This window comes from Pseudomonas guangdongensis (assembly GCF_900105885.1).
GTDB classification, from domain to species: domain Bacteria; phylum Pseudomonadota; class Gammaproteobacteria; order Pseudomonadales; family Pseudomonadaceae; genus Geopseudomonas; species Geopseudomonas guangdongensis.
On record NZ_LT629780.1, the window covers coordinates 1,788,731 to 1,846,401 of the forward strand.

The window sequence follows — 57,671 nt, forward strand, 5'->3', positions numbered from 1 at the left end:
ACCGAGGTGGACTCCAGCTCGGTGATGGTCAACGCCTCGACCCGCTTCGCCGACGGCTTCGAGTACGGCCTGGGCGCGGAGATCGGCATCTCCACCGACAAGCTGCACGCGCGCGGCCCGGTCGGCCTGGAAGGGCTGACCAGCGAGAAGTACGTGGTGTTCGGCGACGGCCACGTGCGCGGCTGATGACCCGGCGCATCGGTCTGCTCGGCGGCACCTTCGACCCCATCCACATCGGCCACCTGCGCGCCGCCCTGGAGGTGGCCGAGCAGTTCGCCCTCGACGAGCTGCGGCTGATTCCCAGCGCCCGTCCGCCCCATCGCGGCGCGCCGCAGGTCAGCGCCGAGGCGCGTCTGGACATGGCGCGTCTGGCGGTGCAGGGCGTGGCACCGCTGACGGTCGACGACCGCGAGCTGCGCCGCGACCGGCCGTCGTGGACCATCGAGACCCTGGAGTCGCTGCGCGGCGAACTGGGCGCCGAGGTGCGCCTGTTCCTGCTGCTCGGCTGGGACGCCTTCTGCGGCCTGCCGGGCTGGCATCGCTGGGAGGAACTGCTCGAACACTGCCACATCCTGGTGCTGCAGCGCCCCGACGCCGACAGCGATGCGCCGGAAACCCTGCGCAACCTGCTGGCCGCGCGCAGCGTCGCCGATCCGCGCTCGCTGGACGGCCCGGCCGGGCAGATCGCCTTCGTCTGGCAGATGCCCCTCGCGGTTTCCGCCACCCAGCTGCGCGAGCGCCTGGCCGCCGGCCGTTCGATCCGTTTTCTGGTGCCCGATGCGGTGCTGGCCTACATCCATGCGCACGGCCTGTACCGTGCCACCCCTTCGACTCAAGAGTGAACCGATGACAATGCAAGCAGAACAACTGGTCCAGCTGGTGATCGCCGCGCTGGAAGACCTCAAGGCCCAGGACATCCTGACCATCGACGTGCGCGGCAAGACCAGCATCACCGACTTCATGGTGATCGCCAGCGGTGCTTCCAGCCGCCAGGTCAAGGCGCTGGCCGACAACGTGCTGGAGAAGGCCAAGGAGCAGGGCGTGCGGCCGATCGGCAGCGAAGGCCTGGAAGGCGGCGAATGGGCGCTGATCGACCTCAGCAACGTGGTGGTCCACGTCATGCAGCCGGCCACCCGCCAGTTCTACGACCTCGAGCGCCTGTGGCAGGGCGCCGAGCAGAGCCGCGCCCAGCAGGCTCAGGAGTAAGGCGCCGGCATGCGCATCCGACTGATCGCCGTCGGCTCGCGGATGCCGCGCTGGGTCGAGGACGGCTGGCAGGAGTACGTCAAGCGCCTGCCGCCGGAGCTGACCCTGGAGCTGGTGGAGATTCCGCTGCAGACCCGCGGCAAGAACGCCGACATCGCCCGCCTGATCCGTCAGGAAGGCGAGGCGATGCTGGCGCGGGTGCAGCCGGGGGAACGCATCGTCACCCTGGAGGTCCACGGCAAGCCGTGGAGCACCGAGCAGCTGGCCGTCGAACTGGACCGCTGGCGCCTCGACGCGCGCACCGTCAACCTGATGGTCGGCGGCCCCGAGGGGCTGGCGCCGGAGGTCTGCGCGCGCAGCGAGCAGCGCTGGTCGCTGTCGCCGCTGACCCTGCCGCACCCGCTGGTGCGGGTGCTGCTCGGCGAGCAGATCTACCGGGCCTGGACCGTGCTGTCCGGCCATCCGTACCACAAGTAGCCTTCGTCCATGCCGCAGCCGATCCCGCTCAAGGACCACGAACACGATGCCCGTCTGGTTCGCCAGCGGGCCATTGTCGGCGCGGTGTTCGTGCTGCTGCTCACCGCGGTGCTGGTGGCGCGGATGGTCTACCTGCAGGTGATCCAGTACGAGCATCACTCGACGCTGGCGGAAAACAACCGCATCCATGTGCAGCCGCTGCCGCCGACCCGCGGGCTGATCTACGACCGCAACGGGGTGATCATCGCCGACAACCGGCCGAGCTTCAGCCTGACGGTGACCCGCGAGCGTGCCGGCGACTGGCCGGCGGTGCTCGATGCCATCGTCGAGGTGCTGCAGCTGGGCGAGGAGGAGCGCGCGCTGTTCGAGCGCCGGGTGCGCCAGGGGCGCCGGCCGTTCGAGCCGGTGCCGGTGATGTTCGAGCTTTCCGAGGAGCAGATCGCGCGCATCGCGGTCAACCAGTTCCGCCTGCCCGGCGTCGACGTGGTGGCCCAGCTGGTGCGCCACTACCCGCAGGGCGAGCACTTCGCCCATTCGGTGGGCTATGTCGGGCGGATCAACGAGCAGGAACTCAAGCGCCTCGACGCGGTGAACTACAGTGGCACCCACCACATCGGCAAGACCGGCGCGGAGAAGTTCTACGAGGACGTGCTGCACGGCCAGGTCGGCTACGAGGAAGTCGAGACCAACGCCCGCGGCCGGGTGCTGCGGGTGCTCAAGCGCACCGACCCGACCTCCGGCAAGGACATCACCCTGCACCTCGACCTCAAGCTGCAGGAGGCCGCCGAGGCGGCCCTCGGCGGGCGGCGCGGCGCGGTGATCGCCATCGAGCCGGCGACCGGCGGGGTGCTGGCGATGGTCAGCCAGCCGAGCTTCAACCCCAACCTGTTCGTCACCGGGATCGGCTTCAAGGACTACGCCGAGCTGCGCGACTCCATCGACCGGCCGCTGTACAACCGCGTGCTGCGCGGCCTGTATCCGCCGGGCTCGACCATCAAGCCGCAGATGGCGCTGGCCGGGCTCGACGCCGGGGTGATCACCCCGGCCACCCGGGTGTTCGACCCCGGCTTCTACCAGTTGCCCGGCAACACCCACAAGTATCGCAACTGGAACCGCAGCGGCGACGGCTGGGTGGACCTCAACCTGTCCCTGGCGCGCTCCAACGACACCTACTACTACGACCTGGCGATCAAGCTGGGCATCGACCGCCTGCACCAGTACATGAGCGCCTTCGGCCTCGGCCAGCGGGTGTCCATCGACCTGTTCGAGGAGGCGGCGGGGCTGATGCCGTCCCGCGAGTGGAAGCGTATCAACCGCCGCCAGTCCTGGTTCCCCGGCGAGACGGTGATCACCGGCATCGGCCAGGGCTACATGCTGACCACCCCGCTGCAGCTGGCCCAGGCCACCGCGCTGGTGGCCAACCATGGCCGCTGGGTGCGCCCGCGCCTGCTCAAGGACGCCGACGGCCTGAGTCCCGAGCAACTGATGCAGAGCGGCCTGCTGGAGCCACGCGAGCCTCCGGACGACCTCAAGGTCAAGGACGATCGCTACTGGGAGCAGGTGACCCGCGGGATGGTCGAGGTGGTGCACGGCCCGCGCGGCACCGCCCGCAAGATCGGCGAACGCTCGCCCTACCTGATTGCCGGCAAGAGCGGTACGGCGCAGGTGGTGGCGATCCGCCAGGGCGAGAAGTACGACCGCAACAAGGTGCGCGAGCGGCACCGCGACCACGCCCTGTTCGTCGCCTTCGCCCCGGCCGACGCTCCGCGGATCGTCGTCGCGGTGATGGTGGAGAACGGCGAATCCGGCTCCGGCGTCGCCGGCCCGGTGGCCAAGCAGGTGCTCGATGCCTGGCTGCTCGACGAACAGGGTCGTCTCAAGCCCGAATTCAGCAGCGCGCCGCCCGCGCAGGAGGCCCCGTGAACGGCAGTTTCGACCGCACCCTGTCCGACGAGGACGTGCTGCGCCGCCGCGCCAGCCTGCTGCAGCGCCTGCACATCGACGGCCCGCTGCTGCTGCTGCTGGTGACCCTCGGCGCGGTCGGCCTGTTCGTGCTGTGGTCGGCCGGCGGCAAGCACTGGGAGCTGCTGCTCAAGCAGACCACCTCGTTCGGCATCGGCCTGGTGGCGATGTGCGTGATCGCCCAGATCGAGCCGCGTTTCATGGCGCGCTGGGCGCCGCTGGCCTACGGCTTCGGCGTCAGCCTGCTGGTGGCGGTCGAGCTGTTCGGCTACACGGCGATGGGCGCCACGCGCTGGATCAACATTCCCGGGGTGATCCGCTTCCAGCCCTCGGAGTTCATGAAGCTGATCATGCCGGCGACCATCGCCTGTTACCTGGCCGGGCGCAGCCTGCCGCCGACCCTCAAGCACCTGGCGGTCAGCCTGGTGCTGATCGGCGTGCCCTTCGTGCTGATCCTCAAGCAGCCGGACCTGGGCACCGCGCTGATGGTGATGGTCCCCGGCGCCTTCGTGCTGTTCATCGCCGGGCTGCGCTGGCGCTGGATTCTCAGCGCGGTCGCCGCCGCGGTGCCGATCGCCGTGGCGATGTGGTACTTCGTGCTGCACGACTACCAGAAGCGCCGGGTGCTGACCTTCCTCGACCCCGAGCGCGACCCGCTGGGCAGCGGCTGGAACATCATCCAGTCCAAGGCCGCCATCGGTTCGGGCGGCGTGCTCGGCAAGGGCTGGCTGCAGGGCACCCAGTCGCACCTGGATTTTTTGCCGGAAAGCCACACGGACTTTATCATTGCGGTACTTGGCGAGGAGTTCGGCATGGTCGGCGTCTGCCTGCTGTTGGTGGTCTACCTGCTGCTGATCGCCCGTGGCCTGGTCATCACCGTGCAGGCCCAGACCCTGTTCGGCAAGCTGCTGGCCGGCAGCATCACGCTGACCTTCTTCGTCTACGTATTCGTCAACATCGGCATGGTCAGCGGACTGCTGCCGGTGGTGGGCGTTCCCCTGCCGTTCATCAGTTACGGGGGAACCTCGTTGGTGACCCTGATGTCAGGGTTCGGGATTTTGATGGCGGTCCACACCCATCGTAAGTGGATCGCCCAGGCTTGAGGCTTAGAGTGAACAACAGCATGCATACACTGCGAAAGTGGGCGCGACTGGCCGCGGCCGGTCTGCTCGGTGCCCTGGCCGCCGCGCCGGGTGTGGCCGGCGCCTACGAGAATGCCGCCCAGGTCGACGCCTTCGTCGCCGAGATGAGCCGCGAGCACGGCTTCGCCGAGGCGCCGCTGCGGGCGATGTTCGCCACGGTCGAGCGCAAGCAGGCGATCCTCGACGCCATCTCGCGCCCGGCCGAGCGGGTCAAGCCGTGGAAGGAGTACCGGCCGATCTTCATCACCGACGCGCGCATCGCCCAGGGCGTGGCGTTCTGGAAGCAGCACGCCGACACCCTGGCGCGCGCCGAGCGCGAGTACGGCGTGCCGGCCCAGGTGATCGTTGCGATCATCGGCGTGGAAACCTTCTTCGGCCGCAACACCGGCAACTGGCGGGTGATGGATGCCCTGGCGACGCTCGGCTTCGACTACCCGCCGCGCGCCGACTTCTTCCGCAAGGAGCTGCGCGAATTCCTCCTGCTGACCCGCGAGCAGCAGGTCGATCCGCTCAGCCTCAAGGGCTCCTACGCCGGCGCCATGGGCCTGCCGCAGTTCATGCCCAGCAGCTTCCGCGCCTACGCCGTGGACTTCGACCGCGACGGCCACATCGACATCTGGAACAACCCGGTGGACGCCATCGGCAGCGTGGCCAGCTACTTCCAGCGCCACGGCTGGGTCGCCGGCGATCCGGTGGTGACTCGCGCCGACGTCGCCGGCCTGCGTTTCGCCGAGGGCCTGACCCAGGGCCTGGAGCCGGTCAAGTCTGTGGGCGACCTGCGCCAGCTGGGCTGGACCCCGCAGGACGCGGTGGAGGACAACTACGCGGTCACCGCCTTCCGCCTGGAAGGCGCCCACGGCGACGAGTTCTGGATGGGCCTGCCCAACTTCTACGTGATCACCCGCTACAACCGCAGCGTGATGTACGCCATGGCCGTGCACCAGCTCTCCGAGGCGCTGCTGCTGCAGCGCGGCGGGCGTTGAGCATGGCGCGCCGCGTGCTCGCGCCGCTGGCGCTGCTGCTCGGCGGCCTGCTGCTGGCCAGTTGCTCGACCCACCGCGCCCCAGCGCCGGGCGCCAGCACGCCGGCCGCGCCGGGAGGCTACGTGCGCCCGCTCAAGGACGGTGCGCCCTGGTGGGACGTGGACGTCTCGCAGATTCCCGACGCCGTGCCGCGCCCGCATTACGGCCCGGTCAAGGCCAGTCCCTACACGGTGCTCGGCAAGTCCTACTTCCCGATCCAGGATGCGCGCAACTACAACGTCACCGGCACCGCCTCCTGGTACGGCACCAAGTTCCATGGCCAGGCCACCGCCAACGGCGAGGCCTACGACCTCTACGGGATGACCGCCGCGCACAAGACCCTGCCGCTGCCCAGCTATGTGCGGGTCACCAACCTCGACAACGGGCGCAGCGTGATCCTGCGGGTCAACGACCGCGGGCCGTTCTACTCCGACCGGATCATCGACCTGTCCTTCGCCGCCGCGAAGAAGCTCGGCTATGCCGAGAGCGGCACGGCGCGGGTGCGCGTCGAGGGCATCGACCCGCACCAGTGGCTGGCACAGAACGGCCAGCCGGTGCCGCCGCCGGACGCCGCGCCGCGGGCCGTGGCACAGCCGCTCGCCGCGCCGCTGGAAACCTACACTCCGCCGCCCAGCCAGCATGCCGGCGCGGTGCTGCCGGTCGAGCTGGCCGCGGCGCCCGCTGCGGCGCCGGACGCCGCCGGGCTGTACCTGCAGGTCGGCGCCTTCGCCAACCCGGACGCCGCCGAGCTGCTCAAGGCGCGTCTCAACGGCATGGTCGGTGCGGCGCCGGTGTTCATCAGCCCGGTGGTGCGCAACCAGCAGGTGCTGCATCGCGTGCGCCTGGGGCCGCTGAACAGCGAGGCCGAAGCCCGCCAGTTGCAGGACTCGCTGCGCCTGGCCAGCCTCGGCCAGCCGACGCTGGTGCGCCCGGACTGAGTCCGGCGCCACCGCGAACCGGCCCCCGCGCTCCGGCGCGGGGGCCTGTCCGATTCACCCTTCGTTTTTTGAGAGACCGATGAACATCATCACCTTCGTGCAACGCTTGTTCCTGCTCGTGCTGATCGGCATCGCGCCTGCCACCTGGGCCGCCGAACAGGTGGTTCCCGCGCCGCCGCAACTGGCCGCCAGCGCCTGGCTGCTGATGGACGCCAGCAGCGGCCGCGTGCTGGTCGAGCACAATGCCGACGAGCGCCTGCCGCCGGCCAGCCTGACCAAGCTGATGACCGCCTACATCGCCACCCTGGAGATCAACCGCGGCCAGATCAAGGAGAGCGACCTGGTGCGCATCAGCGAGCGCGCCTGGCGTACCGGCGGTTCGCGGATGTTCGTCGAGGTGGGCAAGGAAGTCTCGGTGGACGACCTGCTGCACGGGGTGATCATCCAGTCCGGCAACGACGCCAGCGTGGCCCTCGCCGAGCACATCGCCGGCAGTGAGGACGCCTTCGCCGACATGATGAACAGCACCGCCGCGCGCCTCGGCCTGGTCAACTCGCACTTCATGAACGCCACCGGCCTGCCGCATCCCGAGCACCACTCCTCGGCCCGCGACATGGCCCTGCTGGCCCGCGCGATCATCCGCGAGGACCAGGCCCACTACGCCATCTACGCGCAGAAGGAATTCCTCTGGAACGGCATCAAGCAGCCCAACCGCAACCTGCTGCTGTGGCGCGACAAGACCGTCGACGGCCTGAAGACCGGCCACACCGACGAAGCCGGCTACTGCCTGGTGGCCAGCGCGGTGCGCGAGGACATGCGTCTGATCGCCGTGGTGTTCGGCACCGTCAGCGAGCAGGCACGCGCCGCCGAGGTGCAGAAGCTGCTGACCTACGGCTTCCGCTTCTTCGAGACCCGCCGCTTCTACCAGCAGGGCACCGAACTGGCCCAGGCGCCGGTATGGAAGGGCGCCGCCCGTCAGGTCAAGGCCGGCCTGGCCGAGGACCTGACCCTGACCCTGCCGCGCGGCCAGCTGGACAAGCTGCAGGCCAGCATGACCCTGCTGCCGCGCATCGAGGCGCCGGTCGCCGCCGGTCAGGAGATCGGCAAGGTCGAGGTCAAGCTCGGCGAGGAAGTCATCCACAGCGCGCCGCTGGTGGCCATCGAAGCGGTCGAGGAGGGTGGTTTCCTGCGCCGTCTGTGGGATAGTATCCGACTGTTTTTCTCTGGTTTGTTCGACTGAACCCCTGAACCCGCGGCGGGCGTCCCGATCCGGGGCGTCCGCCGTGCCGGCCACAAGCCTGCCGTGACGACGCCATGACCGCTACCGAACCCCAAGCTCCGAAAATCGAATTCCCCTGCGACGGCTACCCGATCAAGGTGATCGGCACCGCCGGCGACGGCTTCTCCGACCTGGTGATCGAGGTGGTGCAGCGCCACGCCCCCGACCTCGACGTCACCACCCTGCGCCTGCGCGACAGCAGCAACGGCCGCTTCGTCGCCGTGCAGCTGGCGATCCGCGCCACCGGCATCGAGCAGCTGCAGGCCATCCACCTCGACCTGCGCGCCACCGGCCGCGTCCACATGGTGCTCTGATGGCCGCGCTGACCGTGCGTCAGCTCGGCCTGCTGCCCTACCAGCCGGTCTGGCAGGCCATGCAGCGTTTCACCAACGAGCGCGGTCCCGAGGCCGCCGACGAGATCTGGCTGCTCGAACATCGGCCGGTGTTCACCCAGGGCCAGGCCGGCAAGCCCGAGCATCTGCTGCTGCCCGGCGACATCCCGGTGGTGCAGGCCGACCGCGGCGGCCAGGTGACCTACCATGGCCCCGGCCAACTGATCGCCTACCTGCTGCTCGACGTGCGCCGCTCGGGCCTGGGCGTGCGCGAGCTGGTCAGCCGCATGGAGCAGGCACTGGTCGCGCTGCTCGCCGAGTACGGCGTCGAGGCCCATGCACGGGCGGATGCGCCGGGCGTCTACGTCGGCGCGGCGAAGATCGCCTCGCTGGGCCTGCGCATCCGCCATGGCCGCTCCTTCCATGGCCTGGCGCTGAACGTCGACATGGACCTGGAGCCGTTCCGGCGCATCAACCCCTGCGGCTACGCCGGCCTGGCGATGACCCAGCTGCGCGACCTGGTCGGCCCCATCGATTTCGCCGAGGTGCGCGAGCGGCTGCAGCGTCAGCTCGTCCAGCAACTCGGCTATGCCCAATACCAGACCCTCACGGGAGGGGTAGAACTGACATGAGTACCGTGGACAACACCAGCAAGGGTCCGACCAAGGTCGAGGCCGGGGTCAAGCTGCGCGGCGCCGAGAAGGTCGCGCGCATTCCGGTGAAGATCATTCCCACCGAGGAGCTGCCGCGCAAGCCGGACTGGATCCGCGTGCGCATCCCGGTCACCCCCGAGGTCGAGCGGATCAAGCAGCTGCTGCGCCAGCACAAGCTGCACAGCGTCTGCGAGGAAGCCTCCTGCCCGAACCTCGGCGAGTGCTTCAGCGGCGGCACCGCCACCTTCATGATCATGGGCGACATCTGCACCCGCCGCTGCCCGTTCTGCGACGTCGGCCACGGCCGGCCCAACGCGCTGGATCCGGACGAGCCGAAGAACCTCGCCCTGGCCATCGCCGACCTGCGCCTAAAGTACGTGGTGATCACCTCGGTGGACCGCGACGACCTGCGCGACGGCGGTGCCCAGCACTTCGCCGACTGCCTGCGCGAGATCCGCGCGCTGTCGCCCAGCGTGCAGCTGGAGACCCTGGTGCCGGACTACCGCGGGCGCATGGAGATCGCCCTGGACATCACCGCGACCGAGCCGCCGGACGTGTTCAACCACAACCTGGAAACCGTGCCGCGGCTGTATCGCTCCTCGCGCCCCGGCTCGGACTTCGAGTGGTCGCTGGACCTGCTGCAGGAGTTCAAGAAGCGCGTCCCCGGCGTACCGACCAAGTCCGGGCTGATGCTCGGCCTCGGCGAGACCGACGAGGAAGTCATCGAGGTGATGCAGCGCATGCGCGAGCACGACATCGACATGCTGACCCTCGGCCAGTACCTGCAGCCCTCGCGCAACCACCTGCCGGTGCAGCGCTTCGTGCATCCGGACACCTTCGCCTGGTTCGCCGAGCAGGGCGAGGCGATGGGCTTCAAGAACGTCGCCTCCGGGCCGCTGGTGCGCTCCTCCTATCACGCCGACCAGCAGGCGCACGGCGGCAAGATCGGTTGAGTGCGCGCCGGGGCGCTGCCCCGGCTGGCGAGCGAAAAACAGCCCGAGCTGCGTGCGGCTCGGGCTGTTTCGTCGTGCCCGGACGGTTGTTGCCGGCGCCGCGAGGGTGTCTGCCGGTGCCCCTGCGGTATGTGCTAAGTTGTTGAAAAATCAACAGAAATTTTCTGGTCAAAAAACGTCCAGTTTGTCTGCAGGCCCCGTGGGGCGTGGCGTCGGCGGCTCTGCCCGACTGTTGTCCACTCAGTTATCCACAGTAATTGTGGATTGAACGCGCCAGCCTGCGCGGCAGAGGGCTGCCGGCGAACTCCGCCGTCTGCCGGCGGCGTCCTTTCCCCATCGATGGAGGGTTTCCATGCCCATGCAAGCGACCGATCTGCTGCTGGGTGGCCTGGCGGTCGGCCTGCCGGCCCTGGTGCTGCTGTACCTGCTGGCGCAGCGCGGCAGCCGTGGCGCGGCGCAGCTCGCCCTGCTCGCGGAGCGCCTGGCCACCAGTGAGCAGGCCCGCCAGCAGCTGCAGGCGCCCCTGCAGCAGGCCCAGGGCGAGGTACAGCGCCAGCAGCGCCTGCTGGCCGAGCTGCAGGCCGACAACGCGGCGCTGCGCCGCGAGGTGCAGCTGCTCGGCGCCGAGCGTCAGGAGGCGGCGCGCGCGGCGCTGCGCCATGCCGAGGAACGTCGCGAGCTGGAGGGCGAGCTGCGCGAGCTGGAAGGCGAGCGCGCCGCCCTGCAGGCCGCCCTGCGCGAACAGCAGCAGGGCCACCGTCAGCGCCTGGAGGACATGCAGGCGGCCCGCGACGAGCTGCGCGCGCAGTTCGCCGAGCTGGCCGGACGGATCTTCGAGGAGCGCGAGCAGCGTTTCGCCGAGAACAGCCAGCAGCGCCTCGGCCAGTTGCTCGACCCGCTGCGCGAGCGCATCCACAGCTTCGAGCAGCGCGTCGAGCAGAGCTACCAGCAGGAGGCCCGCGAGCGCTTCTCGCTGGGCAAGGAGCTGGAGCGCCTGCAGCAGCTCAACCAGCGCCTCGGCGAGGAGGCGCACAACCTCAGCCGCGCGCTGCAGGGGCAGAAGACCCAGGGCAACTGGGGCGAGCTGGTGCTGGAACGGGTGCTCGAACACGCCGGCCTGCAGAAGGGCCGCGAGTACGACACCCAGGTCAGCCTGCGCGGCGCCGGCGGCGAGCGCTTCCAGCCCGACGTGCTGATCCGCCTGCCCGGCGAGCGCCAGGTGGTGGTGGATGCCAAGGTCAGCCTGAGCGCCTGGCAGCAGCATGTCGCCGCCGAGGACGAGGCGACCCGCAGCCAGGCGCTGCGCCTGCATGTGCAGTCGCTGCGCAACCACCTCAAGGGGCTGTCCGGCAAGGACTACCAGCGCCTCGACGGCCTCAACAGCCTCGACTTCGTGCTGCTCTTCGTGCCGCTGGAGGGCGCCTTCGCCGCCGCCCTGCAGGCCGAGCCGGCGCTGTTCGAGGAGTCCTTCGGGCAGAACATCGTCATCGTCAGCCCCACCACCCTGCTGGCCACCCTGCGGCTGATCGACAGTCTGTGGCGCCAGGAGCGGCAGAACCTCAACGCCCGCGAGATCGCCGAGCGCGCCGGCTTCCTGTACGACAAGTTCGTGCTGTTCGTGCAGGACCTCGACGAGATCGCCAGCCGCCTGCAGCAGCTCGACAAGGCCTGCGCCGCGGCGCGCAACAAGCTCTGCGAGGGCCGCGGCAACCTGTTGGCGCGCAGCGAGCAGTTGCGCCAGCTCGGCGCGCGGACCAGCAAGAGCCTGCCGGCCGACTGGCTGGCGCGCGCCGACGCGGCGCCGCTGGCCGCCGAGGATGATGGCGTCTGAGCAGGAGGGGCGTCGATCTCGCGGCGTTTGCTTGCCGATCTTTCTGGGCGGGAAAGCCTTTGCCGGTTTCCCAAGCGTCCCGTCTGCTGTCAACGCATGGCCGTCGCGCCCCGCGTGCGTGACGCGGGACTGTTGTGGTTGCGCAACAACAGTAGTCGCGAGCGCCTCGACGCTGGGTGACGCTCAGAGCGCCGGCGCCAGTTGCGCCGCCACGCCGGCCTCGGTCGTCTGTCCCTGGTGGGCCAGGTAGAAGCGCGCCAGCTCGTCCGCGCGCATCGGCTTGCCGAACAGGTAGCCCTGGATCTGGGTGACGCCGATGGCGTCCAGGTAGTCCTGCTGGCGCTGGGTCTCGACGCCCTCGGCGACCGTGGCCAGGCCCATGCTCTGCGCCATGACGGTGACCGCGCGGACGATGGCGCGGTCGCTGGGCGAGGCGACGATGTCCTTGACGAAGGCGCGGTCGATCTTGATGGTGTCCAGCGGGAAGCGCAGCAGGTACTCCAGCGACGAGTAGCCGATGCCGAAGTCGTCGATGGCGATCTGGAAGCCCTGGGCGCGCCAGCTGCGCAGCTGTTCGATGGTGCCCTGGGGGTCCTGCATGGCCACGCTCTCGGTGATCTCCAGCTTGATGTGCCGCGGCTGCACCCCGGCGTCGCGCACCGCAGCGGCGAGGATCTCCGACAGCCGGCTGTCCTGGAACTGGCGCGGCGACAGGTTGATGCTCATCTGCAGGAAGATCCCGGCATCCTGCCAGGCGCGCAGCTGGCGGCAGGCGCTGCGCAGGATCCACTCGCCGAGGGCGTTGATCAGCCCCAGTTCCTCCATGATCGGGATGAAGCGCGGCGGCGGCACCAGGCCGATTTCCGGGTGTTCCCAGCGGATCAGCGCCTCGACGCCGACGATGCGGTTGTCGCTGAGCTGCATCTGCGGCTGGTAGACCAGATGGAACTGGCGGAAGTCTTCCTCCAGGGCGGCGCGCAGGGCGAACTCCAGCTTCAGTTCGGTCACCGTGTCGCTGCTGGCCGGGCGGGCGACGCTCAGCGGCATGCCCTGCAGGCGGGCGAGCTGGCGGGCGTCCTGGGCGGCCTGGATCATTTCCTCGGCGTTGCCGGCATGCTGCGGGAACAGTGCGATGCCGGCGGTCAGCGAGGCGAACAGCGACTCGCCGTCGAGGCTGATCGGCTGGCTGGCCCGCGCCAGTGCCGCGTCGGTCTTGGCGCGCACGCGTTCCAGGTCGTTGTGCGGCACCAGCAGGGCGAACTCGTCGCCGTCCAGGCGGGCGACATGGATCTCGCCGGGCAGCCCCTGCTGCAGGGCGTGGGCGACGCGGGCCAGGACCAGGTCGCCGGCCTTCATGCCCAGCGCGTCGTTGATCCGTCCCAGACGGTTGATGTCGAGCAGCACCATGGCTACCCCCTGGCCCTCGTGGCGGGCGCGCTCGATGGCGGCTTCCAGCTGGCGCAGGAACAGCTTGCGGTTGGGCAGGCCGGTGAGGCTGTCGTGCAGGGCCAGGTGCTGGACCATCTGCTCGGTTTCGCGGACCTGGGTGACGTCCTGCCAGGCGCCCTCGAACAGCTGGACCGCGCCGGGCGTCGGGTTGGGCTCGGCGACCAGGTGCAGCACGCGCATGCCGCCTTCGGCCTGCGGCAGGCGCACTTCCAGGTCGAGCCGGCTCAGCGCGGTGCGCATCACCTCCATGGCCTGGGCGAGCCGCGCGCGATCGTCGGGATGCACATGGGCGAGCAGGCCGGCGAGCTGCCCGACCTGCTCGGGGCGCAGCCCGGTCAGCTCGGGCAGGTCCGCCGACCACTCCAGGCGGTCGCTGTCGGCGTGCCAGGCCCAGAAGCCGAGGCGGGCGATCTTCTGCGCATGGCTCTGGCGCAGGCGGGTGCGCTGCAGCTCCAGACTGGTGCGCCGGGCGCGCAGGGCGTAGCGCAGCCGCGCGGCGAGCAGCGGCCAGTTGATCGGCTTGGTGATGAAATCGGTGGCCCCGGACTCGAAGGCCCGTTCCACGTCGGCGGTGGCGTCGGCGGCGGTGAGCATGATCACCGGGGTGCCCGGCACGCTCTCGGCCTCGCGCATCGCCAGGCAGGCGGCGAAGCCGTCGAGGCGCGGCATCATCACGTCCATCAGCACCAGGTCGGGGCGTTCGCGGCGGAATACCTCCAGGCCCTCCTGGCCGTCGGCGGCTTCCAGCAGGCGATAGCCCTGCTTGCCGAGGATCGAGGTGATCAGCATCCGGGTGGACAGGTCGTCTTCGACGACGAGGATCGATTGCGTGGTCTGCATGGTCGTGATGCCGTTCCTTGCCGGGCCGTCAGAGGACGTCCTGTTGCGGGGTGCGTGCGGCGCCGGGCGCCGGGTCGGGGTAGCGTTGCCGCAGGCTGCGCGCGCTGGCTTCGGCCAGTTGCGCCAGCTGCGCGGCGCTGTCGTGCGCGGGCGCCCGGTCGCCGGCCGCGCGTTGTTCGAGGTCGCGCGCCAGCGCCGCCAGGGCCAGCGCGCCGAGGTTGCCGGCGCTGCCCTTGAGGCGGTGCGCCTGCCTGCGGATTTCGTCATGGTCACCCTCGGCGAGGGCGCTTTGCAAGCCCGCGATCTGCCCCGGCAGGTTGCTGCAGAAGAAGCCGATCAGGGTCTGCAGATCGCTGCCCAGGGCTTCCTCCAGCCCGGCGAGCACGCCCTCGTCGAGCAGCGGCGGCTCGGTGGCGGGCGGCGGCGCGCTGCGGCCGAGCAGGGCCAGCATGCTGTCGAGCAGCTGGCGCGCGTTGTAGGGCTTGCTGAGTATCTCGTCCATGCCGGCCTGCCGGCATTCGTCGACCGCCGGCGTGCCGGCGTGGGCGGTGAGGGCCAGCACCGGCGTGCGCGGCTGGCCGCGCTCGCGCTCCAGGCGACGGATCTCGCGGGTCGCGGTGGGGCCGTCCATCACCGGCATCTGGCAGTCCATGAGGATGATGTCGAAGCGCGCTCCGGCCTCGATCAGCGCCACCGCCTCGGCGCCGTTCCCGGCCTCGCTGAGCTGCACCGCGTGCTTGGCCAGCAGGCGCTGGGCGAGCATGCGGTTGACCGGGTGATCCTCGACCAGCAGCACGCGGCACCCGCGCAGGCCGGGCTCGGCGCTGCCGGCCGTCTCGCGGGCCGCGGCCGGGACGCGCCGCTGCAGCGCGCCGAGCAGGGCGTAGGCCAGCGCATCGGGGCCGGCCGGTTTGCTCAGGTGCTGGTCGAGCACCCGCGATTCGCGGGCCTCGACCTCCAGCTGGTCGCTGGCCGAGGAGAGCATCACCAGATGCAGGTGCGGATGCCGCTCGCGCAGCTGGCGCGCCAGCTCCAGGCCGTCCAGTTCGGGCATCATGCGGTCGAGCACCGCCAGCTGCACGCTCCCGGCGTTCCGTGGCTCCTGCATCCAGGCCAGGGCGTCGAGCGGGTTGCAGAAGCCGTAGGGCCGCATGCCCCAGGCGACGGCGTGGCGCTCGACGATCAGCCGGTTGGCCAGCACGTCGTCGACGATCAGCAGGCCGCGTCCGGCCAGCAGCTCGGCGGCCCGCTCGCTGGCGCTGCGCTCGCCCCGGGGATTGTCCTGCAGCGGCAGCTGCAGCTCGAAGAAGAAGCGGCTGCCGCGGCCGGGCGTCGATTCCAGGCCAATCTCGCCGCCCATCAGCTCCACCAGCCGGCGGCTGAGAGACAGGCCCAGGCCGGTGCCGCCGTACTTGCGGGTGGTCGACTCGTCGGCCTGGCGGAAGGCGTCGAAAATGAACGGCTGCACTTCCGGGGCGATGCCGATGCCGGTGTCGCGCACCGCGAAGCACAGCGCCCCCGGCGTGCGGGTCGAGCGGGCGACGCACAGGGCGACTTCGCCGCGTTCGGTGAACTTGACCGCGTTGCTCAGCAGGTTGAGCAGCACCTGGCGCAGGCGCAGCGGATCGCCGAGCACCTGGCGCGGCAGCCCCGGTTCGACCTCGATGATCAGTTCGAGCTGCTTCTGGTGGGCGCGGGCGGCCAGCAGCTTGGCGGTGTGCTCGACGACCTCGCTGAGGTCGAAGGCGACGTGCTCCAGCTCCAGGTGCCCGGCGTCGACCTTGGACACGTCGAGGATGTCGTTGAGCAGGGCCAGGAGCATCTCGCCGGAGCGTTGGGCGATTTCCAGGTATTCGCGCTGCTCGGGGTCGAGCGCGGTTTCCAGGGCCAGGTCGAGCATGCCGATCACCCCGTTCATCGGCGTGCGGATCTCGTGGCTCATGTTGGCGAGGAACAGGCTGCGCGCCTTGGAGGCCTGCTCGGCGTGGTCGCGGGCGCGGCGCAGGTCCTGCTCCAGGGCGTGGCGCGCGCTGATGTCGAAGATCATCCCGTCAAGCAGCCGCTCCTCGCGTCCGTCCTCGACGGTCTCGGTGACGAGGTGGCCGAGCGACCAGACCTGCAGCAGCCGGCCGTCCCGGCAGCGCAGGCGGTATTCGGCCGAATAGCTGCCGCCCTCGGTGCCGGCGCGCCGGCGCGCTTCGGCCAGGTGCGGCAGGTCTTCGGCCGGGATCAGCGCGCGCAGGCCGCCGTTGTCCTGCAGTTCGGCGGCGCTCCAGCCGGTGAGCGCCTCGATGCCGTCGCTGAGGAACAGCAGGCTCCAGTCCTCGTCCAGCCGGCAGCGGAAGACGATGCCCGGCAGGTTGTCGATCAGCGACTGCATGAAGCGCTCCTGGCTGCGCAGGGTTCGGCGCATCCGCTCGCGGTAGTGCAGGAAGGTGTTGCTGAGCAGCACGGCGACGATCAGCAGCAGGGTGCCCAGCAGCACGGCGTTGGCGATCGGCCCGCTCTGCAGCGCCGGCAGCGGGGTGTCCGAATCGGCCGTGCCGAGAAAGCGCGCCGCCGCCATGCCGGCGTAGTGCATGGCGGCGATCGCCGAGCCCATCACCGCGCCGCCCAGCAGCAGGCCTGTCAGCGGCCGCAGGCGCGCGTTGTGCTCCAGGCCGAAGCGCACCCACAGCGCCAGCATGGCCAGGCCGATGGCGAGGAGGATCGACAGGGCGAACCACCAGGGGTCGTAGCGCAGCAGCGGCGCCATCCGCATGGCGGCCATGCCGCTGTAGTGCATGGCGCCGATCCCGGCGCCGACCAGCACGCCGCCGAGCACCAGCTGGCGGCCGCGCAGCTGCGGGCGGGTGAGCAGCGACAGGGCGACCCAGGAGGCGGCCAGGGCCGGCAGCACCGAGAGCAGGGTGGTCAGCGGGTCGTAGCTGACCGGGCTGCACAGGCGGAACGCCAGCATGCCGAGAAAGTGCATCGCCCAGATGCCGCCGCCCAGCGCCAGGGTGCCGGAGAGCAGCGCCACCTGGCGCAGCAGCGGCGTGCTGCTGGTGCGGGCGATCCCGGCCACCTGCAGGCCCATGGTCGCGGCGCCCACCGAGAGCAGGATCGACAGCGCGACCAGCCAGGGGTCGAAGGTGCCGTACAGGTACAGGCTGGGGTCGGCGGGGTCGAGCAGGAAAACGAGTTCGAGCATGGCAGGGCGCATCGCCGGCAGGATGGGAGAAGCCGTGCGGGACGGGCGCGGGGCGCATCCTTCGGGCGGGTGACGACTGGCGGCAGGACGTGCACAGGCGAGCCGCCGGGCGTCGTTGGACGGGCGCCCGGCACCTGCCGCAGCTCCCGTTACCGTCATTGACCGCCGCCGGCCGGCGTCCCGTCTTGATGGGCGTCAACGCCCTCGCGGGCCGCCGGCCACGCGGCTCAGAAGGCTTCCCAGCTGTCCTCGGCGACCGGCGTTTTCGGCCGGCGCGGACGTGCCACCGTCGCGTTGGGCTGGCGGGCAGCCAGGCGTGGCGGGCGCGGCGTGCCGCTACCGGCCGGCAGGCGGCTGGCGGTCTGGAAGATCGAGATCGCCTGGGCCAGCTCGCCCACCTGCGCCTGCAGGCTGGTGGAGACCTGCTGGGCGTGGCTGACCATGCCGGCGTTCTTCTGCGTCACGCTGTCGAGCTGGGCGATGGCCTGGCTGATCTGGGCGATGCCCGAACTCTGCTCCGAGGAGGCGCAGGAAATCTCGCCCATGATGTCGCTGACCTTGACCACCGACTCGATCACTTCGTCGATGGACGACTCGGCGACCTTGACCAGGGCGACGCCTTCGCCGATCTCGCTGGTCGAGTGGTCGATGAGCTGGCGGATGTCCTGCGCCGCCGCCGCCGAGCGGCCGGCCAGCTGGCGCACCTCGGTGGCCACCACGGCAAAGCCGCGCCCGTGCTCGCCGGCGCGGGCCGCCTCGATGGAGGCGTTCAGGGCGAGGATGTTGGTCTGGAAGGCGATCGAGTCGATCAGCCCGATGATCTCGCCCATCTGCTGCGAGGCCTCGGAGATCGCCGACATCTTGCGCACCACCTGGTGCATCACCTCGCCGCTGTCCTTGACCAGGCGCGAGGCGTGCTCGGACAGCTGGTTGGCGTGCTGGGCGTTGCTGGAGTTCTGTTCGACCGTGGTGGTGATCTGCTCCATGCTGCTGGCGGTCTGCTGCAGCGAGGCGGCCTGGTCCTCGGTGCGCGCGGCCAGGGCCTGGTTGCCGCTGGCGATGTCGTGGCTGGCCGACGACACGCTGTGGATGCTGCGGTTCACGTCGAGGGCGATGCTCGACAGGCTCTTGCGCATGGTGTCCATCATGGCCGCCAGCTGGCCGATTTCGCTGCGGCCGAAGTCGGGGATCTGCGCGCTCAGGTTGCCGGCGGCGATCTGCGAGTTGAACTGCATCGCCGCGGCGATCGGCGCCTTGATCGAGCGCAGGGTGCGGTAGCCGAGATAGGCGAGCACCGCGGACAGGCCGCCGAGAGCGGCCAGCGAGTAGCCGTTCAGCGCCGCCCAGGCCGAGGCGCCAGCGGCTTGGGCGCCGACCGCGAAGCCGGCGGCGGTGAAGAGGATCGCCGTGGCCGACATGGCCGGCAGGCGGAACTGCATCGACGAGGGGTTGAGCCGGGCGAGCCAGCCGCGCAGGCCCCGGCGGCACAGCACGCCGTCCTTGAGGGCGAAGGCACTGCGCCGGCCGGGGCGATGTCGCCATAGACCTCACGGGCCAGCGCCACGGCTTGGGCATCGGCCTTGATGCGCACCGAGGCGTAGCCGACCAGGCTGTTGCCTTCGAAGTAGGGGGTGACGTGGGCCAGCACCCAGTAGTAGTCGCCGTTCTTGCGCCGGTTCATCACCAGCCCGTTCCACTCGCGCCCGGCTTCGAGGGTCTGCCACAGGTTGGCGAACGCCTCGCGGGGCATGTCCGGGTGGCGGACGATGTTGTGGTCCGCGCCCTTGAGCTCATCCCAGGAGAAGCCGCTCACCTCGATGAACGCCGGATTGGCGTAGGTGATCTTGCCCGTCAGGTCGGTGCGCGAAATCAGGAAGTCATCACTGTTGAGTGAATATTCACGGGAGCCAAGATTTCCGGACAACATGATTTATTTCCTTATATTAGGCGTTGAGGGTCCCTGCGCGAGCCTAATATTAATTCGGGCGCATCGAACAAGAATGTTTTGCAGATATATCCGTCCACACGGAGTGGGCGGCTATATATCGATACGGCAGACAAAGAAATGCCGTTGGAGCCTGCGTGGGCGACGAGGCGGATGGCACATCTGGCGATGCGCGGCGCCTGTAGTCTCCCTGTGCTCTATGGGGTTTTATGCCTTTTTTTGATATTTCGAGTCAATTTTTTGGAAATATAACCTCTTGCCTAATTTGTCTCAAGCCTGAGCGTTGGCTTGCTGACGAATCACCCTGGGTCTATAACCACTCTTTCCGAATGGGTTTCGAGTGATTACTTTTTTAGGGTTATTTTTAATTCCTTTTTAATTGAAAGGTTATTGGTGGGGGAGATATTGGTCAATTGCGTGCCGGCGAGTTTGCCGGCCAGCAAACTCGAAAGCGCCCTGAAGCAAAGGAGGGTGGCGGATGGTCATGCGGGGTGCTGCAAATTCGCATCAAGACAGCGAAATAGAGCGGCGCGTCTGTATCGGAGGGGGAGGACGGTAACGACCCGGCGGAAGTCGGCCCGCTGCGCCGCCGCGGCGGGCGGCGACGGGCAGCGGGCGGCTTCAGGCCGGCAGCGGATAGCGCTGGTGCAGGCGCTCCAGGGTGCGTTCGGCCAGATCGCCGAGCCGCTCGCCCAGCGCCGCGTCGAGCGCCTGTTGCTGCTGGGCCTGCTGTTCGATCTCCCGCGCCAGGGTGGCCAGCGCCAGGGCGCCGAGGTTGCCGGCGCTGCCCTTGAGGGTATGGGCCTGGCGGCGGATTTCCGTGGCGTCGCCGCCGCGCAGGACGATCTGCAGGGCGGCGATCTGGGTCGGCAGGCTGGCGCAGAAGAAGGCCACCACCTTGTGCAGGTCCTCGCCCAGGGCTTCCTCCAGGCTGGCGAGCATGGCCTCGTCGAGCAGCGGCGTCTCCCCGCCGTCGGCGGCGGCCGGCGCCAGCGCTGCCGGGGCGGCGGCGCTGGCCAGCAGGCGGCCGATGGCGGCGAGCAGCTGCTCGTTGTTGTAGGGCTTGCTGAGCACCTCGTCCATGCCGGCATCGCGGCAGTGGGCGATTTCCGGGGTGCCGGCATGGGCGGTGAGGGCGAGGACCGGCGTGCGCGGCAGGTCGCGCTCGCGTTCCAGGCGGCGGATCTCGCGGGTCGCGGTGGGGCCGTCCATCACCGGCATCTGGCAGTCCATGAGGATGATGTCGAAGCGCGCCCCGGCCTCGATCAGCGCTACCGCCTGGGCGCCGTCCTCGGCCTCGCTGAGCTGCACCGCGTGCTTGGCCAGCAGGCGCTGGGCGAGCATGCGGTTGACCGGGTGGTCCTCGACCAGCAGCACGTGGCGTTCGCGCAGGTCGAGCTCCGGGGCGCTCGGCGCGGCGACCGCGCCGGCCGCCGCCGGCCCCGGGCCGTGCAGGGCGGCGAGCAGCGCATAGGCCAGGGCGTCGGGGCTGGCCGGCTTGTGCAGGCTCTGGTCGAGCAGGCCGTCGTGCAGGGCGATGGCTTCGAGCTGGTCGCTGGCCGAGGAGAGCATCACCTGGCGCAGCTTGGGGTACTGGCGACGCAGGCTGCGCGCCAGTTCCAGGCCGTCCAGCTCGGGCATCATGCGGTCGAGCACCGCCAGCTGTACGCTCCCGGCGTTCCGTGGGTCCTGCATCCAGGCCAGGGCGTCGAGGGGATTGCAGAAGCCGTGCGGCTGCATGCCCCAGGCGATGGCGTGGCGTTCGACGATCAGCCGGTTGGCCAGCACGTCGTCGACGATCAGCAGGCCGAGGCCGGCCAGCTGTTCGGCGGCCCGTTCGCTGGCGCTGCGCTCGCCGCCGGGGGCGGCCTGCGGCGGCAGCAGCAGGTCGAAGAAGAAGCGGCTGCCCTGGCCGGGCGTTGAACTGACGTGGATCTCGCCGCCCATCAGCTCCACCAGTCGGCGGCTGAGCGCCAGGCCCAGGCCGGTGCCGCCGTACTTGCGGGTGGTCGACTCCTCGGCCTGGCGGAAGGCGTCGAAGATCTGCTGCTGGGCTTCCGGGGCGATGCCGATGCCGGTGTCGCGCACCGCGAAGCACAGCGCGCCGGGCGCGCTGGCGGAGCGACCGACGCACAGGGCGACCTCGCCGCGCTCGGTGAACTTTATCGCGTTGCCGAGCAGGTTGAGCAGCACCTGGCGCAGGCGCAGCGGGTCGCCGAGCACATGGCGCGGCAGGCCCGGCTCGACCTCGATGATCAGTTCGAGGCGCTTCTGGTGGGCGCGAGCGGCCAGCAGCTTGGCGGTGTGCTCGACGACCTCGTTGAGGTCGAAGGCGACGCTCTCCAGCTCCAGATGCCCGGCGTCGACCTTGGACACGTCGAGGATGTCGTTGAGCAGGGCCAGGAGCATCTCGCCGGAACGCTGGGCGATTTCCAGGTATTCGCGCTGCTCGGGGTCGAGCGCGGTTTCCAGGGTCAGGTCGAGCATGCCCATCACCCCGTTCATCGGCGTGCGGATCTCGTGGCTCATGTTGGCCAGGAAGGTGCTCTTCATCCGTGCGCTGCGCTCGGCGGCGCGCCGCGCTTCCTCCTGGGCGGCCTGCATCTGCAGGCGCTGGGTCATGTCGCGGAACACGGTGATCGAGCCTTCGATGCGGCCCTTCTGCACCACCGGGGCGCAGGTCACCTCGACCGGCAGGCTCTGCCCGCCGGCGGTGCGGAAGCGCTCGTTCTCGCAGTAGTAGGTTTCGCCGCGCAGGGTGCTCAGGCGGATCGGGCAGGCCTCCAGCGGCACGTCGTCGCCGTGGCTGTCGTGGGCGTGGATCAGCTCGTGGACCACCGCGCCCTGCAACTGCTGCGCGGTGAAGCCGAGCAGGCGCTCCAGCGCCGGGTTCCAGTAAATCAGGGTGCCGCGTTCGTTCTGCACGAACAGCCCTTCGAGCATGTTGTCGGTGATGCTCTTGAACATCTGCCGCTCGTTTTCCAGGCTCCGGCTGTCGCGGCGCTGGCGCTGCAGGGCCAGCAGCAGCGCCGCCAGCAGCAGGCTGGCGAGGCCGGCCAGCAGCAGGTAGTGGCGCGCCGAGACGCCCAGCTCGGGCACCGCGCCGTAGCCGACCAGGTAGCCGGCCTGCTCGCCGGTCAGGTTGCTGACCGGCATGAAGGTCACCGCGGCGAACTCCAGCCCCTGCAGGCGTACCGGCAGGGCGAAGGTCTCCGAGGCGTGCATGCGCTGGCGGATCTTCTCCCAGTGCGGCTTGAGGCGGTCGTCGAGTTCCACCTGGCTGGCCGGCCGCGCGCTGACGCTGCGGTGGGCGAGGCTGGCCTGCAGGTCTTCGAGGGCATAGTCGGGATTGATCTCCAGCGGGAACAGCAGGCTGGTGCTTTCCGGGACGCGCGCCTGCAGGCTGTCGCGGTGCAGCCAGAAGCTGTATTCGTGGCCGGGATTGACCTCGCTGAGGCCCTGGCCGATGGCGCTGAAGTCGATGCTGGTTTCCACCGAGCCGATCAGCTCGCCGTCGAGCCTGACCGGGAACACGTAGCGATAGCCGTGGAACAGCTTGCCGTTCTCGAAGCCGCGGGTCGGCTGGCCGGTTTCCAGCACGCGGCGGATGCTCGGCCGCGAGGCGAGCAGGTCGTCGCCGGACATCTCCGGCTTGTGGAAGCGCAGGTAGCTGCGCCCGGCGCGGTCGTGGAAGTGCAGCTGGACCAGGTTGTAGCGGCTCATGTGCCGGTAGTCGGGCCACAGGGTGCGCAGCAGCCGGCCGCGCAGCATCGCCTGCTCCGCACCGCTGGCCTGCAGGCCCTGGTGGAACAGGTGGCGGATGCCGGGACGGTTGAGCAGGGTGTCGTGCATCAGCTCGCTGACCCGTCCGTAGGTCTGGGTGATGGCCTGGTAGGCGCTGTGCTTCTCGCGGTTCTTCGCCTCCAGCACCTCGTCGGCGTTGCGCGCCCACAGCTGGTAGAAGCCGGCGAGCAGGAGCAGTTCGAGGACGACGAACAGGGCGGGAAAGGTCCATCTCATCGGGCTTGCTCCTTCTCGCGCAGGATCGCCTGCTGCAGCGGCGCCTCGATGCGCATGAACTGGCGGGCGATGGCGTCGTAGTCCTCGTGGGCGGCCGGCACGGCGCCCCGGCGCAGGGTGCGCGGCCATTCGACGAAGCGCGCGATGTCCGCCTCCTGCAGGGCGAGGAAGCCCTCGCGCAGGCGCTGGCGGGTGGCGGCATCGAGGGTCGCGGCGTTGGCGATCAGGGTGAAGCCGGGCAGCGGCCGGGTGGCCGCCAGCTCGACCAGGCCGACGCCGGCGAAGCGCGCGGCGACCTCGTCCTTGAGCACCCCGAGGTCGGCGCCGCCGGTGATCACCTCGATGGCGATCTGGTCGTGGCGGCCGACGAAGCGGTAGTCGAGGCGCTCGATGTCGACCCCGGCGCGGCCGAGCAGGGTGGCGGCGGCGAAGTAGCCGCAGGTCGAGAACGGCTGGGTCAGCGCCAGGCGCGCGCCGACGTAGCGCGGCAGCGGGCGCACCTCGTCGGCGAAGGCGACCAGCGTGCAGGTGTAGTGCTCGCGGCCGTCCGGCTCGCGAAAGCGCACCAGCGGCTCGGCGCCCGCGTGCAGCTGGCGCAGCGAGACGTAGGGCAGCGGGCCGAGGATGGCCAGGTCGATGCGCCCGGCGACGAAGCCGCTGATGATGTCCTCGTAGCGGGCATGGTTCTCCACCACCACCGGATGGCCGGTCAGCTCCTCGATGAAGCGCGCCGGGCCGAGCTGGCTGTGGATCTCGTCGGGCGTCGACTCGAACAGGGTCGGCGCCAGCACGATGTTGCGCAGCGTCCGCGGCTCGGTATCGGCGCCTGCCTCGGCGGTGGCGCTGGCCGCCAGCAGGCAGCCCAGCAGGCCGAGCAGGGCAGCGGCGAGCCGGCGGCGAAAGTGCGGGGTGCGGCGGGGCAGGGGCATGGGCGGCGAACTCCGGGTGTCACGGGCAGGCGGCGTGCGTCTGCTGGCAGAAGGCGAGGAAGGCGTCGGCCTTGAGCGGCGGCGAATACCAGTAGCCCTGGCCGAGCTGGCAGCCGATGTCCTGCAGCAGGGCGACGTGCTCGGCGCGCTCGATGCCCTCGGCGACGGTGACGAAGCCGAAGTTGCGCGCCATCTGCACCACGGTTTCCGCCAGGCGCAGGTCCTGCAGGTTGCTGTCGATCTCGTTGACGAAGGCGCGGTCGATCTTCAGCACCGACACCGGCAGGGTCTTGAGGTAGGCCAGCGAGGAGTAGCCGGTGCCGAAGTCGTCGATAGCGATCGACAGGCCCTGCCCGGCCAGTTGCTGCAGCTGGCGGCGGGCCAGGGCGACGTCCTGCATCAGGCCCGACTCGGTGACCTCGATCTCCAGCGCGCCGCGCGGCAGGCTGCTGCGCTGCAGGCGTTCGAGCAGGCGCTCGGCGAAGTCGGGCTGCATCAGCTGCAGGGTGGCGACGTTGACCGCGATGCGGAAGCCGTCCGGCAACTGCTGCGCGGCGAACCAGGCTTCGAGCTGGCGGATGGCGCTGTCCAGCACCCAGTCGCCGATGCGCAGGATCTCGCCGCTGGCCTCGGCCAGGGGGACGAACTCGGCCGGCGAGACGAAGCCCAGCTCGGGATGCACCCAGCGCAGCAGCGCCTCGGCGCCGATCACCCGGCCGCTGCCGAGGTCGATCTTCGGCTGGTAGACGAGGAACATCTGCCGGCGGTCGAGGGCCTCGTGCAGGGCCAGGCGGTAGTGGCTGCGGCGCTGCAGCTCGGCCTCCAGCGCCGGATGGTAGAAGCGCCACTGGTCGGCCTCGCCCGGCACCGCGAGGGCGGCCTGGCGCAGCAGGTGGTCGGCCGAGTCGTGGGGCTGCTCGCTGTGGCTGACGCCGATGCGCAGGCCCAGCTGCAGGCGCAGGTGGTCGATGCTGAACGGCTGCGCCACGCAGGCGATCACCCGCTGCAGCAGCGCTTCCAGGCGCGTCGTGTCGTTGTCCGGCACATGGATCACCCAGGCGGTGTGCTTCCACACCGCAACGCCGGCGGCATCGCCCAGGCAGTCGAGCAGGCGGTCGCGCAGGCGCTGGCTGAGGGCGTCGCCGAGCACATGGCCGTGCAGGCGGGAGATCGCGGCGAAACCGTCGAGGGCGACGTAGCACAGGCTCAGCGGCTGTCCGGCGTGCAGCGCCTGCTCCAGGCTGGCGAGCAGGGCGCGGCGGTTGGGCAGCCCGGTGGCCGGGTCCTGGAAGGACAGGCGCTGGATCTCGGCGGTGCGCTCGTCGACCAGGCGCTGCAGCAGCAGGGCGCGGTCGTGGCGCTCGCGCAGCAGGAAGTGGACTTCCAGGGTGTTGTGGATGCGCTGCAGCACTTCGAGCTGGTCGAAGGGCTTGCCGAGGAAGTCGCGGGCGCCGAGGCCGAGGGCCTGCAGGCGGGTGTCGCGGTCGGTCTGCGCGCTGAGCACGATCACCGGCGGCATCTGCTCGCCCCAGCGCGCGCGCAGCTGGCCCAGCACCTGATGGCCGTCCAGGTGCGGCATGCGGATGTCGAGGAGGATCAGGTCGGGCAGCGCGTCCTCCAGCTGGGCGAGCACCTGGCGCGGGTCGGTCAGGCTGTGCAGGTTGGCGTAGCCGGCCTCGTCGAGCAGGTCGAGGAGCAGCTCGACGTTGATCGGGTTGTCGTCCACCACCAGGATGCGCGCATCCGGGTAACGGCAGTCGCTGGCCTGGATCACGGGGCCTCCTGCTGGGCGAAGGTGTCGAGCACGGCGAGCAGCCGGGCGATGTCGAGCGGCTTGGTCAGGTAGTCGGCGAAGCCGGCGGCCTTGGCCTGGCGCAGGTCGGCGGGCATGGCGTTGGCCGACAGGGCGATCACCGGAATGGCCTGCGTCGCCGGGTTGCGGGCGAGGATCGCCATCGCCTGGTAGCCGTTCATGCCCGGCAGGTTGATGTCCAGCAGGATCAGGTCGGGGCGCTGCGAGCAGGCCAGCTCCAGGCCCAGCTCGGCGGAGTGCGCGCAGTTCAGCGCAAAGCCGTCGAGGTCCTCGAACAGCTCGATCAGCAGGCGCTGGTTGGCCGGGTTGTCCTCGATGTACAGCACCTGGAAGCTCGCCGCGGCGGCCGTCTCGACCGGCGCGGCGACGCTCTCCGCGGCGCCCTCGTCGCTGGCCTGCGGCGCCGCGGCCAGCGGCAGCTCGAACCAGAACTCGCTGCCGACCCCCTCCTGGCTGTCGACGCCGATGCGCCCGCGCATCTGTTCGAGGATCTTCTTGGTCAGCGCCAGGCCGACCCCGGTGCCCTCGATGCTGCCGTTCTCGGCGCCCAGGCGGTTGAACGGCTGGAACAGCTGGTCGAGCTTGTCGGCGGCGATGCCCACGCCGTTGTCGGCGATGCGGATGCGCGCGCAGTCGCGCTCCACCCGGCAGTCGATGCGCACCGAGCCCTGCGGGCGGTTGTACTTGATGGCGTTGGTGATCAGGTTGATCAGCACCTGCTTGAGACGCGTGTAGTCGGCCTCGACCCAGGCGCTGCAGTGCGCGGTGGAGGGCCGCAGGGCGATGCCGTGCTGCTCGGCGATCGGCGCCAGGGTGCTGCAGGCGTCGTCCAGCACGTCGGCCAGGCGGATGTGCTCGATGGACAGGTTGATGTGCCCGGCCTCGATGCGCGCCAGGTCGAGCACCTCGTTGATCAGGTTGAGCAGGTGGTTGCCGCTCTTGTAGATCTGCTCCACCTGGCGCTGCTGGCGCTCGTTGAGCGGGTGCTTCTGGCTGGTGCTCAGCAGCTGGGCGAAGCCGAGGATGGCGTTGAGCGGGGTGCGCAGCTCGTGGCTCATCGAGGAGAGGAATTCGCTCTTGGCGCGGCTGGCTTCCTCGGCCTGGTCGCGGGCGCGTCGCAGTTGCTCGGTGAAGTTCTCCCGCTCGTGGAGCTGGCGGTACAGCTTGATCAGCAGCGCGCAGGTCGAGGTGAAGGGCTCCAGCCATTCCACCAGTTCGTCGCTGTAGGGCTGGCGGCCGTTGGCGATGGCGAACATGCCGATCACCTCGCCCTGGTCGAGGATCGGCACGCCCAGGTAGTTGTGCAGCGGCGGATGGCCGGGCGGGAAGCCGGTGCGCCGCGGATCGTCCGGCAGGTCGTTGCAGACGATGGTCTGTCCGCCGGCGAACACCTGGCCGAGCAGGCTGTGGGGGTTGTCGAGCAGCATCTCGCCGGCGCGCAGGCGCTCCAGCAACGCGCGCGAGGGCTCGTCCCAGGTCAGGTCGCTGATCGCGTGGATCTTCAGCGCCGCCTGGCCGTCGAGGTTCAGCACCTCGCCGATCAGCGCGTAGTCGCTGTTGGTCAGCTCGCGCAGGGCGTGCTTGAGGAAGGTCCACAGGCTGTTGCCGGACATCAGCGCCCGGTAGTCGGTCAGCCCGCGGTGCAGCACGCCGAGCAGGTGCTGCTGCTTGTCCAGCAGGGCGTTGGCGGTCTGCACCTCGCTGAGGTCGGAGAGGATGCCGATGAAGTCGCGCGCGTCGCTGCCGTCTTCGTAGCGCACCTCGCTGACCGCCAGATGCACCGGGATGGTGTGCCCGTCGCGGTGCAGCGCCTCGACCCGCCGGCCCTTGCCGATGATCCGCGCCTCGCCGCTGCTCAGGTAGTTGTGCAGGTACTGGTCGTGGTCGACCGCCCAGCGCATCGGCATCAGCCGGCTGACGTTCTCGCCGAGCAGCTCCTCGCGCCGGTAGCCGAGCAGGCCGAGGGCGAAGTCGTTGATCTCGCTGATCCGCCCGCGGCTGTCGATGCGCACGATGCCGGCCGCCGCGCCGCGCCCGATGGCCTCGTAGCGCGCGGCCTGCTGGCTGCTGTAGAGGCTTTCGCGGTCGAGCAGGCGGCGCTGCTGGTGCAGCTTGAGCAGCTCCTCGACCTGGCCGGCGAGGGCTTCCAGCTGGCGCAGCCGGGCCGCGTCGATCTGCCGGGGCCGGGTGTCGATGGCGCACAGGGTGCCCAGCACATGCTGGCCGTCGGGGCGCAGCGGAATGCCGGCGTAGAAGCGGATATGCGGCGCGCCGGTGACCAGCGGGCTGTGGGCGAAGCGCGGATCGGCCGCGGCGTCCTCGACCACCAGCGGCGTGCCCTGGAGCAGGGTCTGGTTGCAGAAGGACAGGTCGCGTCCGCTCTGGCAGGCGTCGAGGCCGAAGCGCGACTTGAACCACTGGCGTTCGGCGTCGGCCAGCGAGACCAGCACGATGGGCACCTCCAGCAGCTCGGCAGCCAGGGCGGTCAGGCGGTCGAAGGCCGGTTCGGCGGGGGTGTCGAGGATCTGCAGGTCGTGCAGGTATTGCAGGCGCGCGTGTTCGTTTTCCGGGTAGAGCATCCGTAGAGCATCCGTGTGGCGTGCCGCGTCGGCAGGCTGCGTGTATCGGGATCGCGCAGGCGATCGCAGTGCGCCGATTGTGCGGGCTGGCGGGGCTCCGCGTCGAGGCTTTGACGAAGGCGGTGCGGTGTGCGGGGCGGCGCCCGGAAAGCCGGCGCCGGGCGGGTGCGAGAGCAGGGCGATCCGCAGCGCTCGTGACGCCCGTGGGCGCGGTGCGCGCTGCGCTGACGCGCGCCCACGGGCGTCCGGCCGCTTCAGGCGCCTGCCCCGGGCGCGGGCCGGTTCAGAAGCTGCTCCACTCCTCGGCGACGGCAGGCGCGCGCAGCGGCGGCGTGCGCTGGGCGGCGCCATGGCGACGATGCACGCGCGGGGCCGGCCGGCTGTCGGGCTGCACATGATGGACCTTGTGCGCGGGGCGGGGGGTGTCCTGCGCGGGCGCACCTTCCGTGCCCTGGCCGGCCAGGCGCAGCACGGCGATGCTGTTGGCCAGCTCGCCGACCTGGGTTTCCAGGGTGCGTGCCGAGCGCGCCGATTCGCCCACCAGCCCGGCATTGCGCTGGGTGACCTCGTCCATCTGCGCCACCGCGCAGTTGACCTGCTCGATGCCGCGGTTCTGCTCGTCCGAGGCAGAGGCGATCTCGCCCATGATGTCGTTGACCTTGATGACCGCCTCGATCACCGCCTCGATGGCCTGCTCGGCCTGCCGCACCTGTGCGGCGCCGAGGCCGACTTCCTGGTTGGAGCGCTCGATCAGCTGGCGCACTTCCGCCGCCGCGCCGGCCGAGCGGTTGGCCAGGCTGCGCACCTCGCTGGCCACCACGGCGAAGCCGCGGCCGTGCTCGCCGGCGCGCGCCGCCTCCACCGAGGCGTTGAGGGCGAGGATGTTGGTCTGGAAGGCGATGGCGTCGATGACCCGGACGATCTCGGCGATCTTCTGCGAGCTGGCGGTGATGCTGTCCATCCGCTCGACCACCTGATGCATCGCCGCGCCGCTGTTGCGCACCTCGACGGCCGCCGAGTTGGCCAGCTGGCTGGCCTGGCGGGCGTTGTCGGCGTTCTGCTGCACGGTGGCGGTGATCTGCTCCATGCTGGCGGCGGTCTGCTGCAGCGAGGCGGCCTGCTGCTCGGTGCGCGAGGCCAGGTCGTCGTTGCCGGCGGCGACCTGGGCGGCGGCGGGCCTGACCAGACCGAGGCTGGCGTTGACCTCGGTGGCGATGTTGCCGAGGCTGCGCTGCATGACTTCGAGCATCGCGGTCAGGGTGGCGAACTCGTTGCGGCTGCCGGCGTCGCGCGCGGCGGCCAGGTTGCCGGCGGCGATCTGCATGGCGAACTGGGTGGCGCGGCGGATCTCGCCGCGCACGGTGCGCAGCATCCAGGCGAAGGCGCCGGCGCCGAGCAGGGCGGTCAGCAGCAGCACGCCGACCTGCAGGTAGTCGAAGCCGGTCTGCGCCTGCAGGACGCCGTCGAGCAGGCGGGCGGCGGCTGCGTTGCTGCCATCCAGGGCGTTCAGTTCGCCCTGCAGGGCGTTGTGGCGCCACAGCACCAGGCCGAGGGCGAGCAGCAGGAACGCCGCGTTGATCGACAGGGCGGCGAGGATTCGCGCCCGCAGGCTGTTCAGGTGCAGGCGCTGGAGGCGTGCCGCCAGGCCGGTCTGCACGATGCGCCCGTTGTCCAGGCGGATACCGCGCCGGTCGCCGGCGCGCAGGCGGGCATAGGTGTCTTCGGCGAGGCGGATTTCCTCCTCGCTCGGCTTGACCCGCACCGAGGTGTAGCCCTGCACCTGGCCGCTCTCGACGATGGGCGTGACATGGGCGCGGACCCAGTAGTAGTCGCCGTTCTTGCGCCGGTTCTTCACCAGGCCGACCCAGATTTCCCCGCGGGCCAGGGTCTGCCACAGGTTGGCGAAGGCCTCCTTGGGCATGTCGGGGTGGCGGACGATGCTGTGCGGCGCGCCGAGCAGTTCCTCGCGCGAGTAGCCGCTGACCTCGACGAAGGACTGCGCGGCATAGGTGATGCGGCCCTGGGTGTCGGTGCGCGACAGCAGGTTCTGGTGTTCGCCGACCTTGTACTCTCGGCCGGTGGGGGACTGCGGGCGGTCATTCATTGCCAGGTTCTCACTGCGATAGAGCAGATGGGGAGTCGAAAACTGGTATCCGCACAGGCATGGTCAGGGGCTGCGACGTTGGCAGACCTGTTGTTATGGGCCGCTTGCGGCGGCTGCGCCGGCGCAGTGGAGCGCCGCGCCATATTTCGATTTCTTATACCTTAAGAAGTGTAAGGAATAATTTCGGCGACTGTAAGTCGTTGTCTCGATAGAATTTTTTGCGATGCTGCGGTTTTTGTGACGTTATTCTGACGTCACGCGGCGGCGGGCTGCGTGTGGCGGGGCATGGTCGCGCGGTCAGCAGTGTCTGGTCGCGGCGAGAGGGGCGCATGCGGCTGCGTGCGCATATTGTTATGCGCCAGAGAATTCTTTGTACAGGTTTTGTATGGATTTTCGGGCGGGATGCCCGGCCGGAGGGGGCGCGACGTTACCGCCGCGAGCTGCGCAACGCCCGCACGATCATGCGCGGGCGTACGCCGGCAGCGCGGCAGGGGAGCTGCCGCACTGCCGATCGGCCGGCCAGACCGGCCGGCGCCGACTCAGAACTCGCTCCACTCGTCCGCCTCGGCGTTGCGCCGGGCCGGGCTCGACGCGGCCGGGGCGCGCCGGGGTTCCACCTGGGCGGGGTTCGACGCCGGCAGCGCTGCGGGCGCCAGCGGGCGCGGCGCAAGGCCGCCGTGGCCGCTCGTGCCGAGGTCGAACACGGCGACGGAGTGCTCCAGCTGCTGCGCCTGATGGGCCAGGGTCTGCGAGGAATGCGCGGCGCGCTGCACCAGCGAGGCGTTCTGCTGGGTGACCTGATCGAGCTGGCTCACTGCCGTGTTGATCTGTTCGATGCCCTGGCTCTGTTCCTGGGAGGCGGCGGCGATCTCGTCGATGATGTCGCTGACCTTGCGCACCGCCGCGACGATGTCGAGGATGATCCGCCCGGCGTCCTCGGCGTGTCGGGAACCGCCCTGGACGCGGCTCACCGACTCCTCGATCAGCGCCTTGATCTCCTGGGCGGCGGCGGCGCTGCGGCTGGCCAGCGTGCGCACCTCGTTGGCGACCACCGCGAAGCCGCGGCCCTGCTCGCCGGCGCGCGCCGCTTCCACCGAGGCGTTGAGGGCGAGGATGTTGGTCTGGAAGGCGATGGAGTCGATCACGCCGATGATGCTGGCGATGCGCTGCGAGCTGTCGGCGATCCCTTCCATGGTGGAGACCACCTGACCGACCACCGCGCGGCCCTGCTCGGCGATCCCCGAGGCGTCGTCGGCCAGACGGCTGGCCTGGCGCGCGTTGTCGGCGTTCTGCTTGACCGTGGCGGTCAGCTCTTCCAGGCTCGCGGCGGTTTCCTCCAGCGAGGCGGCCTGCTGCTCGGTGCGTGCGCTGAGGTCCTGGTTGCCGCCGGAAATCTCCGCGGTGACCTGGGAAATGCTCGTGGAGCCAAGACGGATTTCGTGCACCACGCGGGCGAGGGCGCTGCGCATCTCGGCCAGCGCCGACTGCAGGCTGCCCAGCTCGTCGCGACGCTCCACGCGCACCTCGCGGCCCAACTGGCCGGCGGCGATCGCTTGCGCCACCTCGACGGCGCCTTGCACCGGGCGGGTAACGCTGCGCGCGATCAGGACGGCCATGCCGGCGCCGACCAGCAGCGCGACCACCGCCAGGGCGACGAGCAGGTAGCTGGCGCTGTCCACCGAGGCGCTGACCTCGCCGGAGAACTGCTGGTCGAGCCGGTGCTGGAAGGCGCTGAACTCGCCGATCCGCGCGATGTACTGCTCGGCGGCGGGAATCAGCTTGCCGCTCAGGTCGTCCGGGCCGGCCACCCCGTTCTTGAGGTCGGCGAAGAAGGCGCTGCGCAGGTCGACATAGCGCTTGCGGTGCTCGGCGACGCTCTGCAGCAGGGCCTTGCCCTCGGGCGAGGTGACGGACTTTTCCAGCTCGCCCTGCAGCAGGCTGATCTCGTCCGTGGTCTGCTTGATGAGCGGGGCGAAGTAGGCCTCCACCGCCGGGTCGTTCTGCGACTGGGCGATGGCCAGGGCCCGGGTCACGTTCAGGCGCGTGTTGGCCAGCCACTCGTTGGCGAGGGTGGAGCGTCGGTGCCGCTCCGTGGCGTCGACGAAGGAGTCGTCGACGGATTGCAGTCCGCTGACCGCGGTGGCGATGGCGATCAGCATCATGAGCAGGACGCTCGCGAAGCCCAGGCCAAGTCGGGTGCCGATTGTGAGGTTCATGCCTGCTCCTTCCCTTTCCATTGGTTATCCAGCATTGCGGTCGCGGCGATCCGGCTGGCATGCCTGCTGCGCTCATCCCGTGCGGCCCGACGGGGCGCCGCGCGGCGGCGTCCTTGTGCGGGCGATGGCGGAGGTTCGGGACGGGGCTGCACGCCGCTCCGCTCCACCCGCTCGGGCAGGTGCGCAATCGCTCGGTGGCAGGCAGTTTAGGGGAAGTTTCTGGTGCCGGTAAGTCGTTGTCCGGGCTGTTTTTTTCGATACTCTGCAGGCTTTGGTCGGGATTCTGGCGTCAGTCCGCCGTGGCGAAGGCTGCCCGTGCGTTGCCGGCGCGCTCGGCAGCGCTCGCGCCGCCCGCGGCCGTGGCGAGGTTGAAGCGCTCCAGGGTGGCGAGCAGTTCGTGGGCGGTGTCCTGCAGCGTGCCGGCCTGCTGGCGGTTGGCCTGGATGGCGGCGTTGCTGCGGGTCAGCGACTGGCTCATCGAGCGCGCGCTGTCGCCGAGGGCGGCGATGTCCTCGTGCTGCTGGTGGGTGGTGCGGTCGATGTCCTGCATGCGCGCGGCGACCTGCCGGCAGGCGGCAAGGATGTCCTGCATGAGCTGCGCGCTGCGGGCGCTCTGCTGCAGGCCACCGTCCACGCTGAGGTCGGCGGCGCCGACCTGCTCGCGGATCTGCCGGGCGATCTCGTGGGTGCGCTGGGCCAGGTCGCGGACCTCGCCGGCGACCACCGCGAAGCCGCGGCCCTGCTCGCCGGCCCGCGAAGCCTCGATGGCGGCGTTGAGGGCCAGCAGGTTGGTCTGGGTGGTGATCGCGTCGATGCTGCCGAGCAGGCCGGCGATGGCCCGGGTGTGCTCGGCGATGTCGCCCATACTCGCCTGCAGGCCGTCCATGGCCTGCATGCCGTCCCCGGCGCGGGCCTCCACCTCGGCGGTGAGCTGGCGGGTCTGGTGGGCCTGTTCGCTGCTCTGCCGGGTGGCGTCGCTGAGCTGCTGGCTGCGCGCGGCGATCTGCGCGACCTGCTCGGCGTTGTGGGCCGCCTGGCCGGCCAGCTCGTGCTGGCGGGCGTTGAGCTGCTGGCTGCTGGCTTCGACCTGATGGGCGGTCTGGCGCGCCTGCTGCAGGGTCTGCAACAGGTGCTCCTGCAGGCCGGCCATGGCCGCCAGCGCCGGGCGGCGGGTGTCGCCGAGCGGGGCGGCGAGATCGCCGTGGCGGGCGCGGGCGGCGAAGGCGGTGATCCGCAGGCCGTCGCCGAGCACGCCGCGCAGTTCCTGACTGAGGTAGGCGAGGATCGCCGCCTGTGCGACCACCGCGCCGGCGTGCATCAGCAGGCAGTGCAGCAGCGCCTCGGCCGGGGCATGCAGGCTGTGTTCGCCCAGGTCGTAGAGGCGCAGCAGGCCGCGCGCCTGCAGCAGGGTGAACAGCAGGTGATGGAGGGCGATGGCACCGGCGCCGGCGAGGATCACCCGCCAGTCGGCATAGAGGATCAGCACCGACAGCAGGATGAACACGCTGAAGTGCGCTTCGATCAGGCCGTTGCCCAGCTCGATCAGCAGTGCCGAGCAGCCCATCAGCAGGACCGCCATGGTCGAGGCGCTGAGCAGGCTGCCCGGATACAGCCGGCCGATAAGCCAGGCCGGCACGCCGAGCAGCAGGGCGACGAAGGGGGTGAGCAGCCAGCGCTCGCTGCTGGCGCCGACGATCATGCAGAGCAGCAGGGTGGCCAGCGCCGGCAGCCAGGCCAGGCGGTCGATGCGGGCGCGGTAGGCCTGGAAGGCGTGTGGGGTGCCGGCAGGGCTCTGGTGCGGAATGGGCGACATCGCGGGCTCTCTTTTCCTGTACAGGATTTTCATATTGTACAGGTTTTGTGTGATTTGTAGCGACGCATCTTGCCCGCCGCGCCACCACGCACCGCGCTGCCGCAGGGGGCGCCGCTACGCGGTGGCGGAACGCTGTCGGGCGAGGTCTTGTGGAAGGCGCGGGGACGCGGCGTCAGTCGGCCGGGCAGTCGGCGCGGTTCTGGCGGAACTGCAGCGGGGTGACGCCGAAGCGCTCCTTGAAGGCGGTGGCGAAGTTGGCGCCGCTGGTGAAGCCCAGTTCTAGGGCGATGGTCTGCACTTCCCGCGTGGTGTCGCTGAGCAGCGCGCGGGCCTGGCGCATGCGCTCCTCGCGCAGGTAGGTGAACACGGTGGCACCGACGCAGTGCTTGAAGGCCTCGTTGAGGCGCTTGGGGTTGGTGCTGACCAGGCGCGCCAGGCATTCGAGGTTGGGGGTTTCGGCCAGGTTGCGCAGCAGGTGCTGGCGGGCCGACTGGAACAGGATGCTGTCGAGGTTGGAGGCGCCCGGCGCCGGCTCGCTGGCTTCCGGGGCCGCTGCCGCCGGGCGGCGCGCGCGCAGGTGCATGCTCAGGCGGATGCGCACTTCCTCGAAGTTGAACGGCTTGGTGACGTAGTCCACGGCGCCGGCCAGCAGGCCTTCCAGGCGTTCGTCGGGCATCACCGCGCCGGACAGGAAGATCACCGGAATGTCGCTGGTGCGGGCGTCGGCCTGCAGTTGCCGGCAGGCGCTCAGGCCGTCGCAGACCGGCATGCGCACGTCCATCAGGATCATGTCCGGACGGATCGTCTGGGCCTTGCGGATGCCTTCCAGGCCGTTGGTGGCGAGGTGGACGATGGCGCCTTTCTGGCGCAGGTAGGCTTCCAGCAGCATGCGGTCGACGTCGGCGTCTTCGACGATCAGGATGTGCCGGTCGTGCAGCTCGTGGCTGCCCAAAAGGGGATGGTTCGTGGTCATGGGCTCTGCGCCTGCCTCCCTGCGGCACTGCCGCCTGGCGGCCCCTGCTGGTGCGGAGTGCATCACGGTTCTGGAGTGTCGGATGCACATGATGCTACAGGGCGAGCGAGCTTGTCATGAACTTGTACAGGGCCGGCCGCGCCGGCGGTCTCCCGGGCCGGCGCAGTGGCGGGTGTTGCTGGGGAGGCGCGCACGGCGGCGGCCTGCCGCGCGGTGGCGGCGAGGCCCGTGCCAGCGCGCGGCTGCGGCGCCGCGCCGCTCAGGACGGGGTGTCTTCGAGCACCTCCAGGCGCAGCACGGCCTCGCGCAGGGTCTGGATCTTCAGCGGCTTGGTCAGGTAGCCGGCGATGCCCAGGGCGCTGATGTTGGCGATGTCTTCGGGCATCGCCGCGGCGCTGATGATGATCACCGGCAGCTCGCGGGTCTGCGGGTTGTCGCGCAGGCGACGCAGCAGGGCGTCGCCCTGCAGGCCGGGCAGGTCGAGGTCGAGCAGCAGCAGTTGCGGCGGGTGCTCGTTGAGCCAGTGCAGCGCCTCCAGGCCGTTGTCCAGCACCTCGACCCGGGCGATGTCGCCCAGCGCCTTCTCCACCAGCAGCTGGCTGGCGCGGTTGTCCTCGACGTAGAGCACCCGCGGCAGGCGCTCGCGGCCGGGCGCGGCGGCGCTGCGCACGCTGGCCTGCAGTTCGGCGCTGAACGGCAGCTCGATCCAGAAGGTGCTGCCGCTGCCGGGGGTGCTGACGAAGCCGATCCGCCCGTGCATCAGCTCGGCCAGCTCGCGGCTCAGCACCAGGCCGATGCCGCTGCCCTTGATCGCGCTGTTCTCGTGGCCGAGGCGCTGGAAGGGCTTGAACAGCTGGTCCTGGCGCTCGGGGTCGATGCCGTAGCCGCTGTCCTCGACGCTCAGGCGCAGGCGCTCGCCGTCGATCCGGTAGCCCAGCGCCACCCGGCCGTGGGGACGGTTGTACTTGACCGCGTTGCTCAGCAGGTTGAGCAGGATCTGCCGCAGGCGCCGCGCCTCGGCGCGCACCAGCAGGCTGCCCGGCGGCAGCTGGGCCTCCAGCTGCAGGTGCTGCTCGCGGGCCTGCGGGCGGATCAGTTCCAGGCACTCGGCCATGATCTGCCGGGCGTCGACGGTCTCCAGGTGGACGCTGGCCTTGTCCGCCTCGATGCGCGCCAGGTCGAGGATGTCGTCCACCAGCAGGCCGAGGTGGCTGCTGGCGTTGTCGATCTCGCCGGCGTACTGGCGCAGGCTGTGCTCCTCGGGGCGCTCCTGCAGCTCCAGCTGGATCAGCTGGGCGAAGCCCTGCACGGCGTTGAGCGGGGTGCGCAGCTCGTGGCTCATGCTCGACAGGAAGCGGGTCTTGGCGACGTTGGCGGCCTGGGCCTGCTGGCTGGCGCGGCTGAGCGCCTCCTGGGTGGCCTTGAGGGCGTCGATGTCGACGTGGGTGCCGGCCAGGCGCAGCGGCCGGCCGCTGACCGGATCGGCGTCGAGCAGGCGGGCGCGGCTGAGCAGCCAGTGGTAGATGCCATGGGCGTCGCTGAAGCGGTACTCGATGCTGTAGTTGTCGCTGCTCGCGGCCGGCTGCTCGTGGCAGGCGATCACCGCCTCGCGGTCGTCGGGGTGGACGCGGGCGAGGAATGCGTCCAGCGCCAGGTCGTTGCCGTCCAGGCCGAAGCGCTGCGGGAAGCGGCCCTCGATGTGCAGCCGCTGCCGGCGCAGGTCGAGGGTCCAGAGGCTCTCGGTGGTGGAGTCGAGGACCAGTTCGAGCTGGTCCTGGGCCTGCTGGCGGGTGGTTTCGCTGCGTTCGAGCTGGGCGCCCATCGCCGCGGCGGCGGCGGCGGCGCCGTCCAGCTCGCCGATCTCGCAGGGCTGGCGCGGCGGGTGCCAGTTGCCGCGACCGATCTCGCCCATCATCGCCGACAGGTGGTCGATCGGCCCCTGCAGCTGGGCGCTGAGCTGGCGGGCGCGCAGCCACATGCCGGCGAAGAACAGCACGTAGAACAGCACCAGGCCGGCGATCAGCAGGTAGCCGATCTGCTGGTAGCGGGCGGCCAGGGCGTTGGTCTGGCGGAACACCTCGGCCTCGTCGACCAGGGTGACCAGCTTCCAGCCGGTTTCGCCGATGGTGGTCCAGGCGGCCAGCTGGCTCTTGCCGCCCAGGCTCAGGGTCTGCAGGCCGGAGGCACGCTGGCCGATGGCGCCGGCCAGCGCCTGGGTGTCCTCGCGCTTGGCGAGGTTGAAGTCGGCAGGCTTGAAGATTTCCTTGCGGATCGCCTCGTCGTAGGAGTGGCTGGTCAGCTCGCTGAGGTTGAAGTCGCGCTCGCCGGCCGGCGGCAGGGCCATGATGTTCAGCTCCTCGCTGACCAGGATGGCGTAGCCGTTCCAGGGCACCTGCAGGGTGGCGATCTCGTCGAGGATGGTGTCGACGGTGACGTCGAGGCCGGCGACGCCTTCGAGGAAGTCGCCGCGATAGACCGGCGCCAGCGCCGACATCATCCAGCCCTGGCCGGCGGGGTCGACGTAGATGTCGGTCCACACCACCTTGCGCTGCGGGTTGTGCCGCGCGTCGGCCAGGTAATAGAAGTTGTAGTCGGGGATGACCATGTCGTGGGGGTACTGGTCGGGGGTGAAGAACCACGGGTAGATGCGGTTGTAGCTGTCCCAGGTGTTGAAGTAGAGGGAGGCGATCAGCTTGTCGCTGGCCTGGATGCTCTTCATCAGCGGGTCGAGCTGGGCCAGGCGCAGCACGCGCTCCATGTCCTGGCGCTCGCGCGGGGTGCTGTTGGCATAGAAGGAGGCGGCGCGGCCGTCGTTGCTGCGGGTGTAGAGCACACCGTCCTCGGTATGGGCGTGGCGGCGGCGTTCGGCCTCGTCGACCTGGTAGTCCTCGCGCAGCAGCACCTCGCGGATCTGCTCGCCGTACAGGCGGGTGGTGCGGCTGATGGCGCGCAGGCGCTCGTTGATCAGCCGGCCTTCCTGCTGGGCGGCGCTCTGCAGGTCGGTAAGGGCGGTCTGGCGCAGGTGGTCGATCTGCGCCTCGCGGATCGAGCTGTTGGTCAGCAGGTAGGCGGCGATCAGCACGGTTTCCACCAGGATCAGTGGAATCAGCGAGCTTTGCACGAAGGCGCGCCACATCCAGCGGCGCAGCGTCGTCTTGCGGGTGTCCTGCATGCGGTGGGCGCTCCTGTCGGGGGCGGTGGGCGGCACGCGCCGCGCGGGTTCAGAAACCGAGCTGGGCGAGCAGGTCGTCGACCTGGGCCTGGCCGGTCACCGCGTCGCCCTCGGTCGGCTTGACCTGCGGGCCTTTGCTGTCGGCGCGTTCGCTGCCGACCAGGCGCTGTAGCGTACTCTGTTCGGCGTTGGCCGGGACACTGTCGATCAGTACCCGCAGCAACTGCTGCTCGATCTCGCGGATCACCTCGATCATCTTCTTGATCACCTGGCCGGTGAGGTCCTGGAAGTCCTGGGCCATGAGGATCTCCAGCAGCTCGCCCTGGGTGGCCTGGGTGTGGCCGGGCACCGCGCCGATGTAGCGGCGGGTTTCCTCCACCAGGCGGCGCGCCTCGTCGCTCTGCTGCGGCGCGGCGAGCCAGGCCTGCCAGCGCGCGTCCAGGTCGCGGGCGCCCTCGATCAGCAGGGTCTGGCGCGGCTGGGCGCGCTCCAGGGCGTCGATCACCCGCTCGGCGGCCTGCTCGGTCATCGCCGCGACATAGCCCAGCCGCTCGCGGGCATCGGGGATGGCCTGGGCGGCTTTCTCGATCTCCTTGTCCAGGCCCAGCTCGCGCATGCTGGCGCGCAGCAGGCGGGTCATCTGGCCGATGCGCTGGATCAGTTCGTGCGGGGCAATCGCCGCCGCCCAGCTGTGGGCCTCGCTCGATGCGCGGTCGTTCATGCAGGTATCTCCTTCGGCCCTTGCTTGGCCAGTTTCTCGAAGATCTTTTCGAGTTTCTCTTCCAGGGTCGCCGCGGTGAACGGCTTGACCACGTAGCCGCTGGCGCCGGCATGGGCGGCGGCGATGATGTTGTCCTTCTTCGCCTCGGCGCTGACCATCAGCACCGGCAGGTGGCGCAGGGCGGCATCGGCGCGGATCGCCTGGAGCAGGCCGAGGCCGTCGAGGTTGGGCATGTTCCAGTCCGAGAGCACCAGCTCGAAGTGGCCCTGGCGCAGCTTGTGCAGCGCGTCCTGGCCGTCCTCGGCCTCGGTCACGTTGCCCAGCCCCAACTCGCGGAGCAGGCCGCAGAGGATGCGGCGCATGGTCGGGAAGTCGTCGACCACCAGGATGCTCATGTGCTTGTCGTGCATGGCGTGCTCTCGCTGTCGCTGAAGGGGGGAAGTGGCCGGCCGGACTCGCCCCGTGGGCCGAGCAGCCGGTCGAGGTCGAGCCGTTGCGGGCCGTGGCCGGGCGGCAGGTGCTGTACGTCGCGGACGCCGTCGACCATCAGGCCGGCGCGCCGGCCGTCGAGACGCACCACGACGATCGTGCTCTGCCAGCCCGCGTCGCGGCGCGGCAGGCCGAGGCAGACGCGCAGGTCGAAGACCGGCAGCTCCGCGCCGTGGCGCCGGGCGATGCCGCGCAGGCCGGCCGCGGCGCCGGCCTGCGGGCGGACTTCCAGATGGCCGCAGATGGCTTCCACCTGGCTCATGTCGAGGGCGTACTCCTCGCGGCCGAGGGCGAACAGCAGGCAGTCGCGGCACTCGGCGGCGCTGCCGGGCGCGGCGAAGGGACTCGGATCGAGCATGGTGGGGCAGTTCCTTTGCGCGGCGGCGGGCGAAAGCGGCTGGGAGGCGGGCATGGGGGCGGTGCGTCAGGCTCGTCGGGGAAATCCTGCGCCGGCGGTCTGCGCTCTGGTGCCGGCCGGCGGATGGGGCGGCAGTCTGCCAAGTTTTCCCGCGCGCAGGGGCACGCCGGCGCGCAATCGGCCGGGCGGCAAAGGCGGAAGTGTCGTGCGGCAAAGGCGCGCGCGGCAGCGCGCCCGGATTCACAGGCCGGGCAGGGCGGCGAACACCAGGGCCATGCCGAGGGCGAGGCCGGCGGCCATCAGCGGCAGGGTCATCGCCGCCAGCCGCACGCCGCCGACCACAGCGATCAGCACGCCCTTGATCAGGCTGTTGCTGACCACCGCCAGGGCGATGCCGCGCACCGCCACCGTGGCGTCCAGCTCGGCCTGGGCGCTGCGCGCCAGCGACAGGGTGATGGCGTCGACGTCGGTGAGCCCGGAGAGCAGGGCGACCAGATAGACGCCGGTATCGCCCAGCTCGCGGCGGCCCAGCTCGACCAGCAGGAGGATCAGCGCCAGCAGGGCGGCGAAGCGCAGCGCCGGGCCCAGCTCGAAGGGATTCTTCAGCGGCGGCTCGGCGTCGGCCGCGCCGGCCGGCGCGTGGCCGGCGCGCCACCACCAGTACAGCGCGCCGCCGGCGTAGACCAGCCCGGCGCCGCCCAGCGGCCAGAGCAGCTGGCCGAGCAGCGCCGGGTTGATCGCCGCCACCTCCAGCAGCACCCGCGGGAACATCAGCGCCGAGGTGGCCAGCAGGCCGGCGGCCAGCGCGGCGTGCAGGTCGTGGCGGGCGTGCAGGCGGGCCAGGGTCAGGGTCATCGCCGTGGAAGAAACGATGCCGCCGAGCAGCGCGGTGATCAGCAGGCCGTGGTGGCTGCCGACCAGGCGGATCGCCACGTAGGCGGCGAAGCCCAGGCCGGCGATCAGCACCACCATCCACCAGGTGGCGTAGGGGTTGAACACCTGCCAGGGGCCGTAGCCCTGGTCGGGCAGCGCCGGTAACAGCACCAGGGAGATGAACAGCAGCTTCAGCGCGCCGGACAGCTCGCCGGCCGACAGGCGCCGCAGCGCCGCATGCAGCGGCTCCTTGAGGCGCAGCAACAGCGCCACCACCACCGCGCCGCCGGCGGCCAGCAGGCGGCTGTCGGTCAGTGCCAGGCTGCCGAGCAGGAAGCTCAGCAGCAGGGCGATCTCGCTGGTCAGGCCGGGGTCGTCGTCGCGGCGCAGGCCGAGCACGTAGGCGGTGGTGACCAGCAGGGCCAGGGCCAGCAGCAGGGCGATCCACGCGCCGTTGCCCAGGTGCCCGGCGAGCAGCACGCCGAGGCCGCCGAGCAGGCCGGTGAGGCCGAAGGTGCGCACCCCGGCGCTGAGCTTGTCGGTTTCGTCGGGGCGCGCGCTCCAGCTGCGCTCGGCGCCGATCAGCAGGCCGATGGCCAGGGCGGTGGCAAGATCGAGCAGCAGGTCGAAGGCGACGGGCATCGGGCAATTCCTTGTGCGGCGGGGCAGATGTCCAGTCTATGCAATCGGCGCCGCCGGCGGGCGCTCGTTGCGCCCGAGGCCGCCGCCGCTGCGCGCCGCCTGGGCGCGGCGGCGGGCCTCAGCGCAGGTTCAGATGGCGGCTGAGCAGGGCGCGCAGCGCCGCCGGCTTGACCGGCTTGCTCAGGTAGTCGAGGCCGCCGGCATGCACCTCGGCGACCAGCTCGGGGCGGGCGTCGGCGCTGATCACCACGCCGGGCAGCGGCCGCGCCAGTCGCGCCCGCAGCCAGCCCATCAGCGCCACGCCGGTTTCCCCGCCGTCGAGGTGGAAGTCCACCAGCACCAGCTCGGGCTGGCTGCCGGCGTCGAGCAGGCGCGCGCAGTCCTCCCGCGAGCGCGCGGTTTCCACCTGGCAGCCCCAGCGGGTCAGCAGGCTGCGCATGCCGACCAGGATGCTGTCCTCGTTGTCGATGCACCAGACCTGTGCGCCGTTCATCGGCTGGCCGGCAGTTTCCTGGCTGCGCGGCGCGGGCTGCGGGGCGCGCCCGCGGGCCAGCGGCACGCGCACGCTGAACACGCTGCCCTTGCCGACCCAGGAGCGCACCTCGATGCGGTGGCCGAGCACCCGGCACAGGCCGTCGGCGATCGCCAGGCCCAGACCCAAGCCCTTCTCGGCGCGGGTCTGGTGGCTGTCCAGACGCTTGAATTCCTCGAAGATCACCTTGAGCTTGTCGGCCGGGATGCCCGGCCCGCGGTCCCACACCTCCAGGCGCAGGAAGCGCCCTTCGCGGCGCGCGCCGAGCAGTACACGGCCCTTGGCGTAGCGGAAGGCGTTGGTCAGGAAGTTCTGCAGCACCCGGCGCAGCAGCTTGGGGTCGCTGTCGATGCGCAGGCCGCTGGCGCGGATGCGCAGGTCGATGCCCTGCTCCTGGGCGAGGGCGCGGAACTCCACGCCGAGCGCCTCGTACAGGCTGTCCAGCGAGAAGGTGCTGCGCTCGGGGGTGAAGCGCCCGCCTTCCAGGCGCGAGATGTCCAGCAGGTCGCTGATCAGGTCTTCGGCCGAGCGTAGCGAGGAGTCCAGGTGGCGTACCAGGTCCTGCACCTCGCCGGGCAGCGCCTCCTGGTGGGCGAGGGCGGCGGAGAACAGCCGCGCGGCGTTGAGCGGCTGCATCAGGTCGTGGCTGACCGCGGCGAGGAAGCGCGACTTCGACTGGTTGGCCAGCTCGGCGCGGGCCTTGGCCTCGGACAGCTGCTCGTTGAGCGCGGACAGCTCCTGGGTGCGCTCGGCGACCCGCTGCTCCAGGCTCTCGTTGGCTTCCTTGAGGGCGTTCTCGGCCTGGCGATAGGCGGTGATGTCGCTGAACGACATGACGAAGCCGCCGCCGGGCATCGGGTTGCCGATCAGCTCGATGACCCGGCCGTTGGGCAGGGTGCGCTCGGAGGTGTGCGCGGTGCCCTGGCGCATCCAGTACAGGCGCTTGGCCACATGCAGGTCGACGTCGCCGGGGCCGAGCAGGCCGCGCTCGGCGTTGTGGCGGATGATGTCGGCGATCGGCCGGCCGACGTGGATCAGCCCGTCCGGGTACTCGAAGATTTCCAGGTAGCGGCGGTTCCAGGCCACTAGGCGCAGCGACTGGTCGACCACGCTGATCCCCTGGGTGATGTTCTCGATGGCGCCCTGCAGCAGCGCGCGGTTGAACTGCAGGACTTCCGAGGCCTCGTCGACGATGCGCACCACATCCTCGACCTGCATCTCGCGGCCCTCGATGGCCGCCTTGACCACCGCGCGCGCCGAGGAGGCGCCGAGCACCCCGGCCAGCAGCCGCTCGGTGTGGGCGATCCACTCGCCGCTGGCGGTCTGGTTGGGGCTGAAGCCCTTGCCCTGGCGATAGGCGAAGCGGATGAAGCTCTGCCGCGCGCGCTCCTCGCCGACGAAGCGTGCCGAGAGCATCAGTAGGTCCTGTACCTGTACCGCCAGCAGCATGCGCGGGCTGGGGCGCACCGAGGCCTCCTGGCCGACGAAGCGGCTGGCCTGCCAGTGTTCGGACACCCGGGTACGCGACAGCCAGGAAACCAGCGCGAACACCACGAAGTTGCCGCACAGCGAGATCAGGGTGCCCTGGGTCAGGGCATCCATCGGCAGGCCCAGGGGGTTGCCGGCCAGCCACTGCTGGCCGGGCACCTCGTCCAGCGACCAGCCCAGGCCCGCGGCCATCACCGGCAGCAGCAGGGCGTAGAACCACAGCAGGGCGCCGACGATCAGCCCGGCGAACACCCCGCGGCTGTTGGCCTGCTTCCAGTACAGCGCGCCGAACATCGCCGGCGCCAGCTGGGTGATGGCGGCGAAGGCGATCAGGCCGATGCTGGCCAGGCTGATGTTCGGCCCCATCATCCGGTACAGCACGTAGGCCAGCAGCAGCAGCACCACGATGCTGATCCGCCGCACCGACAGCAGCCAGTGGCGGAACACCTCGAACGGCCGCTCGGCGCTGTGCCGGCGCAGCAGCCAGGGCAGCAGCATGTCGTTGGAGATCATCGTCGACAGCGCCACCGCCGCGACGATGACCATGCCGGTGGCCGCCGAGGCGCCGCCGATGAAGGCCAGCATCGCCAGGCTGGGGCGATCCTCGGCCAGCGGCAGGCTGATCACGAAGGAGTCGGGCACCACCCCGGCCGGCAGTAGCAGCTGGCCGGCCAGGGCGATGGGCAGCACGAACAGCGCGGCCAGCACCAGGTACAGGGGGAACACCCAGCGCGCCAGGTTGAGGTCGCGCGGCTCGATGTTCTCCACCACGGTGACGTGGAACTGCCGCGGCAAGCAGATGATCGCCATCATCGCCACGCCGGTCTGCACCAGCAGCGCCGGCCAGTTCATCGGTTGCTGCCAGTAGCCGCTCAGCTCCTCGGCGGCGCGGGCGCGGGCGAGCAGGTCGGCGAAGCCGTCGAACAGACCCCAGGTGACGTAGGCGCCGACGGCGAGGAAGGCCAGCAGCTTGATGATCGACTCGAAGGCCACCGCCATCACCATGCCGCGGTGGTGCTCGGTGGCGTCCAGGTTGCGGGTGCCGAACAGGATGGTGAACAGCGCCAGCACCAGCGAGACGATCAGCGCGGTGTCCTGGGAGCTCGGCCCGGTGGTGCCGGCGTCCAGCCCGGTGAGCAGGTTGACGCCGAGGACGATGCCCTTGAGCTGCAGGGCGATGTAGGGCAGCACGCCGACCAGGCAGATCAGCGTCACCACGATGGCCAGCGGCTGCGACTTGCCGTAGCGCGCGGCGATGAAGTCGGCGATCGAGGTGATGTTCTCCTGCTTGCTGATCAGGATCATCTTGGCCAGCAGCTGCGGCATGAACAGCAGCAGCAGCACCGGGCCGAGGTAGATGGGGATGAACGCCCAGAACTGCTCGGCGGCCTGGCCGACCGCGCCGAAGAAGGTCCAGCTGGTGCAGTACACCGCCAGCGACAGGCTGTATACCCAGGCGCGCAGGCGGGGGCGCGGGGTGTGTGCGCTGGCCTGGCGCCGGTCGCCGTAGAAGGCGATGGCGAACAGCACGGCCATGTAGAGAAGGGCGACCGCGGCGATCAGCCCGCTGGACAGCGACATGGAAACTCCGGGGTGACAGAAGCGGCGAAGTTTCGCATCAAAACGGCGCGGCGGTCAGGCCCTTGCGACCAAGGTATCGGTCGGCGGCTGGCGCTCTGCCATGGGGCTGTGCGGCGATCCGGCGCCCGGCCGGGGATGGCGGGCGCCGCCCTGCCGGCTGCCGCGTGGGGCTTCCCGCGCCGCGCGGCAGGGCGCGGACGCGGGAAGCGCGCTGGGGGTTACTGCGCGTCGAAGGCCTGGCCGTTGATGCCGGCGCTGTCCGGGCCCATCAGGTACAGGTAGACCGGCAGGATGTCCTCGGGCGCCGGATTCTGCAGCGGGTTCTCGCCGGGGTAGGCCTGGGCGCGCATGCCGGTGCGGGTGGCGCCGGGGTTGACGCTGTTGGCGCGCACCGCGCAGGTGCCGTCGATCTCGTCGGCGAGCACCTGCATCAGCCCCTCGTTGGCGAACTTGGACACCGCGTAGGCGCCCCAGTAGGCGCGGCCCTTGCGCCCGACGCTGCTGGAGGTGAACACCACCGAGGCGTCGCTGGACAGCTTGAGCAGCGGCAGCAGCACGCTGGTGAGCATGAATACCGCGTTGACGTTGACCTGCATGACGCGCATGAAATTGTCGCCGGAGAACTGCTCGATCGGCGTGCGCGGGCCGAGGATCGCCGCGTTGTGCAGCAGGCCGTCGAGGCGGCCGAACTCGCGCTCGATGGTCGCCGCCAGCTCGTCGTACTGGTGCGGCTGGGCGGTTTCCAGGTTGAACGGGAAGATCGCCGGCTGCGGGCCGCCGGCCTGCTCGATCTGGTCGTACACCTCTTCCAGGTGCTCGATGTTCTTGCCCAGCAGGATCACCGTGGCGCCATGGGCGGCGAAGCTGCGCGCGGCGGCGGCACCGATGCCGCGACCGGCGCCGGTGACCAGGATCACCCGGTCCTTGAGCAGGTCGGGGCGGGCGGAGTATTGGAACATGGGAAAAGCCTCGTTGAATCGGAAAGCGCGTGACCGGGGCCGGCGTGCGCTGCCGCCGGCGCGGCCGGGGTGGGTTGCGCTATGCCGGCCCACCCGGGATTGACGGTCGAGTGTGGCGCAGGGGCTCGGGGTCCGCCATGCGCCGGAAGTCGCAACGGGACCGGCGGCTCAGCAGCCGCACAGCGCGCGGTCGAGCAGCTCGCGCAGTTCGCACGGGTGCTCGACCACCCGGTCCGCGCCCCAGTGGGCGGGATTGTCGTCGGGGTGGATGTAGCCGTAGCGCACCGCCACCGTGCGGGTGCCGGCGGCGCGTCCGGCCTCGATGTCGCGGGCGTCGTCGCCGATGTAGATGACCTGGCGCGGGTCGAGTTCGAGGCGCTCGCAGGCCAGCAGGATCATCTCCGGGTCGGGTTTGCTGCGCGCCACGTGCTCGGGGCAGACCAGCACCGCGGCGCGCTCGGCCAGCGCCAGGCGCTGCATGATCGGCTCGGCGTAGCACAGCGGCTTGTTGGTGGCCACGCCCCAGCGCAGGCGCGCGTGCTCGATGGCGTCGAGCAGTTCGGGAATGCCCTCGAACGGCCGTGTCAGCACCGCGCAGTGGGCTTGGTAGCGGGCGAGGAACTCGTCGCGCAGGGCGGGGAAGTCGGGGTGCTCGGCGGCGATGTCGAAGCTGCTGCAGACCATCGCCCGCGCCCCGCCGGACACCTGGGCGCGGATCTGCTGCGGCGCCAGCGGCGGCAGGTCGCGCGCGGCGCGCATGGCCTGGCAGACGGCGATGAAGTCCGGCGCGCTGTCGACCAGCGTGCCGTCCATGTCGAACAGGATTGCGCGAAGACGCATCGGACTCATTCCTCGCGCAGGGTGTGGATCATGTAGTTGACGTCCACGTCGCTGCCCAGCTTGTAGGTCTTGGTCAGCGGGTTGTAGGTCAGGCCGACGATGTCCTTGACCGTCAGGCCGCTGTGCCGGCACCAGGCGCCCAGCTCGGAGGGGCGGATGAACTTCTTGAAGTCGTGGGTGCCGCGCGGCAGCATCTTCAGCACGTATTCGGCGCCGATGATCGCCAGCAGGTAGGCCTTGGGATTGCGGTTGATGGTCGAGAAGAACACCTGGCCGCCCGGCTTGACCAGGCGCTGGCAGGCCTGGATCACCGAGGCCGGGTCGGGAACGTGTTCGAGCATCTCCAGGCAGGTGACCACGTCGAACTGGCCGGGCAGCTCCTCGGCCAGTGCCTCGGCGGTGATCTGCCGGTAGTCCACCTCCACCCCGGATTCGAGCTGGTGCAGGCGCGCCACGGCCAGCGGCGCCTCGCCCATGTCGATGGCGGTGACGCGGGCGCCGCGCAGGGCCATGGATTCGCTGAGGATGCCGCCACCGCAACCGACGTCGAGCACGCGCTTGCCGGCGAGGCTGGCGCGCTCGTCGATCCAGTTGACCCGCAGCGGGTTGATCTCGTGCAGCGGCTTGAACTCGCTGTCGCGGTCCCACCAGCGATGGGCGAGGGCCTCGAACTTGGCGATTTCGGCGTGATCGACGTTGCTCATGGTGCGGATTCCGTTGGCAAGGCTGAAGGCGTCAGGCGCCTATCTTGCCAGTTTTCGCCGGGCTTGGGGGTGGGCGCCGGCCGAAGCCGTGGGGAAGAAGGCCCGCGCAGCGATCTTCTGCCGATGGGCGGGGGCTGGAGCGCAAGATGGGCAATCGCTGGGCGAGTCGCCCGCCTTGCGCAGGCTGCAGGTGGCGTGCTTTCAGGCGCCGACGATGCGCTGGCCCCAGGCGCGCGCTTTGGCGCGCAGTTCGTCCTCGTCGAGGCGGCTCAGGCGGCCGTCTTCGAGCAGCGCTTTGCCGCCGACCCAGACGTGGCGCACGCAGTCGCGGCCGCAGGCATAGATCAGCTGCGAGACCGGGTCGTAGACCGGCTGCTGGGCCAGACCGGAGAGGTCGAAGGCCACCAGGTCGGCGCTCTTGCCCAGCTGCAGCGAGCCGCAGTCCTCGTCGATGCCCAGGGCGCGGGCGCCGTTGAGGGTGGCCATGCGCAGCGCGCGGTGGGCGTCCAGCGCGGTCGCCGAGCCCGCCACCGCCTTGGCCAGCAGCGCCGCGGTGCGGGTCTCGCCGAGCAGGTCGAGGTCGTTGTTGCTCGCCGCGCCGTCGGTGCCGACGGCGACGTTGACCCCGGCCTGCCACAGGCGCTCGACCGGGCAGAAGCCGCTGGCCAGCTTGAGGTTGGACTCGGGGCAGTGGATCACGCTGGCGTTGTGCTGCACCAGCAGGCTCAGGTCGGCGTCGTCGATCTGGGTCATGTGCACCGCCTGGAAGCGCGGGCCGAGCAGGCCGAGGCGCGCCAGACGGGCCAGCGGCCGCTCGCCGCTCTGCTCCAGGGCCTGCTGCACCTCGAAGGCGGTTTCGTGGACGTGCATGTGGATGCCGGCGTCGAGCTGTTCGGCGAGCACCCGCACCCGCTCCAGGCGGTCGTCGCTGACCGTGTAGGGCGCGTGGGGGCCGAAGGCCATCTTGATCCGCGGGTGGTGGCGCAGGTCGGCGAACAGCTCCAGGCCGCGGCGCAGCGCCTCGTCGGTGTCGTGGGCGCCGGGCACCGGGAAGTTGAGCACCGGAATGGTGATCTGCGCGCGCACGCCGGTGCGATGCACCACCTCGCTGGCCACCTCGGGGAAGAAGTACATGTCGGAGAAGGCGGTGATGCCGCCCTTGAGCTGTTCGGCGATGGCCAGCTCGGTGCCGTCGCGGACGAAGTCCTCGCCGACCCACTTGGCCTCGGCCGGCCAGATGTGTTCCTGCAGCCAGGTCATCAGCGGCAGGTCGTCGGCCAGGCCGCGGAACAGGCTCATCGCCGCGTGGCCGTGGGCGTTGACCAGGCCCGGGGCGAGCAGCGTGCCGGGCAGCTCGCGGCGCTCGGCGGCGGGCAGGGCCAGCGCCTGCGCGCGGGGAGCGATCAGCACGATGCGCCCGTCGCGGATGCCCAGCGCGTGTTCGCGCAGCACCACGCCGGCCGGCTCCACCGGAACTATCCATTCGGGGAGCAGGAGCAGATCCAGGGGGGCGGTGGTGCTGGGCATGAGCGGGCTTCCGGTGCGGCGTCAGGTGAGGCTGCGAGTGTAGCGGCTGCAACGCCCGTCTTGAAGCGCTCGCGCAGGGTGGCGAGGCGCTATACTGCGCGGCTTTTCCTGAATCGTTCGAGGTGTTTTCCCATGCGCGAGCAACTGCTGGCAGCGGAGAAGGTCAAGGCTATCGACTGGCGTGACGGCGCCCTGCATCTGCTCGACCAGCGCGTGCTGCCGTTCGAGGAAACCTGGCACCGCTACGACAGCGCCGCCGGGGTCGCCGAGGCGATCCGCCAGATGGTGGTGCGCGGCGCCCCGGCGATCGGCATCGCCGCCGCCTACGGGGTGGTGCTCGGCGCCCGCGCGCGGCTGGCCGCCGGCGGCGACTGGCGCGCGGCGCTGGAGGCGGACTTCCGCGTGCTGGCCGAGTCGCGCCCGACCGCGGTCAACCTGTTCTGGGCGCTGGACCGCATGCGCGAGCGCCTCGAACGCCTGGCCGACGAGGAGGAGGTGCTGGCCGCCCTGGAGGCCGAGGCCGTCGGCATCCACGACAGCGATCGCGAGGCCAACCTGACCATGGCCCAGCTCGGCGTCGAGCTGATCCGCCGTCACGACGCCAAGGCGCAGAAGCTCTTGACCCACTGCAACACCGGCGCGCTGGCCACCGGCGGCTTCGGCACCGCGCTGGGGGTGATCCGCGCCGCCCACGTCGCCGGACTGGTCGAGCGGGTGTTCGCCGACGAAACCCGTCCCTGGCTGCAGGGCGCCCGGCTGACCGCCTGGGAGCTGGTCAACGAGGGCATTCCGGCGAGCCTCAACGCCGACGCCGCCGCCGCGCACCTGATGAAGACCGAGGGGATCAGCTGGGTGATCGTCGGCGCCGACCGCATCACCGCCAACGGCGACGTGGCCAACAAGATCGGCACCTACCAGCTGGCGGTCAACGCCATGCACCACGGCGTGCGCTTCATGGTGGTGGCGCCCAGTTCGACCATCGACATGAGCCTGGCCAGCGGCGACGACATCCCGATCGAGGAGCGCGACGGTCGCGAGCTGCTGGAGGTCGGCGGCAAGCGCGTGGCCGCCGAGGTCGATGCGGTGAATCCGGTGTTCGACGTCACCCCGGCCGACCTGATCGACGCCATCGTCACCGAGAAGGGCGTGGTCGAGCGCCCGGACGCCGAGAAGATGGCCCAGCTGATGTGCCGCAAGCGCCTGCACTGACGGGCGTGCGCGGCCCGGCGCGCTGCGCCGTGCTGCCGCGGCGGGGGGCGCCTGTGGTAAGCTCCTGCCTCTTTTTCAAAGGCTCGCAAGGGCCTTCCAGATTGCGCGCGATGCCAGCCTGCTGGCACCTGCCTAGAACAAAGGAACCAGGCTTCTCATGGGCGAACTGGCCAAAGAAATCCTCCCGGTCAATATCGAAGACGAGCTGAAGCAGTCCTACCTCGACTATGCGATGAGCGTGATCGTCGGGCGCGCCCTGCCGGATGCGCGCGACGGTCTGAAGCCGGTGCACCGGCGCGTGCTGTTCGCCATGAGCGAGCTGGGCAACGACTGGAACAAGCCGTACAAGAAATCCGCCCGTGTGGTCGGCGACGTGATCGGTAAGTACCACCCGCACGGCGACACCGCGGTGTACGACACCATCGTGCGCATGGCCCAGGACTTCTCCCTGCGCTACATGCTGGTGGACGGCCAGGGCAACTTCGGTTCGGTGGACGGCGACAACGCCGCGGCCATGCGTTACACCGAAGTGCGCATGTCCAAGCTGGCCCACGAGCTGCTCGCCGACCTGGAGAAGGAAACCGTCGACTGGGTGCCCAACTACGACGGCACCGAGCAGATTCCGGCGGTGATGCCGACCAAGATCCCCAACCTGCTGGTCAACGGCTCCAGCGGCATCGCCGTGGGCATGGCCACCAACATCCCGCCGCACAACCTCTCCGAGGTGATCGACGGCTGCCTGGCGCTGATCGACAACCCCGAGCTGTCGGTCGACGACCTGATGCAGTACATCCCCGGCCCCGACTTCCCCACCGCGGGGATCATCAACGGCCGCGCCGGGATCATCGAGGCCTACCGCACCGGCCGCGGGCGCATCTATGTGCGAGCCCGCGTCGAGATCGAGGACATCGACAAGGTCGGTGGCCGCCAGCAGCTGGTGATCACCGAGCTGCCCTACCAGCTCAACAAGGCGCGGCTGATCGAGAAGATCGCCGAGCTGGTCAAGGAGAAGAAGCTCGAAGGCATCAGCGAGCTGCGCGACGAGTCGGACAAGGACGGCATGCGCGTGGTCATCGAGCTGCGCCGCGGCGAAGTGGCCGAGGTGGTGCTCAACAACCTCTACGCCCAGACCCAGATGCAGAGCGTATTCGGCATCAACGTGGTGGCGCTGGTCGACGGCCAGCCGCGCACGCTGAACCTCAAGGACATGCTCGAGGTGTTCGTCCGCCACCGCCGCGAGGTGGTGACCCGGCGTACTGTGTTCGAGTTGCGCAAGGCCCGCGAGCGCGGCCACATCCTCGAAGGCCAGGCGGTGGCGCTGTCCAACATCGACCCGGTGATCGAGCTGATCAAGAGTTCGCCGACCCCGGCCGAGGCCCGCGAGCGGCTGATCGCCACCGGCTGGGCGTCCAGCGCCGTGCAGGCGATGGTCGAGCGCGCCGGCGCCGATGCCTGCCGTCCCGACGACCTCGATCCGCAGTACGGCCTGCGCGACGGCAAGTACTACCTGTCCCCCGAGCAGGCCCAGGCGATCCTCGAACTGCGCCTGCACCGCCTGACCGGCCTGGAGCAGGACAAGCTGCTGGCCGAGTACCAGGAAATCCTGGTCCAGATCGGCGAGCTGATCCGCATCCTCACCAGCCCCGAGCGGTTGCTGGAAGTGATCCGCGAGGAGCTGGCCAAGGTTCGCGCCGAGTTCGGCGATGCCCGCCGCACCGAGATCCGCGCCACCCAGGAAGACCTCACCGTCGCCGACCTGATCCCCGAGGAAGAGCGCGTGGTGACCATCTCCCACGGCGGCTACGCCAAGTCTCAGCCGCTGGCCGCCTACCAGGCGCAGCGTCGCGGCGGACGCGGCAAGTCGGCCACCGGGGTGAAGGACGAGGACTACGTCGAGCACCTGCTGGTGGCCAACAGCCACGCCACCCTGCTGCTGTTCTCCAGCAAGGGCAAGGTCTACTGGCTTCGCACCTTCGAGATTCCCGAGGCCTCGCGCACCGCGCGCGGCCGCCCGCTGGTCAACCTGCTGCCGCTGGACGAGGGCGAGCGCATCACCGCGATGCTGCAGATCGACCTCGAAGCCCTGCAGCAGTCCGGCAGCGAGGACGACCTGGACAGCGAGACCCCGGTGATCGAGGGCGAGCTGGTCGAAGCCGCCGAGCCGGCCGAGGAAGGCGAGGGCGATACCGCCGAGCTGGTCGCCGAGCCGACCGGCGCCTACATCTTCATGGCCACCGCCTTCGGTACCGTGAAGAAGGTGCCGCTGGTGCAGTTCAGCCGCCCGCGCAAGGCCGGCCTGATTGCCCTTGACCTGGTCGAGGGCGACACCCTGATCGCCGCGGCGATCACCGACGGCGCCAAGGAAGTCATGCTGTTCTCCAGCGCCGGCAAGGTGATCCGCTTCGCTGAGAGCGTGGTGCGCACCATGGGCCGCAACGCCCGCGGCGTGCGCGGCATGAAGCTGGGCGGCGGCCAGCAGCTGATTTCCATGCTGATCCCCGAGTCGGGCGCGCAGATCCTCACCGCCTCCGAGCGCGGCTACGGCAAGCGCACCCCGCTGAGCAAGTTCCCGCGTCGCGGGCGCGGCGGCCAGGGGGTGATCGCCATGGTCGGCAACGAGCGCAACGGCGCGCTGATCGGCGCCATCCAGGTGCAGGAAGGCGAGGAGATCATGCTGATCTCCGACCAGGGCACCCTGGTGCGTACCCGTGTCGACGAGGTATCGCTGCTCGGCCGCAACACCCAGGGCGTGACCCTGATCAAGCTGGCCGAGGGCGAGACCCTGGTCGGTCTGGAGCGGGTGCAGGAGCCCTCGGACAACGGCGAGGAGCTGGAGGGCGTCGCGTCCGAAGGCGCGGACGCCATCGACGCATCGGCCGGCGCTGACGCCACCGTGGTCGGCGAAGAGTAAGCAGGTGCGGGCGGCCGTCGCCGCCCGCAGTCGCAGCAATATCGGCGAGGGGCGCGCGGCGCCCAACGCCCAACAACTGAGAGTGGATGTGAGCATGCGAGCCCATAATTTCTGCGCCGGCCCGGCCGCGCTGCCCGAAGCCGTTCTGCGCAAGGCCCAGGCCGAACTCCTCGACTGGCAGGGCCGTGGCCTGTCGGTGATGGAGATGAGCCACCGCAGCGACGAGTACGTCGCCATCGCCGAGAAGGCCGAGCAGGACCTGCGCGACCTGCTGAACGTACCGTCAGACTACAAGGTGCTGTTCATGCAGGGCGGCGCCAGCCAGCAGTTCGCCCAGATCCCGCTGAACCTGCTGCCCGAGGACGGCGTGGCCGACTACGTCGAGACCGGCATCTGGTCGAAGAAGGCCATCGAGGAAGCGCGTCGCTTCGGCACCGTCAACGTCGCCGCCAGCGCCAAGGCCTACGACTACTTCGCCATCCCCGGGCAGAACGACTGGCAGCTGAGCGCGAACGCCGCCTACCTGCACTATTGCAGCAACGAGACCATCGGCGGCCTGCAGTTCGACTGGGTGCCGCAGAGCGGAGACGTGCCGCTGGTCTGCGACATGTCCTCGGACATACTCTCGCGTCCCATCGACGTGTCGCAGTTCGGCATGATCTACGCCGGCGCGCAGAAGAACATCGGTCCGAGCGGCCTGGTGGTGGCCATCGTCCGCGAGGACCTGCTCGGCCGCGCCCGCTCGATCTGCCCGACCATGCTCGACTACAAGGTCGCCGCCGACAACGGCTCGATGTACAACACCCCGGCGACCTTCTCCTGGTACCTGTCCGGCCTGGTGTTCGAGTGGGTCAAGGAGCAGGGCGGCCTCGAGGAAATGGAGCGCCGCAACCGCGCCAAGATGGAGCTGCTGTACGGCGCCATCGATGCCAGCGACTTCTACACCAACCCGATCGCCAAGAACGCCCGTTCGTGGATGAACGTGCCGTTCCGCCTGGCCGACGAGAAGCTCGACAAGCCCTTCCTCGCCGGCGCCGAGGCGCGCGGCCTGCTCAACCTCAAGGGCCACCGCTCGGTGGGCGGCATGCGCGCCTCGATCTACAACGCGGTGGGCATGGACGCGGTACAGGCGCTGGTCGCCTACATGGCCGAGTTCGAGAAGGAGCACGGCTGATGTCCGAGAAGGAACAGCTGCAGGCCCTGCGCCTGCGCATCGACAGCCTCGACGAGCGCATCCTCGAGCTGATCAGCGAGCGCGCGCGCTGCGCCGAGGAAGTGGCGCGGGTGAAGATGGCCTCCCTGCCGGCCGGCGAGAGGCCGGTGTTCTATCGCCCCGAGCGCGAGGCCTGGGTGCTCAAGCACATCATGGAGCTGAACAAGGGCCCGCTGCACAACGAGGAAGTGGCGCGGCTGTTCCGCGAGATCATGTCCTCCTGCCTGGCCCTGGAGCAGCCGCTCAAGGTCGCCTACCTCGGCCCGGAGGGCACCTTCACCCAGGCCGCCGCGCTCAAGCACTTCGGTCACGCGGTGATCAGCCTGCCGATGGCGGCGATCGACGAGGTGTTCCGCGAGGTGGCCGCCGGCGCGGTCAACTTCGGCGTGGTGCCGGTGGAGAACTCCACCGAGGGCGCGGTCAACCACACCCTCGACAGCTTCCTCGAACACGATCTGGTGATCTGCGGCGAGGTGGAGCTGCGCATCCACCACCACCTGCTGGTCGGCGAGACCACCAAGACCGACAAGATCTCGCGCATCTACTCCCACGCCCAGTCGCTGGCCCAGTGCCGCAAGTGGCTGGACGCCCACTACCCGAACGTCGAGCGCGTCGCGGTGTCGAGCAACGCCGACGCCGCCAAGCGGGTGAAGAGCGAGTGGAACAGCGCGGCGATCGCCGGCGACATGGCCGCACAGCTGTACGGCCTGAGCAAGCTGGCCGAGAAGATCGAGGACCGCCCGGACAACTCCACGCGGTTCCTGATCATCGGCAACCAGGAAGTGCCGCCGACCGGCGACGACAAGACCTCGATCATCGTCTCCACCAACAACAAGCCGGGCGCGCTGCACGACCTGTTGGCGCCGTTCCAGCGCAACGGTGTCGACCTGACCCGCATCGAGACCCGCCCCTCGCGCAGCGGCAAGTGGACCTACGTGTTCTTCATCGACTTCGCCGGCCACCAGCACGATCCGCTGGTCAAGGGCGTGCTGGAGACGATCAGCCAGGACACCGTGGCCGTGAAGGTGCTCGGCTCCTATCCCAAGGCGGTACTGTAAAACGCGTCTGCGCCGGCCCGGGTCGCCTGCGCCCCGCGGCCGGCGCTCCTTGCCGGAGGCAAACCGATGAGCTGTGATTTCCTCGCCCTGGCCGTGCCGGGTGTGCAGAAACTCTCCCCCTATGTGCCGGGCAAGCCAGTCGACGAGCTGGCCCGCGAGCTGAACCTCGACCCTGCCGGCATCGTCAAGCTGGCCAGCAACGAGAACCCGCTGGGCCCCTCGCCGAAGGCGCTGGAGGCGATCCGCGCCGAGCTGGCGGACATCACCCGCTATCCCGACGGCAGCGGCTACGCCCTGAAGGCCAAGCTGAGCGAGCGTTTCGGGCTGGCTGCCGAGCAGATCACCCTGGGCAACGGCTCCAACGACGTGCTCGACCTGATCGCCCGCGCCTGGCTGGCGCCGGGGCTGAACGCGGTGTTCAGCCAGTACGCCTTCGCCGTCTATCCGATCTCCACCCAGGCCGCCGGCGCCGAGGGCCGCGCCGTGCCGGCCAAGGACCACGGTCACGATCTGGAGGCCATGCTGGCGGCCATCGACGCCAACACCCGCGTGGTGTTCGTCGCCAACCCGAACAACCCGACCGGCACCTGGTTCGGCCCGGATGCGCTGGAGTCGTTCCTGTCGCGGGTGCCGGCCAACGTGCTGGTGGTGCTCGACGAGGCCTACATCGAGTTCGCCGAGGGCGGCGAGCTGCCCAACGGCCTGAGCTACCTGCCGCGCTACCCGAACCTGATCGTCACTCGCACCCTGTGCAAGGCCTACGGCCTGGCCGGCCTGCGTGTCGGCTACGCGGCGTCCTCGCCGCAGGTGGCCGACGTGCTCAATCGTGTGCGCCAGCCGTTCAACGTCAACAGCCTGGCCCTGGTCGCCGCCTGCGCCGCGCTGGACGATGCCGACTATCTGGCCGAGGGGCGCCGGGTCAACGCCGCCGGCATGGCCCAGCTGGAGGCCGGCCTGGCCGCGCTGGATCTTGCGTGGATTCCCAGCAAGGGCAACTTCCTCGCGGTCGACTTCGGCACCGATGCCGCGCCGATCAACCAGGGCCTGCTGCAGCGCGGGGTGATCGTCCGTCCGGTGGCCGGCTACGGCATGCCGACCTTCCTGCGCGTATCCATCGGCACCGAGGCGGAGAACGCCCGCTTCCTCGCGGCGCTCGCCGAGGTGCTCGGTCGTGGCTGAGCACCGCTCCGCGCCGCTTGTCGGCCGCCTGGTGGTGGTCGGGCTCGGCCTGATCGGCGGCTCCTTCGCCAAAGGGCTGCGTGAGCGGGGCATGTGCCGCGAGGTGGTCGGCGTCGACCTGGACGCCGAGTCGCGCCGCCTGGCGGTGCAGCTCGGTGTGGTCGACCGCTGCGAGAGCGAGCTGGCCGCGGCCTGTGTCGGCGCCGACGTCATCATGCTGGCGGTGCCGATCCTCGCCATGGAAAAGGTCCTGGCCCAGCTGGCCGACCTGGATCTGGGCGCTGCGGTGCTCACCGATGCCGGCAGCGCCAAAGGCAACGTGGTGCGCGCCGCGCGCCGGGCGCTCGGCGAGCGCTTTGCCCGCTTCGTGCCGGGCCATCCGATCGCCGGTTCGGAGAAGAGCGGCGTGGAGGCGGCCAACGGCAAGCTGTACCGCCGCCACAAGGTCATCCTCACCCCGCTGGCCGAGACCGACGCCGGCGCGCTGGCGCTGGTCGATGGCCTGTGGCGCGCGCTGGACGCCGACGTCGAGCACATGAGCGTCGA

Annotated in this window: 41 protein-coding genes (2 of these 41 running past the window's edge); 19 read left to right on the forward strand and 22 right to left on the reverse strand. The window is 70.2% G+C overall.

What is annotated here, in order from left to right; genetic code table 11:
* The 13 genes from BLU22_RS08580 to rmuC all read left to right on the forward strand — a co-directional run.
* Positions 1–186, forward strand: partial view of a glutamate-5-semialdehyde dehydrogenase gene (locus BLU22_RS08580; protein WP_090213645.1) — the 3' portion only. The gene continues 1,077 nt to the left of window position 1, outside the view; 186 of the gene's 1,263 nt are visible here — the last part of the coding sequence; its start codon lies off the left edge, out of view; its stop codon occupies positions 184–186.
* On the forward strand, positions 186–842 hold the full coding sequence (gene nadD, locus BLU22_RS08585) for a nicotinate-nucleotide adenylyltransferase (protein WP_090213647.1): 657 nt from the start codon (positions 186–188) through the stop codon (positions 840–842). Before BLU22_RS08580 ends, nadD begins: the two co-directional genes overlap by 1 nt.
* Positions 843–852: 10 nt before the next feature.
* The gene (rsfS, locus tag BLU22_RS08590; RefSeq protein WP_090213648.1) at positions 853–1,206 is read left to right on the forward strand and encodes a ribosome silencing factor; all 354 of its coding nucleotides are present in this window, start codon (positions 853–855) and stop codon (positions 1,204–1,206) included.
* Positions 1,207–1,215: 9 nt separating this feature from the next.
* Entirely contained in the window at positions 1,216–1,683 is a 468-nt protein-coding gene (gene rlmH / locus BLU22_RS08595; protein WP_090213650.1) for a 23S rRNA (pseudouridine(1915)-N(3))-methyltransferase RlmH, read from the forward strand.
* Positions 1,684–1,692: 9 nt separating this feature from the next.
* Positions 1,693–3,606 (forward strand): penicillin-binding protein 2, encoded by a 1,914-nt coding sequence (mrdA, locus tag BLU22_RS08600; protein ID WP_090213651.1) that lies wholly within the window; start codon positions 1,693–1,695, stop codon positions 3,604–3,606.
* Positions 3,603–4,748: a rod shape-determining protein RodA gene (rodA, locus tag BLU22_RS08605; RefSeq protein WP_090213653.1), complete on the forward strand. Its 1,146-nt coding sequence runs from the start codon at positions 3,603–3,605 to the stop codon at positions 4,746–4,748. Before mrdA ends, rodA begins: the two co-directional genes overlap by 4 nt.
* Before the next feature lie 20 nt (positions 4,749–4,768).
* On the forward strand, positions 4,769–5,770 hold the full coding sequence (gene mltB / locus BLU22_RS08610; protein WP_090216343.1) for a lytic murein transglycosylase B: 1,002 nt from the start codon (positions 4,769–4,771) through the stop codon (positions 5,768–5,770).
* A gap of 2 nt (positions 5,771–5,772) precedes the next feature.
* The gene (locus BLU22_RS08615) at positions 5,773–6,747 is read left to right on the forward strand and encodes a septal ring lytic transglycosylase RlpA family protein (protein WP_090213654.1); all 975 of its coding nucleotides are present in this window, start codon (positions 5,773–5,775) and stop codon (positions 6,745–6,747) included.
* A 79-nt stretch (positions 6,748–6,826) separates the two neighbouring features.
* Positions 6,827–7,987 (forward strand): D-alanyl-D-alanine carboxypeptidase family protein, encoded by a 1,161-nt coding sequence (locus tag BLU22_RS08620; protein WP_090213656.1) that lies wholly within the window; start codon positions 6,827–6,829, stop codon positions 7,985–7,987.
* Positions 7,988–8,061: 74 nt separating this feature from the next.
* The gene (locus BLU22_RS08625; RefSeq protein ID WP_090213658.1) at positions 8,062–8,340 is read left to right on the forward strand and encodes a DUF493 domain-containing protein; all 279 of its coding nucleotides are present in this window, start codon (positions 8,062–8,064) and stop codon (positions 8,338–8,340) included.
* Positions 8,340–8,990 carry a lipoyl(octanoyl) transferase LipB gene (gene lipB, locus BLU22_RS08630; protein WP_090213659.1) on the forward strand — a complete coding sequence of 217 codons (651 nt, stop codon included), beginning with the start codon at positions 8,340–8,342 and terminating at the stop codon, positions 8,988–8,990. Before BLU22_RS08625 ends, lipB begins: the two co-directional genes overlap by 1 nt.
* Positions 8,987–9,964, forward strand: coding sequence for a lipoyl synthase (lipA, locus tag BLU22_RS08635; protein WP_090213661.1), 978 nt, complete (start codon positions 8,987–8,989; stop codon positions 9,962–9,964). The genes lipB and lipA overlap by 4 nt, the downstream gene beginning before the upstream one ends.
* Before the next feature lie 352 nt (positions 9,965–10,316).
* The gene (rmuC, locus tag BLU22_RS08640; protein WP_090213663.1) at positions 10,317–11,795 is read left to right on the forward strand and encodes a DNA recombination protein RmuC; all 1,479 of its coding nucleotides are present in this window, start codon (positions 10,317–10,319) and stop codon (positions 11,793–11,795) included.
* 183 nt (positions 11,796–11,978) lie between these two features.
* On the opposite strand, the gene BLU22_RS08645 is transcribed toward rmuC, so the two are convergent.
* From BLU22_RS08645 to BLU22_RS08750, 22 genes are all read right to left on the reverse strand, one after another.
* Positions 11,979–14,084 (reverse strand): putative bifunctional diguanylate cyclase/phosphodiesterase, encoded by a 2,106-nt coding sequence (locus BLU22_RS08645; RefSeq protein ID WP_090213664.1) that lies wholly within the window; start codon positions 14,082–14,084, stop codon positions 11,979–11,981.
* A gap of 28 nt (positions 14,085–14,112) precedes the next feature.
* Positions 14,113–17,277, reverse strand: a complete 3,165-nt coding sequence (locus tag BLU22_RS08650) for an MHYT domain-containing protein (RefSeq protein ID WP_162274136.1) — start codon at positions 17,275–17,277, stop codon at positions 14,113–14,115.
* Positions 17,278–17,504: 227 nt separating this feature from the next.
* Positions 17,505–18,716 (reverse strand): methyl-accepting chemotaxis protein, encoded by a 1,212-nt coding sequence (locus tag BLU22_RS08655; protein ID WP_090213668.1) that lies wholly within the window; start codon positions 18,714–18,716, stop codon positions 17,505–17,507.
* Positions 18,611–19,204 (reverse strand): PAS domain-containing protein, encoded by a 594-nt coding sequence (locus BLU22_RS08660; RefSeq protein ID WP_090213670.1) that lies wholly within the window; start codon positions 19,202–19,204, stop codon positions 18,611–18,613. The genes BLU22_RS08655 and BLU22_RS08660 overlap by 106 nt, the downstream gene beginning before the upstream one ends.
* 639 nt (positions 19,205–19,843) lie before the next feature.
* Complete coding sequence (locus BLU22_RS08665) at positions 19,844–23,242, reverse strand: response regulator (protein ID WP_162274137.1); 3,399 nt, start codon at positions 23,240–23,242, stop codon at positions 19,844–19,846.
* Entirely contained in the window at positions 23,239–24,171 is a 933-nt protein-coding gene (locus BLU22_RS08670) for a PhnD/SsuA/transferrin family substrate-binding protein (RefSeq protein ID WP_090213673.1), read from the reverse strand. Before BLU22_RS08670 ends, BLU22_RS08665 begins: the two co-directional genes overlap by 4 nt.
* Before the next feature lie 19 nt (positions 24,172–24,190).
* Positions 24,191–25,945, reverse strand: coding sequence for a putative bifunctional diguanylate cyclase/phosphodiesterase (locus BLU22_RS08675; RefSeq protein WP_197676747.1), 1,755 nt, complete (start codon positions 25,943–25,945; stop codon positions 24,191–24,193).
* Positions 25,942–28,563, reverse strand: coding sequence for a GAF domain-containing protein (locus BLU22_RS08680; RefSeq protein WP_090213674.1), 2,622 nt, complete (start codon positions 28,561–28,563; stop codon positions 25,942–25,944). The genes BLU22_RS08675 and BLU22_RS08680 overlap by 4 nt, the downstream gene beginning before the upstream one ends.
* A gap of 283 nt (positions 28,564–28,846) precedes the next feature.
* Complete coding sequence (locus BLU22_RS15400; protein ID WP_090213676.1) at positions 28,847–30,667, reverse strand: methyl-accepting chemotaxis protein; 1,821 nt, start codon at positions 30,665–30,667, stop codon at positions 28,847–28,849.
* A 539-nt stretch (positions 30,668–31,206) separates the two neighbouring features.
* Complete coding sequence (locus tag BLU22_RS15295) at positions 31,207–32,883, reverse strand: methyl-accepting chemotaxis protein (RefSeq protein ID WP_090213677.1); 1,677 nt, start codon at positions 32,881–32,883, stop codon at positions 31,207–31,209.
* Between the two features lie 289 nt (positions 32,884–33,172).
* On the reverse strand, positions 33,173–34,696 hold the full coding sequence (locus BLU22_RS08695) for a methyl-accepting chemotaxis protein (protein ID WP_157718983.1): 1,524 nt from the start codon (positions 34,694–34,696) through the stop codon (positions 33,173–33,175).
* 172 nt (positions 34,697–34,868) lie between these two features.
* Complete coding sequence (locus tag BLU22_RS08700; RefSeq protein WP_090213681.1) at positions 34,869–35,669, reverse strand: response regulator transcription factor; 801 nt, start codon at positions 35,667–35,669, stop codon at positions 34,869–34,871.
* A gap of 259 nt (positions 35,670–35,928) precedes the next feature.
* Positions 35,929–38,841: a hybrid sensor histidine kinase/response regulator gene (locus BLU22_RS08705; RefSeq protein ID WP_090213683.1), complete on the reverse strand. Its 2,913-nt coding sequence runs from the start codon at positions 38,839–38,841 to the stop codon at positions 35,929–35,931.
* 49 nt (positions 38,842–38,890) lie between these two features.
* Complete coding sequence (gene cheZ, locus BLU22_RS08710; protein ID WP_090213684.1) at positions 38,891–39,562, reverse strand: protein phosphatase CheZ; 672 nt, start codon at positions 39,560–39,562, stop codon at positions 38,891–38,893.
* On the reverse strand, positions 39,559–39,972 hold the full coding sequence (cheY, locus tag BLU22_RS08715) for a chemotaxis response regulator CheY (protein WP_090213686.1): 414 nt from the start codon (positions 39,970–39,972) through the stop codon (positions 39,559–39,561). The genes cheZ and cheY overlap by 4 nt, the downstream gene beginning before the upstream one ends.
* Positions 39,954–40,409, reverse strand: coding sequence for a chemotaxis protein CheW (locus tag BLU22_RS08720; RefSeq protein WP_157718984.1), 456 nt, complete (start codon positions 40,407–40,409; stop codon positions 39,954–39,956). The genes cheY and BLU22_RS08720 overlap by 19 nt, the downstream gene beginning before the upstream one ends.
* Before the next feature lie 240 nt (positions 40,410–40,649).
* Positions 40,650–41,924, reverse strand: a complete 1,275-nt coding sequence (locus BLU22_RS08725) for an MgtC/SapB family protein (RefSeq protein WP_090213689.1) — start codon at positions 41,922–41,924, stop codon at positions 40,650–40,652.
* A gap of 118 nt (positions 41,925–42,042) precedes the next feature.
* Positions 42,043–45,525, reverse strand: a complete 3,483-nt coding sequence (locus BLU22_RS08730; RefSeq protein WP_090213691.1) for a hybrid sensor histidine kinase/response regulator — start codon at positions 45,523–45,525, stop codon at positions 42,043–42,045.
* Between the two features lie 218 nt (positions 45,526–45,743).
* The gene (locus tag BLU22_RS08735) at positions 45,744–46,484 is read right to left on the reverse strand and encodes a YciK family oxidoreductase (RefSeq protein WP_090213692.1); all 741 of its coding nucleotides are present in this window, start codon (positions 46,482–46,484) and stop codon (positions 45,744–45,746) included.
* A 168-nt stretch (positions 46,485–46,652) separates the two neighbouring features.
* Positions 46,653–47,324, reverse strand: coding sequence for an N-acetylmuramic acid 6-phosphate phosphatase MupP (mupP, locus tag BLU22_RS08740; protein ID WP_090213694.1), 672 nt, complete (start codon positions 47,322–47,324; stop codon positions 46,653–46,655).
* A gap of 5 nt (positions 47,325–47,329) precedes the next feature.
* On the reverse strand, positions 47,330–48,028 hold the full coding sequence (gene ubiG, locus BLU22_RS08745; RefSeq protein ID WP_090213696.1) for a bifunctional 2-polyprenyl-6-hydroxyphenol methylase/3-demethylubiquinol 3-O-methyltransferase UbiG: 699 nt from the start codon (positions 48,026–48,028) through the stop codon (positions 47,330–47,332).
* A 201-nt stretch (positions 48,029–48,229) separates the two neighbouring features.
* Positions 48,230–49,555 (reverse strand): TRZ/ATZ family hydrolase, encoded by a 1,326-nt coding sequence (locus BLU22_RS08750; protein WP_090213698.1) that lies wholly within the window; start codon positions 49,553–49,555, stop codon positions 48,230–48,232.
* A 132-nt stretch (positions 49,556–49,687) separates the two neighbouring features.
* On the opposite strand from BLU22_RS08750, the gene mtnA reads away from it, so the two are divergent.
* The 6 genes from mtnA to BLU22_RS08780 form a co-directional block, all read left to right on the forward strand.
* On the forward strand, positions 49,688–50,764 hold the full coding sequence (gene mtnA / locus BLU22_RS08755) for an S-methyl-5-thioribose-1-phosphate isomerase (protein WP_090213699.1): 1,077 nt from the start codon (positions 49,688–49,690) through the stop codon (positions 50,762–50,764).
* A gap of 157 nt (positions 50,765–50,921) precedes the next feature.
* Positions 50,922–53,675 (forward strand): DNA gyrase subunit A, encoded by a 2,754-nt coding sequence (gene gyrA / locus BLU22_RS08760; protein ID WP_090213701.1) that lies wholly within the window; start codon positions 50,922–50,924, stop codon positions 53,673–53,675.
* A gap of 88 nt (positions 53,676–53,763) precedes the next feature.
* Entirely contained in the window at positions 53,764–54,849 is a 1,086-nt protein-coding gene (gene serC, locus BLU22_RS08765) for a 3-phosphoserine/phosphohydroxythreonine transaminase (protein WP_090216349.1), read from the forward strand.
* A complete protein-coding gene (gene pheA / locus BLU22_RS08770) occupies positions 54,849–55,946 on the forward strand; it encodes a prephenate dehydratase (protein ID WP_090213702.1) in 1,098 nt (365 codons plus the stop codon). Before serC ends, pheA begins: the two co-directional genes overlap by 1 nt.
* 66 nt (positions 55,947–56,012) lie before the next feature.
* Positions 56,013–57,125 carry a histidinol-phosphate transaminase gene (gene hisC, locus BLU22_RS08775; protein WP_090213703.1) on the forward strand — a complete coding sequence of 371 codons (1,113 nt, stop codon included), beginning with the start codon at positions 56,013–56,015 and terminating at the stop codon, positions 57,123–57,125.
* Positions 57,118–57,671: the 5' portion of a bifunctional prephenate dehydrogenase/3-phosphoshikimate 1-carboxyvinyltransferase gene (locus BLU22_RS08780; RefSeq protein ID WP_090213705.1), read on the forward strand. It continues 1,678 nt past the right edge of the window; the window shows 554 of its 2,232 coding nt (coding positions 1–554); its start codon is at positions 57,118–57,120; its stop codon lies off the right edge, out of view. The genes hisC and BLU22_RS08780 overlap by 8 nt, the downstream gene beginning before the upstream one ends.

Coding starts and splice junctions, on each gene's coding strand:
- nadD (WP_090213647.1), top strand. CDS start 186: ATGACCCGGCGCATCGGTCTGCTCGGCGGCACCTTCGACCCCATCCAC.
- rsfS (WP_090213648.1), top strand. CDS start 853: ATGCAAGCAGAACAACTGGTCCAGCTGGTGATCGCCGCGCTGGAAGAC.
- rlmH (WP_090213650.1), top strand. CDS start 1,216: ATGCGCATCCGACTGATCGCCGTCGGCTCGCGGATGCCGCGCTGGGTC.
- mrdA (WP_090213651.1), top strand. CDS start 1,693: ATGCCGCAGCCGATCCCGCTCAAGGACCACGAACACGATGCCCGTCTG.
- mltB (WP_090216343.1), top strand. CDS start 4,769: ATGCATACACTGCGAAAGTGGGCGCGACTGGCCGCGGCCGGTCTGCTC.
- BLU22_RS08615 (WP_090213654.1), top strand. CDS start 5,773: ATGGCGCGCCGCGTGCTCGCGCCGCTGGCGCTGCTGCTCGGCGGCCTG.
- BLU22_RS08620 (WP_090213656.1), top strand. CDS start 6,827: ATGAACATCATCACCTTCGTGCAACGCTTGTTCCTGCTCGTGCTGATC.
- BLU22_RS08625 (WP_090213658.1), top strand. CDS start 8,062: ATGACCGCTACCGAACCCCAAGCTCCGAAAATCGAATTCCCCTGCGAC.
- lipB (WP_090213659.1), top strand. CDS start 8,340: ATGGCCGCGCTGACCGTGCGTCAGCTCGGCCTGCTGCCCTACCAGCCG.
- lipA (WP_090213661.1), top strand. CDS start 8,987: ATGAGTACCGTGGACAACACCAGCAAGGGTCCGACCAAGGTCGAGGCC.
- rmuC (WP_090213663.1), top strand. CDS start 10,317: ATGCCCATGCAAGCGACCGATCTGCTGCTGGGTGGCCTGGCGGTCGGC.
- BLU22_RS08645 (WP_090213664.1), bottom strand. CDS start 14,084: ATGCAGACCACGCAATCGATCCTCGTCGTCGAAGACGACCTGTCCACC.
- BLU22_RS08650 (WP_162274136.1), bottom strand. CDS start 17,277: ATGCTCGAACTCGTTTTCCTGCTCGACCCCGCCGACCCCAGCCTGTAC.
- BLU22_RS08655 (WP_090213668.1), bottom strand. CDS start 18,716: ATGCAGTTCCGCCTGCCGGCCATGTCGGCCACGGCGATCCTCTTCACC.
- BLU22_RS08660 (WP_090213670.1), bottom strand. CDS start 19,204: ATGTTGTCCGGAAATCTTGGCTCCCGTGAATATTCACTCAACAGTGAT.
- BLU22_RS08665 (WP_162274137.1), bottom strand. CDS start 23,242: ATGAGATGGACCTTTCCCGCCCTGTTCGTCGTCCTCGAACTGCTCCTG.
- BLU22_RS08670 (WP_090213673.1), bottom strand. CDS start 24,171: ATGCCCCTGCCCCGCCGCACCCCGCACTTTCGCCGCCGGCTCGCCGCT.
- BLU22_RS08680 (WP_090213674.1), bottom strand. CDS start 28,563: ATGCTCTACCCGGAAAACGAACACGCGCGCCTGCAATACCTGCACGAC.
- BLU22_RS15400 (WP_090213676.1), bottom strand. CDS start 30,667: ATGAATGACCGCCCGCAGTCCCCCACCGGCCGAGAGTACAAGGTCGGC.
- BLU22_RS15295 (WP_090213677.1), bottom strand. CDS start 32,883: ATGAACCTCACAATCGGCACCCGACTTGGCCTGGGCTTCGCGAGCGTC.
- BLU22_RS08695 (WP_157718983.1), bottom strand. CDS start 34,696: ATGTCGCCCATTCCGCACCAGAGCCCTGCCGGCACCCCACACGCCTTC.
- BLU22_RS08700 (WP_090213681.1), bottom strand. CDS start 35,669: ATGACCACGAACCATCCCCTTTTGGGCAGCCACGAGCTGCACGACCGG.
- BLU22_RS08705 (WP_090213683.1), bottom strand. CDS start 38,841: ATGCAGGACACCCGCAAGACGACGCTGCGCCGCTGGATGTGGCGCGCC.
- cheZ (WP_090213684.1), bottom strand. CDS start 39,562: ATGAACGACCGCGCATCGAGCGAGGCCCACAGCTGGGCGGCGGCGATT.
- cheY (WP_090213686.1), bottom strand. CDS start 39,972: ATGCACGACAAGCACATGAGCATCCTGGTGGTCGACGACTTCCCGACC.
- BLU22_RS08720 (WP_157718984.1), bottom strand. CDS start 40,409: ATGCTCGATCCGAGTCCCTTCGCCGCGCCCGGCAGCGCCGCCGAGTGC.
- BLU22_RS08725 (WP_090213689.1), bottom strand. CDS start 41,924: ATGCCCGTCGCCTTCGACCTGCTGCTCGATCTTGCCACCGCCCTGGCC.
- BLU22_RS08730 (WP_090213691.1), bottom strand. CDS start 45,525: ATGTCGCTGTCCAGCGGGCTGATCGCCGCGGTCGCCCTTCTCTACATG.
- BLU22_RS08735 (WP_090213692.1), bottom strand. CDS start 46,484: ATGTTCCAATACTCCGCCCGCCCCGACCTGCTCAAGGACCGGGTGATC.
- mupP (WP_090213694.1), bottom strand. CDS start 47,324: ATGCGTCTTCGCGCAATCCTGTTCGACATGGACGGCACGCTGGTCGAC.
- ubiG (WP_090213696.1), bottom strand. CDS start 48,028: ATGAGCAACGTCGATCACGCCGAAATCGCCAAGTTCGAGGCCCTCGCC.
- BLU22_RS08750 (WP_090213698.1), bottom strand. CDS start 49,555: ATGCCCAGCACCACCGCCCCCCTGGATCTGCTCCTGCTCCCCGAATGG.
- mtnA (WP_090213699.1), top strand. CDS start 49,688: ATGCGCGAGCAACTGCTGGCAGCGGAGAAGGTCAAGGCTATCGACTGG.
- gyrA (WP_090213701.1), top strand. CDS start 50,922: ATGGGCGAACTGGCCAAAGAAATCCTCCCGGTCAATATCGAAGACGAG.
- pheA (WP_090213702.1), top strand. CDS start 54,849: ATGTCCGAGAAGGAACAGCTGCAGGCCCTGCGCCTGCGCATCGACAGC.
- hisC (WP_090213703.1), top strand. CDS start 56,013: ATGAGCTGTGATTTCCTCGCCCTGGCCGTGCCGGGTGTGCAGAAACTC.